Here is a 57,091-nt window from a genome sequence, read left to right on the forward strand (position 1 = left end):
GCTGGTGAAGAATCTTCATACCTTCGCGCGCGAAATTCGCCTCACCGAGGCCGAATGGATGAAGGGTGTCGAATTTCTGACGAAAACAGGTCAAATCAGCGACGAGGTCCGGCAAGAAATGATCTTGCTCTCGGACACGTTGGGCCTTTCCCAGCTAGTCGTCGCACAGAATCACAGCCGGCCTCAGGGCGCGACTGAACAAACGGTGTTCGGTCCATTTCACGTCGAGGGCGCTCGCACTCTGCCGGCGCACGGCGCCGATATCGGCGGTGAAGCCGTTGGGGATCCGCTTTGGGTGACGGCACGGATCTCCGATCTGGATGGCCGTGCTGTTTCAGACACTTTGGTTGACGTTTGGCAGGCCGACAGCGCAGGATTCTACGATGTTCAGGATACGGACTGGAACCTGGACGATGCGGAATTGCGCGCGGTGGTGAAGACCGACGCGGAAGGCCGCTTTAGCTTCCGCTCGGTCATGCCGAGCAGCTACCCGATTCCAATGGACGGTCCTGTTGGCCAGATGATGAGGGCGACAAATCGGCATCCGATGCGTCCCGCTCACATTCACTTCATGGTCCGGAAAGCGGGATTTGATACGCTCGTTACGCACGTTTTCGCCGAAGGGGATGCATATCTCGACTCCGATGCAGTCTTCGGAGTGCGGAGTTCCTGTATTGGGAATTACATTCGGCACGAACCTGGTGTCACTCCGGATGGAACCAACAGCGAAAACCCGTTCTACACGTTGGACTATGTATTCAAGTTGGTCCGATCGGAGAAATGACGCACTCGGGCGCCTGTGGTGATGCATTGGTGTCTCGACGGAGGCATTGATAGCCTAACCTCGGAAGCGGGCGATGAGCGATTGACCGCGTGGCCGCGTCGGGTTAGCTCGGTAGGAGACGTCGCTTTGTCAAAGCGACGTTTTTTTGCTGAGGCCTTGCCTGGCACTACGTGGTAGCCGGATGAAATGTGTATGACCCTCGCACGGTGCTTTGACCGTCACCCTAATGCGCAAGCGCGCACCGCTTGGTCATTATCTTCAGCAACGCCTGAATGAAGCCTGGCTCTGCCGCCGCTCGGGAACGGCCCTTAAGGTTGATTCGATAGAAATCCAGAGGCATGACGGGATCTTCGATCAGCGCTACATCAACATTCATCCCTCGAATAGCCGCGATCACAAATGACGGCAGGATCGCGCTTCCAAAACCCGCTTCGGCCATCGCCAGCACTGTCGGAATGTTGTTGAAAGTAAGGCGTTGCTCGCTGGCGCGCGAAATCGCCCCCAATTGAATGTCGACCAGTTGCTGCACGGGGTTGTCGGGGCGGAGCGCAATTAACGTCCGGTTGGCTAGCGCCGACCATCGCAGCCGCTGCATTGGCCTTGTCTGCCAGCTCGGAGACGTACTTCCCGCCGCCGAAATGCACACCAGGTCGCACTGGAAAATCTTCTGGCGCTCAAGTGCGGCTGCCGGGTTCAGGAACATACCGAACCCGACGTCCACCTCACCTGCTTCGACAAGCGGTTGAATCTGATTGCGCTCGACGTCGATGACCTTGACCGTCACGTTGGGATCCTGCTCTCGAAACAATGAACATGCCTCAGGCAGCAAGGTTGCCGCCACGAGCGGCGAGGTGGCAATCGACAGCGTCTGCCGGGCGTGCGTGGACAACCGTCCAATGCAGGAAGCAGCGGCATCGAGCGATGAAATCGTCTGATGTGCCGCAGCAACAAGCTGCTCGCCCGCCAAAGTCAGCGAGACCGTTCGGGTTGTCCGGTCGAATAGACGGCATCCAAACTGTCTTTCCAGATCTTGAATCATCAAGCTGAGTCCCTGCTGCGTAATGTGCAGGTTTTCAGCTGCCCTGGTGAAGCTCTTCAGCCGAGCCACTTCCGAAAACGCCTTCAACTGCCGCAGCGAAATATTCATCAGCTCCTCATGTCAATCCATTTGATAAGCACGTTTTACATGAACGATAGCAGAGTGTCTAATCTTTGAGATGAAACTGCGGAGACAAAGGAACAGTATGAAAGATTCTGGACGTATTGAGCGAGTCGTCATCGTCGGGGGTGGCGTGGGCGGGCTGACTGCCGCGTTGGCTTTGATAGGCCAAGGCTTCCAGGTGACCGTGCTGGAGCGGGCACCCGCCCTTGAAGACGTGGGGGCAGGCATACAGCTAAGTGCGAACGCCACGCGCGTGCTCAGCCTCTTGGGGTTCGACGAGACGATCGCAGCTTCAGGCGCGGAGGCGTCCGGAGTCACGGTCCGTCATTGGAACAGTGACCGGACGTGGGATATCGCCGAGATGGCCCGAGGCTCTCGCGAGAAGTACGGCCATCCTCATTGCATGTTTCATCGCGCGGACCTTCACAACATGCTTGCGCGAGCGGTTCTGAGCCACGGCGCGCAGATTATCCGGCTGGATAGTCGGTGCGAGTCGCTGGATACGTCCGGATCGAGGCCTTCAGTTATCCTACCTAACGGGGAAAGGGTCGAAGGCGACATCGTGGTTGGAGCAGACGGTGTGCACTCCCGTGTTCGCGCGGAGATCGTGGGTCCCGATAAGCCCCGGTTCTCGGGTTGCTATGCCTGGCGAGGCGTGATTCCGACCAACCGGTTGCCCGACCACCTGCGTACTTCTGTGAGCACCCACTGGTTCGGACCCGGACGGCACGTCGTGCATTATCCGCTTCGCGGCGGTGAGCTTACCAATTTCGTAGGCGTCGTCGAGGGACTCGGCTGGGAGGTTGAATCCTGGACGCAGAAAGGCTCTATGGCTGACTGCTTAACCGATTTCGAAGGCTGGCATGACGACATTCAAACCATGGTTCGCGCCATCGACACCCATTTCAAGTGGGCTCTGATGGTACGTGATCCGATTCTTCGCTGGTCGTTCGGGCGAGTGACGCTGCTTGGAGATGCGGCGCACCCGACGCTGCCTTTCCTTGGGCAAGGCGCGGCTATGGCGATAGAGGATGGCTATGTGCTAGCACGCGCACTGGCGACTCATCGTGATGATGCGGAACGTGCACTTGAGGCCTACGACGCAGCGCGTGTGGATCGTACAGCTCGCATGGTGCGCGGCGCCAATGAAAACGCGGCACGTTTCCACAATCCAAGACTGGCCGATCCGGCTACTGCGGCGCAGTACATCGATGCAGAGTGGTCGCCGGATAAAGTTCGGCAACGCTACGAGTGGCTGTACGAATATAAGGCGGATGAAGTGCCCGTTTGAGTGGATGGGCGGAAAATCGCCCGGTTTTAAATAGCCGTATGGAGGCACAACGGGATCGGCAGCCACGCAGGCGGGCAACGCCTGCGGTGAAAAAGTGTCATGCAGGTGCGATCTGCCTCAAAGCGCCTCAAAGCATCACCCCCATAAGGAAACGCAGGACGCCCCGCTCGCGCTGATCTTCACGGGCGCCAACAGCAACGACATCGCTCAACTTTTACCGCTCGTCGATACCATCCCGTCCATCCGGGGCAAGCGTGGACGGCCGCTGTCAAGGCTCGTCGGTTTGCAGACCGACCGAGGCTACGACCACGACAAATATCGCAGGCCACTGCACGTTGCGAGCCGCACGGCAGTGGCTTAGGCGAGACCCATCGGGGTCGTCGAGCGCACCTTCGCATGGCGGCACAGCTTCAGGCGATTGCGCATCCGGTTCGAGCGTCTCGCCGCCATACACGAGACGATTATAGAAATTGCGGCCCGCATCATCTGCACCATCCGGCACTCCAGGCTCAACGTCGTCCGGCCCCAGGCCGTTCGGGAAGGGCCGAAATGGCGCGCTGCGCCAGCTGGATCAGTCTGTCGAAAAGCTGACATCACGGGCGCCGAGGGTGCCGCAACGCGGTGTGCTTCACGTGGTTTGAGGATCAATCCCGTACTAGTTCTTAAAACCAGGCATTGCGCCATAAAAAAGTGGAGATACGATCGTCATGAAATTGAAATGGAGCGCGGCGTTGCTCGTCGCGGCGACTGGGTGCACGTACGCCCAAAGCAGTGTCACGTTATATGGAATCGTCGATACAGGGGTGTCCTACTACAACAACGCAACAAGCAGCGGTGGATCGATGGTTGGGATGCCTTTTCTGACCGGTGAATTACCCTCACGCTGGGGCTTAAAGGGCGTCGAGGACCTTGGCGCGGGCTACAAGACTTTCTTTGTGCTGGAAAGCGGATTTCAACCGGGCACCGGTTTACTCAATTACGGCGGGCGCATCTTCGGCCGTCAGGCGAACGTGGGCGTAAACAGTGACTACGGCTCGCTCACGCTCGGACGCCAGATGAACATGACGATGTACGCGTTGTCGAACGCTGATGTAATCGGCCCTTCGATTCATTCGATGGCCGACTTCGACTCGTATCTGCCGAACGCACGCAGTGACAATGCGGTCGGCTATCTCGGCACATTCCGCGGTATCACAGTTGGTGGAACATACAGCTTTGGCCGTGACGCAGCGGGTCCGGCGGGTCCGCAGGCGACCAACTGTGGAGGACAGGTGCCGGGCAATTTCGTTGCGTGCCGCCAATACACCGCGCTCCTCGCGTATGACTCGGCGAGCTTCGGCGTGGCGGCGTCCTATGACGTGATGCGCGGCGGTACCGGCGCGTCGGCACCGCTCAACAACAGCGCGGATACCGACACGCACAACATCGTCGACGGCTATGTGATCCTCGGCCCGACCAAGATCGGTGCCGGCTGGATCAGAAACAACGTGGCTTCCGCAACTCATTTGCAGTCCGATATTCTCTTCGCGGGGGCTACGTACTACGCCACCCCATCGTTTTTCTTTGACGCACAGGGCGTGCGTTACCTGCAACGCGGGACGGCGGGGAAAAATGCCTCGAACTCGACATTGGTGGTCGGGCGCATGAATTACCTGCTATCGAAGCGCACCACGGTGTACACGTCGGTCGGGTACATGCTCAACAGCGCGCTGGCTGCCAACCCGGTTGCAGCTGGCGGCACTGTCGGAGCTGGTATGGATCAGCTTGGTGTCATGGTTGGTCTCCAGCAAAAGTTTTGATCTAGCGTAACGGTGCGGGAGGGGGCCATCTGGGCTGGGCCACCGTGATACTGTTCTTGGGACGGTGCTCACCCGGCTTCCCGCACTGATCTATTTGCACCACACATCGGTCCTTCACGCATGTGGCAACGCCGTGCCTGCGCCGAATGGACGCTGATTACCGGTTAGATCGCGTATCGAGGCACCTGGGCGGTTGCAAAGGCGAAGCGGAACACAGAGCTTAACGAACGGGAGTATCAGGTCGAGCCGCAGGTTCAGCGATCGCGGCATTGATCATCGCTTTCGCCTGCAATGCCTCCAGTATCACAGTTTTCATGGCGGGCCTCGTGGCGACACTTGCCATTTCGATTGCGCCGAGTCTTCGTATCGACCCGGAGACCTACGCGATTGGGTACGCCTTTGCAGTCCTCGCTGGTGCTGCCGTGGCAGTCACCATAGGCTTTCTGACCGTTCCTGCCCAAACATCCGCGCGGCGTCACCGCATGCTGGTGCGTGCGACGGAGACGACTGGGGCGGCCATGCAGTCGATCAGGAGTGATTCTCCCCTCGGTTGTGCAAAGGCGGCTGCTACAGGCGTTCCGTGAACAACAGAACACCACGATCCTCACAGCCAATAATTCGACGCGGTCATTCCGGACTGCTTCCGAGGCCTTGGGCGCACTCAATCTTCTGACCCTGGCGCTGGCTATGGGAGTGGCGAAGAGGTCAGCACCGGTTGATGCCACCCTGCGCCTGCTTTCAGGCGTTTTGCGTCGGGGGGCAAGAGAGTCCGTCGACCTGCATACCCCACACGCGAAGGATGCTGTGCTTGACGTCGCAGACCAACTGCTGCGGACCGAGTTCAGTCGCCTTCATGGGGTAATCGTCCTTTTCGTGCAATTTCTGGCGGTTAGTGTCTAAAACGCCTATTTATCAGAGGCTTGGTGAATGCGTGTTTCGAGGAAATGTTGCAGCACAGGAGATCCTTGCTGGACGGGGCTCTGCGGGCGATGACCGCCAGAAATTGCACGAAAAGGACGATTACCCCAACGTGTGACGGTCGGAGTTTTCATCGTCCAACCGGGACTTTCGAAGACGGAACGGTTATATCCGCTCCGTCGAACCAACGTCCGTTAAGCCGACAAGGTGACCTTCATCCCCGCGATTTCAATGACTGCTTCCAGGGCGCAACCGACGCCTGAAAGTCCAAACTCCGTTGCCAACGAAGATCGCTTCCTGACTAACTGGCGTCCTTGCAATGAACTACTCAACGCCCTGCCGATGCGGCCAAGTTCAACCAAGCACCACATAGTCAACCGGCTTCTGATGGTTTCCTCTCGCTGCGGACTACACAAAAATGCTCGTGCCAACGGATCAGCGCGCGGGCACTGAAACGTGGAGCCGTCTAGTCGGCGCTTCTTCAACCCGGAAGGTAGTGAAAGGAAGCTGTGACTAACAACCGACACTTAATGCCGAACTGCCCCGACACTTATTCCAGAGTGAATTACGGCTGATGTGGATAAGTCACCCGGCGACGCATGCAAATGCCACGGTACTGCGGAGTTCCGCGCGTAGACCCGCCGGACTCACGCTCATGGGTACCGCTTGGCCACTGAGCAACGCGCCCCGGACGTGCCGGATCGTCGCGTCAAGCCAAATATATGAGAACAGCTGAGGGAAGAATTAGCGGGGAGGTGCTAGCTGCTGGCGCGCGAGCCTGAAACAGATCCCGTGCCCGAGAGAAGGATTGGCCTGCTTGATCTCGCCGGCGCGGATCTGAACCTGGCGCTCGAACTCGGCCGCAATGCTGACGTCCACGCCGCCGGATGCCGACACCGCCGGGCCTGCGCGGTTCACACCGTTTGTCATCGCGTCGAGCCAGAGCTGGCCACGTGCGCATTCGCGCGTGTTGCGCCAGCGCTGTTTGGCGTCTGCGGTCGCACGCAGTTGATGGCGCAGCGAGGCCTTGCTGCGTTCGTGCCGCAGCCATTTCGCCAGACCGAACGCGCCGAAGAGCGCAGCCGGCATATATCGGATGGCTGCGAGGCCCCTGAAGTTGCCGTCCTCCGCGCGTTCGCAGCGCCGTCGCACCGAGGTCAGGCCCGCCGCCTGCAGGTCACGCATCGCGCGCTCTGCACGGCGCACGTCAAGCCCAGCCTGCCCGGCGAGAAACGGCAGTGTCAGGTTCTGCATCCCACTGCCCGTCGACGGGATGCCCACGCGCATGGTCAACAGATCCAGGTATTTGAGGCTCGCGCGCAACAGTTGCACGCACGCTACGCTGCGTTCGGTACGCTGCTGGCGCGTCGACCCGTTTGCACGATTCAGGCTCGGCAGCCATTCATCGGGTGCGTCGAGGTAGCGTCCGAGGCGGTGCATGAGTTCGGTGAGCACGCGCGGGAGTCCACCCACCCCTGTTCTGGGCGGCTCCGGCAACCCCGACGGGAGTGCCGCGACGCGACGTGCGTACCACTGGCTGGGCATGCCGGAGTAGGTGCTGGGTTAACGGAGCACCGGGGAAACCGCGAGGCGAAACGTACTTCGCTTGCATCGCCCTGTCTGACGGGGCGTTACAGGCATTGCGAATGCGACGGGTACGGGCCATCCGGCCCGGTTGGCTTGTCGTCGATTCATGTACCCACTCCTTTCTTTAAGGTCGAGCGCCTACCGATGACGCTTGACACGGAGTGAAGGATTGCTAGAATCGAAACGGATTCGTTGATTTCGATGTCTCTAGCACTTCTCTCTGTGCTGGCTGTCATCAAGAACTACCCTCGCTGCCAGGCGGGGGGTTTTCTTTTGTAGGTTCGGCTTTGTCGTGCGCTACGTAGTCCTGCTGAACAGAGAGTAAAGATTTCCACTCGACGCGGCTGACGTTCCTTTGAAGCAATAACAGCGAGCCGGGCCAGTCAACCTTGCCTCACCGTGCAGACTTCTCGCCCGCTGACGATGCGGCCGCATCTGCCACAGCTGCATTAACTTCATCCAACGTATAGACGGCACGCGTCGATGGTCTCGCAGCAGGGGCCAACGTTGGCGCTGGCAGCTCAGGCATCTCCTCACCAGCACGCCAGATCCAAGACGGCATGTCGCTTTCCTCGATCAGACCTGACAGCGCGTCCTCGTCTTCCTGTTCAATACCGGGCGGCTGCACGTACAGGGCAACGGGCTTCGGCAACACGTCGGCCAGCACCACGCACGCGAGCGGTTTGTTCTCAGCCAGGTTGTATCGCAGCCCCTTTACGAAGCGGCGTTTGTGCGCCGTGAGCGCATCGAGCATCAGTTTGTCGTACGCGTGCTCGAACGGAATCCAGTTAGCTGACACGACCATGACAGCCAGCGTCTCGATCGACGCGATGCCGGTAGACATGAGGCCGAAGGTTGCGATGAACACCAGGTGCGAATCTTCAATGCTGTCCCACAGCGCCAGTTCGTTCACAAAACGCTTCTGGAGCCGCCGATGCAGATCGTCGCTCAGCATGAACGGAAAGTCCGGAAGGTGTTTCGCGACGATCTTGAAGCCGTAACGCGACTCGGCGATCTCCTTCGCTTCGCCGATCGCGATCATCAGCTTGCGTGTCTTCTTGCTGGCTGCTAGCTCGGCCATGTGCGCGATGCGGCGCTGCGTGATACCCGCTGCGTGTTCAGCGGAAAACGACTCCGGCACGTACAGCCAACGGCCAAGTGGTTCGCCCCTGGATACCTTGCCGGCCGCCGCCTGTAGTACGTATTTCCGCACGATGTACCAGCTGCGTTTGCCCGTCATCGCCGGATACCAACGATTCAGGCCCGCCTCTTCCCAGAGATAGTGCAATGTGCCACGCAGCGTCAGCTTCGCGCCGTCCGTTCGCACCGCGTCCGCCGCTTCACCCGAGGGCGCTGGCGCTGCTCTTGTACCTGCCTTCGACAGGCTGAAATCGAGCTTAAGCGTGGTGATACCGTCTTCAATGTTCTCCCGAATAGCCTCACCTTTCACCTCACCCAGACCGGAGAGCTCTGCCGGCGGCTCGTACGACGCACAGTCCGGCGCATGTATGCCGCCCGTGTTTGGCATACGCTTGATCACATAGTGTCCCCCGACTTTCGCGACATACATCGAGACGCCAACCGGCGTACACATGCACAGCGGTCGAGATTTCTCGCCGTGCGCATCGGCAAGATACGCCTGCAGATCAGCGGCATTTGCCGCAACAATCACGTCATCGAATCGAAACTCGCTCATAGCGTTACCTCCACCGATGTAGCTACGGCTGCGTTTAAGGAAGGACCGTGCCGGTGATAATTGCGGCTGCCCCAGGTTCGCCCTGCGGAGCAGGCGCTCGATTAACAGGTGCAGGCACAGCGATTGACGGAAACACCTCACAAGGCGCTGCCTCGATGTAGGCAGGCACGCGGACCGGATAGTCACGCGCGCCGAATCTGATCTTCGCGAGCGGCCAGTCCTTGCCGTATTTCAGATAACCGTTCAGGTCGGGCAGGTTCGAGAGTTGCGACGACGTGACGACCAGCTCCGGATCGCGCTTGCGCTCGCGTGTGTTGATACGCCACCGGCCCTGCACGCCGATCGGGTGGCGCTCTACTTCGTGCCAGCCGATCATCTCCGCAACGCTTTTGGTTGTCAGTGCGTTGGCCCCTCCCAACGCAAGCAGACTGCGAAAACACGAAAGCGTCGCTTTCGCCGGTAGATCTCCCAGTTGCTGATGCAACTGAACCAGATCCTGCAGGTCCCCCACCACACACAGGCCATGCTTGCGGCCCTTCGATACTGCAGCCTCGAAACTGTAGAGGCGGCCAAGGGATGCCAGTTCGTTCTTGAATACCCACAGCCGCCGGTTGAACGTCGGCGCCTCACTCAGAATCATCGCGTAGATCAGGTCGAGCCAGACGGGGATCGTCGGGCCCAGAGCCGTACGCTGATCTTCGCGCCACGTAATCCAGATGTTCCCTCCGTTCTCGTCGCCCATCCAGCGCCGGATCGAGAAATCGCCATCAGGAATGCGACGCAGCGGCCGGATGTACTTGTTCAGCGTAAAGATGATGCTGGCCGTCGCTCTATCCGCATCCTTCGCGAAGAAGCCCACCGAATCCGTATCTTCAAGGTACTTTTGCAACACTGGGCGCTGTTCGCGCACCAGCAAATCAGTGAGCGTCACCATGTCACGCATGTCGTCGCCGGCGAGCTTGTTCATCGTGTCCGCGAGTAGCGCGCGTGCATAGCCCGCCCACTCTTCGGCCTGATCGCCGTTCTGCGGTGGAATCGCCGAATGTGCGAGCCGTTCGAAGTCGAAACCGTGATCGACCTCGTTGAACAGCGACCAGCCGACGCACCGGGCGTCGTACGGGTTGATCACGATGTCGCCGGGCAAATAGAAGCGCGACATGAGCGAGCCGTTCGGATCAACCACCACCATGCGATCATCGCGGCGCAGTGCTGATGCGATCAATCCATTAATCGCCTGACTCTTGCCGGAGCCTGGCGCACCCACGACGATCAGGTTCTGCGTTTCGAGATCCGTCGGCATCTCGACACCGCAAACGGCAACTGGCACGCGCGGCGCATCGCCGTGTTTCACGGCCTGTTTGCGGTACTGATTGTTATGTCGCGCGATGCGGCTGCTCAGCTGGTGCCGGTTTTCCATCTTCGTGCCACGGATAAACCTGGCATACCGGTAGCCTTCGAAGCCATTGAACAGGTATTCGTGGCATGCCCATGCGGCACCCGCTGCAAGCGCCGCACCCGGCACCGCGCCCCAGAAAAGCAGGGGATCATGCACGGCGGCCGTGAAGCCGTGAATGATCCCAGCAGGAAACGGCAGCGGCGGATAGCCTGCCAAAGTGAAGGACACGCAAAGGCCAAGAACGAGCGCGAGCACCGCTCCCGTCCACTGCATCATCACGATTTCGTGCTTTTGCATGATCAGCCGATCCCGTGCCCTTCACGTTGCTTTCCCGGCCTGACGGCCTCCTTGGCCCGCTCCGAGACTGCCTGCTTGCCATCGCGCGTAAAGCCGGCCGACTCGCGCAGGTTCCCGAAGAACTCGGCGCGACGCTCAAGCTTTTCATGTGCATTCAGCTCCGCAAATTTCCTGCGTGGTCCCGCCTCTGCGCGCACGACGGTGGCACCTTCCAACTGCTGTGTCTTGCCCGCATCAGCCGACTTGCCGGCATCTGGAGCGCCCCGGTCGGCGGCATCCTTCGTTTTGTTCCGGCCAAGTTTCTTGAAACCTGCAACCCCGTCGACGGACTTCTTTGCCTCCGGCGTCTGGCCGCTGTTCTCAACTGGCGCAGTTGACGGCGTTCGCTTGCCGGTTCCCATGTCGATAACATTGGACTTTTGCGCCGCCGGCTTCTCCGCGGCCTTCTCTGCTACCTTCTCGACCGGCGCCGTGCTCTTCCCACTGCCGCGCGAGAAGAACGCATTGCGCGCAGCTTCGATCGCGGCCTTGTCGGCTGTCCCCGCTGCAGGCGCCCTGCCCGCATTGGCCTCTTTCGTTTCACGCAGCATTTCGAGCGTGGCTTTGGCCTGTTCAGCACTAACCCCCGTCGTCTTCGCGACCGTATCGACCGTCGCCGCAAATTTGGCCGGATCTTTCAGGGTCTCTAGCGACGTATCAATACTGACGTTCTCTTTCGCACCCGCTGCCGCCTCCTTACCCACCGCCACATCAACTGTGCGGTCTGCGACCTTCTGCGCGGCCGGCTCTGCGACGGGCTGCGCCGCGGTCTTCTCCGGCCCCTCGATTGCGCGACGCACCTGCGCCCGTAATGCCTGCTCCTGCGCATCGAGCTTGATCTCGGCAAGCTCCAGCTCACGATTGCGGGCTTCCAGCGATTTCGCCCAGCCATCAAGCGTCTTGGGGTAGGTGTGCGTGGCGCCCTTGTCGTCGACGCGCGCCTGCGCTTTCGCGAACATGTCGGCAACTTCCTGCCGGCTCCACTCACGCTGCACATTCAGATCCTTGTTCGCGTGCAGGATCTCGGCAGTCCTCTTCGCATCGATCAACGCCAGCTTGTTCAGACCCGACAGGAGCGACGCACGATCGGTAATCTGCTCGGCCCGCTGTTCCTGCTCGACTTCTTTTTCGGCTAACGCCTGCTCGAGCGCGCCTCGCATCGCGGCCGTGTCGATCAGCTCACCGTCTTTCAGGCCGAAGCGCGTCTTCAGCGCCTTGGCATCGGTCGCGAGCTGCCTGTCTTCGCGGCGCTGCTGGTCGTCCCGCTCGACTGCCTGCGCGACTGCGTGCGGCTCCTTTTTAAGCCAATCCTGCCGGTACGCGAGATTCTTCTGGCGGGCCTCGAGACTCGCGCGACGCTGCGCGAGAGCCTGTTCCTGCTCCGCAAGCTGTTGTTGACGCTCCTTGTCGCTAAACCGCAATACGGTGTCTTCAAACATAAAAACCTCCGTCAGTTCGACGCCTACCCGGACCAGGGGCGCCCTTGGTTAAATCGGCTTTGCCAGTGCTGTTGATACGCCTGTGCGACCACCGGCACATGCCACATCACGACAGCGTTTTCGCTGTTGTACCTGGCCGCCGACGTCGTGTAGTTGAAGCTGCCGGTCTCGACCGATTCATCGTCGATCACCATGAATTTGTCGTGATGGATCGGATACACGTCGATCGTCCGGACACTGACGCCCGCACCCGACAGCAGATCGAGTGCGATGCGGCCTTTGCCGCTGCGATCCTCAACCAGATTGCTCTTCCGATCGGCAACGACCGCTACGTCAACGCCGCGCCGATGCGCGTCGATCAGCGCCTGCACGATCGCCGGCGAAGTGAAGCTGTACGCCGACAGGTGGACAGAGTGCCGGGCCGTGCAAATGGCTTTAAGTACGAGACGTTCGGCAGGACCTTCCGGCGAAAAACCCGTGTCAATCGCGGGACCGTCAGGGGCTACGCATGCGGCCTGGGCACCGCTCGAGTACGTCAGAAGGGGAAAGCCAACGACCGTCAGCGCCGCCGTGACGACCGCAGACATGAGAGGACGATGGAGTTTGATCATCCTTGCCCTCACCGGCCCTGACCCAATAACTCAACGTGCTTCGCGACGGCAACGTCAACACTGGGAAAATTGCCCTGCGTCTCGCCACCGTGCCAGAGAATGTGTCTAGGCTTACCCTGAATAATGCAGCTGGCAATTCGCCATCCAGTCGGATGAACCAGTTCATACGGACCAACCCGTGTCCAGCCATGCGCTGCCGCGTAAGTCATCCCCGCCACCCTGTTAGTAATGAATTCGTGTCTGGAACTGGCCGGCCTCGTACACGTCGACCGCATTCGACGATTGCGGCTGTTGCCAGACGATGTGGTCATACACCGTGACGGTGACTGGATCGCCGTCGTAGCCACCACCGTCACGCCCATTTCGCCAACTCACCGCTGACGCATCGACCGAGGGATCGCCATACACCTGATACGCACCGACCTGGCTGCCCACACAGGCCTGCGGCCCGTAATACGCGTAACCGCTATTGAGATCCGCCACGGAAGGCTTCGGCGTTCCGACAAGTGCGAAACCACCCATGCCGCTGTACGGACGAGCTCCGACCTTGCGTTGCCCTTCCGCCACCCAGGTGCCGGCCGCCGCGGCCGTCGTGCCAGCAGGGCACGGATCGTAAGGCGTGTTGTTCTGGCGGACGGTCATGTCCGAGTCTTTACACTGCGGCCAGCCACGCCCGTGGCGGAGATCGTCCATCAGATGATCCATTGCCGGCCCGCAGGTAGACGGCGCCCACGGTCCACCATTCGATGAGGGGTTGCCCAGACAGATCACAATGCGGCATCCGTAGTCGTCATCGGCACGGGCCTTGCCGGCGTGACCGCCAGCAGCGAGCACCGACATGACCAGCATCAGCCTGACTCCGTTTCTCATCGTCATACCCCACCCCCTTTCCAAGTAAGCGCGCTGCGCCCGCCCTTCATGTATCGCCAGGCACTCCACGTATTGCGCACGGCCAGACCCAACAGACAGAACGGCGACGCAGCCACCGCACCCAACCACATCAAGGTAAGCACGGGCGGCAGCAGGACCCAGCCACCGCTCTCCCGCACCAGCCGGGCTACCAGATAAAAAGACATAGGCACCATGAGCGACGCGAATTGCACTCCGGCCCCAGGCTGGTGATGCCACCATTGCGATGCCGCCGCGCCCGCCGTGACGGCATAGACGTCCAGCACCAGAGCCGCAGCAAGCATGCGAAATTGGTCACTGGTCATCGACGGCTCCCGACGCCTTTACTGCCTTGCGCGAATCGCTGCTCTGCCCATTGACCTGACCGTCTTCGTCGTCGTCCCCATAGGTCGTGAACCAGTCGTCTTTGGTCGCAGACTTTGCAGCGCGCTCCGGCCGTGCCGCCGCGCGTCGTGCGGGTCCACCTGCAGGGCGAACGTCCGGAACAACCTCGATCGGCTGCGCCCCCTGCACACCGGACGCCGGGACGGCAGCCGCCACCTTTTGTGCATAGGCGGCGCCCCGCGTCAGATCGCCGCTGTAATAACAGGAGAGCGCCGCACGTACCGCGTCATCAGCCTGCGCAAATTGCGGCTTCGCACGGGCGTAGCACGCTTTAAGAATCGCAGCACCGGTCCTGAGGTTCGTGCAAGGCTCCAAAATGCTCTCTACGGTCTGTCCGTAGCGCGCGAGATTGTGTACGTTGACCTGCACCAAACCCATGCTGTAATTCCAGCCGCCGGCGTGGAGCGCCTTGACGGTGGCCAGCGCTTCCGGAAGGTTCTTTGGCTGTCGCGCAAGATGGCCGCCGACGACGCCGATCGCGAACGGATTTCCGCTGCTCTCGACTGTCGCCACGCGCCCCAACAGCGCGTGATGAACATCAGGGGCGCACTCCTGAGCCAGCGAGACAAAGGTGGATGCAACCGGTGGGGGCGCGACCTGCATATCCGCTTGTGACGCTTGAGCGGAAAGCAGCATCAGACTCAGCACCAGAGGCGCGAAGGGCAATTTAATGCGGGACATAGAGCACCTTGCTGATTCCCCGCACCCCATCGTCATAACGATGCATCTGCACCACGACGTCGATGAGACTGCGGGCATAGTCGATAATCTCGGCACGCTGCAAGGTCGAACCGAAGCGCATGACCATCTGCGCGAGCCGTTCGAACATGTGCTCGGGGCTAGTCGCGTGCAGCGTCGTCATCCACCCACCGTGTCCGGAATTGAGCATTTCGAGCGCGACGTATGCTTCAGCACCGCGCAGTTCGCCCGGAATCACACGATCAGGCGACAGCCGCAATGACGTTTCCATCAGTTCAACCGGCGTTACCTGTGCCGTGCCCTGATTGCCACGCGAATACACCAGGTGCACAACGTTTTGTTGCGGCGGCCGTAGCTCGAGCGCATCCTGAATGGTGACGATCCGTTCGTGCGGCGAGATCTCCTTGAGGAGCATGTTGATGAGCTCCGTCTTGCCTGCGAAAGTCGGAGCACTCACCACAATGTTCTTTTTGGTCTGGACCGCAAGCCGCAGGAAGGCCGGCCAGTCCCCGTCGCGGTACAGCATTGCCAGCTTCCTCGCCGTGTCCTCCGCTTCGGGCAACGGTTCATTGACCCGATCAAAGGCCCCCGTGTCGATGTAGTGCTGCATCGTCAGGTCGAGCGTCGACGGTTTGCGGATCGCGATCGCGATCGTGTCGGGCGGCACTGCGGGCGGCTGGACCACCTGAATCCGGAAGTCGCGATTGCCTGCTCCCGTCAGTTCCGACGGGATCGAGGCCGCAAGCAGCGGGCGCTTAGCATCAGTTTCCTGATCAGAGTGATGCGCCACCAGTTCAGCAAAGTCCCGCAACGTACTTCCAGAAAGTGCGGGCGTGTCCACGCGCTCCATGAAGCGCTTACCTCGCCTGGACACCCAGACGATGCCTGGACCATTCACCGCGATCTCCGAAACGTCGGCGTCATCGAAAAGCGGCCTGATGGACTCGGTGCGGTTGAAGAATGCAGGCACGATCGACATGTCAGCGCCCCCGGATGCGTTCGGCGCGAGCCACCGCGCCGGCCTGCTGCACGGACGGACGATCGAGGCACACCTGCGCATCGAAACACTGGCGGGCAACGGCCTTAAGCTTTGCCTGCGCGAGCATCAGATACCGTCCGTCATCCCGGGCGAAATCCCTGAATATCTGTGCCTGCAGCGCGTCGGCAACCGCGTCGTCCAGCTGGCGGCGTAGTTCGCCTGCGGCGACTTCGCATTGAACGTGCGAGTTATCCGTTGTCATCATTCCTCCCCGTCGCCTGATTTGCAGTAGTCGGAGAAGTCCAGCTCGTGTTCGACCTGAACGCGCACGCGCGTGCCCTGGTCGTTTTTGAGTGTCGGCGGGATGTTGACGTAGCCGCCCAGCAGCTGCTGCGAAGACTGCGCCATCGACTGCTGCACGCCCGCGCGGTACATCGCCATCGAGTTGTTCTGGTCTGACGACGACACGCCGTAGGTCGATGAACCCGCGCCGAGCAGCGACAGCGCCGCGCTCATGCCGAGGATCTGGCCAACGTGGTTATCAACTTCGGCGTCGATGCCCGCCGATCCGAGCTGATCGGCAACCGGTGAGTCGACATGGATCTTGACGCCATCCGGACGCAAGGCGACGGCGCTTGCAATGAAGGTTCGTTCCTGCCCCTTGCGCACAGACGAATTCGGTTTGCCTGTAATACGCGTGCCCCACGGCAGCAGCGGAATCCGGCCCTGCTCCCCATAAGCGTCCCGATCCAGCATGATCGTGATGGAACCAGGCAGGTCCGAGATAATGCGCGGCACCAGGTGGCCCTCGAGGATTGCCCCCGGCTCCATCTTGCATTGCAGGTTGTCGATCTTTTGCGCCTTGGATGTGGAGTCGTCGGCGCTCGCAACGCTACGCGCAAAGGCCGAATTCGGATCATTCGGACCGTCGCCGCCAGAACGGCGGCCCAAGCCTGCCTCACCCTGCTGCGCATCAGCGGAAGCGGCACCTGCATCGTCTGGGCCATCCCCTCCCGTGTCAGAACCAAAGATGCCTGATTTCATCCGCGCCTCGTGCATTGCCTCGGCTTTTCTGCGTGCCTGCTCAGCTTCTGCGGCCGCCTGACGTTGACGCTCAGCAGCCCGTCGCGCTTCGTCCGGATCGACGCCCGAGCTTGCAGCTGGTGCCGACGCAGCTGCCGCCATCGACGCCGGAAGTTTCTGCCGGCCAGCATCCAGCGGCGCCGCCTTCGCCGTGTCTTCGTCGATCTTCGGCTTGTCGGAACTGCCCGATGGCGCCGGCGCATCATGCTTCATCGCGTAGAATCCACCGGCACACAGCAGGAACAGAATCGCGCCGGCGACCGTAAAAAAGGTCTGACGCCGGCCGCGCCCCGGATCGGCTGCGAGCGACGTCTGCCGCAGCGCATCAGCCGCGCGCCGACGCTCGTTCAGGCTGTCGCCTACGTTGCCCGGCTCGCCCCCTGGCTGCCCGCCGTCATGAGGCAGATCATTCGGGTTATCAGGCGTATTCAATTTCCGCCTCCCCAGGGTGAGCGCTGCGCCTGTGTCGCCGTACCCTGTTGCGACCGGCTCACACACAAGGTGCGATCGCCATCGCGCAGCGTAAAGCGGTCAGCCATCTGTTCGATCACCAGGTATGGCCCTTCCCTGCGCATGGGCGCAAGCGCCTCGGTGCCGTCCCGGTCAACGACGTAAATGCTCGGCTTGGGCTTGCCGATCGTGGTCAGAAAGTAAGTGAACTGCCCGTCGTCAAAAACGCGCTGCAGACCGAACGAATTTTCGTCACCCGACACCTGATAATTCTTGTTGACCATGCGCGGCTGCGAATAGGATGCGTCGGAGATACCGCCCGAATCGTCGCTCCATCCATCGTTTCCATCTGCCGGATAGATAAAGCGCACCGCATAGGTCGCTCGTTCCGGATTCTTCGAACTGGATAGCCGGAAGTAATAGACGTGATTGCTGGTCGTGACAGTCAGATTGGTTCTTGCATCCGGCTCGACCGGCTTAAGCACGAGATGATTGCGAAACTTCAGGACCTGCCAGCCGATTGAATCGCCGATCGCCTTGTTGAGGATCTTTTCCCCTGGCGCGAATTCGATCGTTGTCGCGTAACCATAGACGCCCGTGATTTCGTAGACCTGATTCGGATCGAACTGAAGCTGGCATACCCGGTTGTCCGTAATCACGCAGCGCGGATTCTTGGCCGCTTGCGCATTCACACCCACAAAGGCGCACGCGATACCAATTAACCATGCCAGCATGCCGTGGCGAATTGTTTTCATGTCGTTCCCTCTCCTGGTTAGTACGCCGAGGGCGTCACGAAATGCACGATATGCGCGGCCTGCAATGCATCGTCAATCGACGCTATCTGCAGGTGGTAGGTGCCGCGCGTCGTCGTGACATTCAGCCCCATCTTCTCGCCCGGCCTGTCGGCCGTCACCTGCAGCGTATCGCCCGTTTGCTGAACATGAAAGACCGGCGCCGTGCTCTGCGCGATGGCCTTGATATGTTCGTCGCGCGGAAAGTCAATCGCCAGCAAGGTCCTGTCAGCAACTGTCAGGTCGTAGATCTGGTCCGGCATGTACGGCAGGCGCTGCACATTGCCTTCCGTTCCCCGCAGGACCGGATCAGCAGCCGTTACTGCGTGAGCCACGGCCGACAACGCCACTGCTATCGCTACTGCCGTCAAGGCACTCCTGACTGTTCGCATCTCAACCTCCAGATGGGGCCGGCGCACCCGGCTCTGTGTTTGGCTCGAAGCCGGTCACCATGAAACCCGTACCGTTGATGTAGCGGTTCTGCGGCGTTAGCGCCTGCTTCACGAAGTCGTAGCGGAACAGCACATGCCAGTACACCGTCTTGTTGTCGCCGTTGCCGTCGTTGTAGGTCGTGAAGGTTGCTTCGGCCTTGTGGTCGTCACGGTCGAGAATGCGGATGCGCTGATCCTTCACGCGACGAACCGTCGTCTCTGCGATCGCGTAGTACGGGTTGTCCTTGTTCTTCGCGTCCATCTCGTGATTGAAGCGGTCTGCCACGTCCGATGCTGAATGCAGCCTGACGTAATCAATATGGTCCTGGCGAAACGCGCGATCCAGCGTGTAGCGTTCAGTCACGTAACGGGCAAGTTCGCTCTCGATCACGGCATCCTTCGAGCTGAGCACCGCAGGTGTGCCGATCTCGCTTTTTGCGACGTGGTTGTTTCTGTCAAGAGTCAGCACCACAGGTGGCACATACTCCTGATTGGCCTTGTCGTAGGCCATTGAAGCCAGTGCGAGGCCCGCGATCGGCCACGCTACCAACGCGAGCAGATATGCGCGATTCCGGGATAAGCGAATCGCCTCATAGGATTCGGCTGGCGGTGCGTCAGGCGCTGCCGCCTGACGAACCTTGGAAGATTTCTGGAAAATCGCGCTCACCATTGACCTCCATCAGATGTGCCGCTCGACGGCGCTGTGCCGCCAGGGCCGCCCGGTTGACCGGCACCCGATGGGCTCGACATGCTTGAAGGGCTCGTAGCGCCGCCCGAGGAAAGCGCCCGCTCGATCCGGGCAAGCTGATTACCGTGAGCAGTTTGGGTGTTGCTGATACTGTTCAGCGCAGTCGCCGCGCCCGGATTTGCGCCGGCGCCGCCTCGCCCACCGCCGGAAAACTTCGACATGATCTGGGACATCATGAAGCCGCCGATCATGTCCGCCATGCCGCTGCCGGCGGCACCACTCGATGTCAGCGCGGACGCCAGCGGGCGAATGGTAAAGGCCATGAAAAGTGTGATGGCGCCTGCAAGGATGATTGCAGAAAAGGCATCGTTCGCCGTCATTGCGTTGGGGTCCATCTTCGATACAAACTGGTCAGTGATATCGAAGCTGAATTTCACAATGACGCCCAGCAGGATGCCGACCAGTGCAAACTTCGCCATCGCCGCAAACCAGCTCATGCCGAATCCACGCGTGCTGTTCCACATCAACGTCGGCACGAACAGCGGAAAGAGCAGCATCGTGACTGCAAAGCCCATGTCAGAACCGACCTTCAGAACAAGCGCGACCAGGACCATCGCTGTATTGACCATCTGCAACACGAGCCCAAGAAGCACGATGCCGATCTTGAGCATCGACTGCTTCATCATCTGGCCAGATGCATCGGAAAACTTGTTGTAGGCGTTCTCCAGGTATTGCGTCATGGACTGCCCGCCCATCAACGCATTTACGGTGTCGTCGCGCAGTTCCTGGAATGAATGAAAAATCTGTCCGGCAAGCCCGCCCCAGTTCAATGCCGCGAACACGAACATGATCGTCAAAAGCATTCTCACGAGAGGCCACACGTCCGCAGGATCTCGCCCGGAATGAACCCGGATTACCTTCACTGCCACCCAGATCATCGCGAGGTAGAGCACCGGTTGCGTGACTGCGTGCCCCAGCACCGGGTAATTGGTCGACAGAAACGCTTCCGTTCGCGACGGGATGCTGTCGAACAATGTCTGGATGAATTGATCTACCGGATCAGCCATGTCACTTCCCCGGGCCAAAAAATATCTGCTTGGAGGCCTCCGCGGCGGCGTTGCAGTCGCGTGCTTCCGGGGTGTCAGCAAAGGGGCTAATGCCGCGGTTTGTGCAATCGTCTTCGCGCGCTTTCATCTCCGCGCGATGCGCAAGGTAATACGCTTTCGTCTTCGGCTCGAACGTCGGCACAGTCTGCGCAGGGGGTTCGACAGTGTCGCCTCCCGTGCTGCTCGTATGCACGACGTAAACGATCAATCCGCCGCTTCCAACAACCGCGACTGCGAGAAGGAACCAACTGAGTTTGCCTGTCCACGTCATATGCCTTGCTCCAGTTTCTTCATCCGTGAGCCAGCAGGCCCACGGCGCGCTGTCAGGCCTGCTGCCCGATAGGATGAAAATCGCACGCGCACGGCGATTTCGATATCGCGCCGGAATGTGCACAGCCAGCCAGACACGTAGCGCCGGCGAGCAGGAGATAAAAAACGATGCTTCGCATGTCGATCCTCACTTCGATACGTTGCTGAAAAACTTCTCACGCTCTGCGGTGGCCTGGTTACTCTCGTTGAGCTGGTTCGCCGTCAGATTCGCGTTGATGGCCTGCAATTTCGTTTGCGCGGACTGGGCCATCCCCAGCTCGGCCGACATGCGGTTCTGCAGATCCGCGGCGTCCTTTACGTTCTGGGTCGTGTCGACCTGCTGCGAAAGGCTTTGGAAGTTCTGCAGGTGGGTTTGGGCCTCGTCGTACAGCGACTCTCCGCCGGCCAGTGCCGAGCGAACCGAGTCGGTACTCATCTTGTAGTTCGCGCCCGCGCCCTTGTCCGCGAAGTCATCGGGTGACATCGTGTTCATCACCTTTTCGTACGTCGCCTGTCGGCTGCCGTAGATACCGCTCTTCTGCTGCGATACAACGTCCTGCCAGCTGCCCGGCACAATGGACGACGCGTCAATTGCATCGGTCAGCCCCTGCCCACCCCGCCCGTACGACCCGGTTACCGCGCCGTATTGCTGCTTGAGCGTGTCGTATTCCTGCTTGAGCTGAGCGAGTTGCGCGGCCAGCGCTGTCCAGGTCCCGGCATCGCCAACCGGAACGCCCGTTGCGAACGCTGACGTCGATATGGCCATCACTGCGATGGCCGCTACGAATGGTCCTTTCATTTCTGCACCTCCACTTCCGGTTGTAAGGTCGATTCCGCCAATCGCCCTGCGCTCCCTGGCTTGCCCATCCAGTACAGCCTGATGCCTCGCGACCACGACCACGCATACACAAAACAAAGCGCGAGCACGCCGTACTGCTGCGATTCCCACGCCATCCAGAACCAGAAAGGTTGCCCTGCAAGCCCACAGATACAGGCCCACTTACGCCAGTGTTCGCGTCGGTCCTGCGACAGGAAAATGCTCGCCGCACCGAGTACACCGATTGCAATCTGTCCGATCACAGGTTCACCTCACCACTCAACTCAAAGGTTGTGCGTCCGTTCAGATAGCGCACGATTCATGAACACTGGAACCCATCGACTCGGGTCCGTTGTGCCCAACTCGGCGCGGACACGGTTCATCAGTTCAACCGACTTGTCATTCGACGACAGGACGGCCACGAGCTCAGGCATGTCCGACATATCAAACGAGGCGCGCACACTGACTCCGCTGCCCTTCTTGATAAGTACCTTGTAGTCAGTAGGCGCAGCGCGCTCGATGAATTCGAACTCGCTCTGCGAAAAGTCCAGGTTATCGACGTAGTCCCGTCGATCGGCCTTGTCATTCGCGAAATAGAAGCTCGTCACCGCCTGATTCTTGACGGCCGCCACCGGCCGATAGAGAGCGCTCGGCTCGGGCGTAATAAAGAGCGTTACGCAGTTGCGCCGGCGGAATGTCTCGCGATACAACTCGACTTTCTGTTGCCAGAACGGATTGCGAATGTATGTCTGGGCCTCGTCCCACACGATGATCGCGGGCGAGCCATCAAGCGATTGCTCGATGCGGTGCGTCAGGTAGTTGAGCAGGATGGGAAGCTCTGGCCTTCCCTCCTTGTCTTTCATCAGTTCCCGCATCTCATAGCGGTAGTGACGGTGCGTTGTTACATCGAGCGTGTCGTGTTCGTTGTCGAAAACCGCGGCATTCGCGCCATCGCCGTGCCACACGGCAATCGCCCGATACAGGTCCGAATTCTTCGCGCCGAAGCGCCAGGCCAGATTCCGCAGGCGCCGGTCCCCGAACTTCGTCTTGCTGCCATCGAAGTTGTCATTAACCGCCGTGGCAATGCGTTCGATATCGTCGACCGTGAGCCTGTAGCCGTAGCACGTCGCCATCATCTGCAGCAGCTCGCGCAGCATCGCGCGGTTCTGTTCCGTGTCGGGCATCTTGCAGGGATTGCCAAGCGAGCGTGACAGGCTGAGTACGATATCGGCGCCGTTCATTGCCTGTATGAACACGGTCGCGCCGTTCTCACGGTCAAACCAGTGCACCCGGGGCTCCACCTTATCGGCCTGACTGGTGACCAACGCGACAAACAACGTCTTGCCCACGCCCGTTTTCGCCGCGAAATTGCCATGCCCAGGCACCATCCCGGCGCGTTCCTCATGAAAGTTCAGGTAGTAGCCGGTCTGACCTTCAGTTGGCAGAACCATGAGGCATTCACCCCACTGGTTTCCGTCAAAACGCCCTTGCGGAAAGCTATGCAGCGATGCAAAGGCGGCAAACTGAAGCGTCTCGACCTTGCCGACCCGACCGTTGTGCCGCTTTCTGGCACCAGGTATCTGCGACCATACGGCACGCTCCATGCCGGTCGTCTCGACAACCGGTTTCACGCCCCAGCTCTTGAAACACTCGCCCGTTTTACCCACGGCATCATCCAGCGCTTCAAGCGCCTTCAGTGCCGCCTCCTGCGAGCGCCCTTCTACCGGCACATGAACGAGGACGCTCATGTGGTGGGTGCCGAGAACTGCCTTGTTGGCCGCCTGCCGCATGCGCAGAGCGGTGATTTCCGCTGACATACCGGCAGTCGTCCGGTCATGCGATAGCCGGGCCTCACTGGTCGACGTCGCCATGCTCGCGTCAAGCTTGTCGATCGGGAAAAACTTCTGCGTGACGATCAGTTCGGCGGGCAGCCGCTGGAACCGGTCGGCCATCCCGGCGACAGCGCCATCGGGCCAGCGTGACATGGCCAACACCTGCCCGATGCGCCGGTGGTTGAGCCCGTTGACCTCAAAAACATCTTTCCCAAGGATCGGATTGCGGCCGAAATGCAGATACGAACTCGCGATCACCTGGGCCAGGTTGTATGAATCGGCCAGCACGGGCCCGTCTTCCTGCGTGAGCAGATAACGCAGGAACCGCGCCATCTCACAACAGGGTCCGATTTCCGTTTCGACGCGGCCCAGACGGCGAGGCGCGTAGTGCGCCAGCGATTTCATCAGCGAGTTGACCTTCTCTTCAAGGTCTCGCGCCTGCCGCGACTCGGTTTCAAGCTTGTCGTTTGTGCCGGAGGGATTGAACGCATTGAATACGCGATCGAGCCGCCCCACTACGCCGCTGTAGTGCCGGTAGCGCACGATGGCAATATAGATTTCGTGCTGATACAACGACCGCGTCTGAAATCGCGCTTTCAGCTTTTCATTGAGGAAATCCGGAAACCAGTTCGAATACTTCCCGGCGGGCCACCGGTTGGCCCTGCGCCGGATCTCGTACACGTAGATGCCCACATTGCTGTCAGCGATGGACTCCAGCGCGGTGTTCCGCTGATGCTTGTACGCATCGACACCGGTGTCATCGAGCATTTCCGCGTAGAGACCCTGCAGACGCACAATCTGCACCAGTCCGCTGTCAAGCGTGCGCAACGTATGGCCGTTGTAGTACGCATTCAGGCCAAACGGAAGTTCGCGCGAGGCGTGCAGATCAGCCGCATCATCCTTGTCTGACTCGCTCCGCTGAACGAATGGCGACGCGCCGAAATGACGGTCGAGAAAGGTGGAGAAAGACATAGTGACGTGCTCCTCCTATCGCTTCGGGCCGTGAGGGCCGGCCGCCCGCATGAGCAGTTCCGGCACAGAGAGCGTCTTGCCAGTGCCGTCCTCTGCCCAAAGGTTCGTGTGTCCCACACGGCGCGACGGCATCGACAGGGCCGGAAAATAATCCGTCGACTGCGACACAGGCGACACACGCCGGCGAGAGCGCGAAGATTTATCGTGGCGCATAGGTCTTGGCTCCGTCCCAGTATTTGAGGCTACGTGGCTTCGCCGTCGCGCCAAAGCTCTGATACGCGACCGAGAACGCGAACATGTCTTTCGCGGTAATCAGATAGGAGCCGATGACCAGAAAGGGCACGGCGAGCATCACCGGCCACCATTTGAGGAACATGAAAACAACCGCGGGCAATACGAACGAGCCGAGGAACAGCTCAGCCAGGCAGCCCCATATCATCCAGGGTTGCACCATGCCTTTCGGGATTTCGTGAACTTCACGCATGGCCTCACCTCAGATCTGCGAGGAAGCGACCGACGCCGCATAGCGGACAATGGAAGGGACCGCGAAGAATACAAATGAGCAGATAACTGCGATCACGGCACCCTTCATCGGAATCCAACCCTTCGGCACCCCGAGCACACAGATGCCGAGAATCGCCATGAAGACATAGGGACCCGCGTCGACGAACAACCAGCTAACGAAATCGCGAACCAGGCCCGTACCAGTGCTGTAGTCCATCGCATAAGCGAATTCAGGGAAAACAGCTACGCACAGCAAAGCAACCAACAATGACATGCGCCGCGATGTGCTCGCTTCGACACTGCAGAAAACCGCCCGCGCGTCGCGAGTCTTCGCGCAAATGAAGGACAACAGCCGCTTCGCAACACTCTTACCCACAACGGCGTCTGCCATATCAAACCTCTTCAGTGATTCGTGGTTAGGCGGTGCCGCGCCGTCAACTCCTACCCTCGCGCGTCATCCAATGGAATGAAGATTACCCACCGCGTCACTTTACTATCCGTAACGAGCGTGTCAAGTCATGTTTTGCAAAATATTTCCCAAACCTTGCGTGTCAGGTCAGTTATGGATAAAGTCGGCAACCAAAGGAGGGGTATCTAGATATGCCTGATAACGACATTCAGACCGACTCAACGGCCATCGCCAGCCGCGTTCGCAATTTGATGGAGCGGCACGGCGTTACCAAACGCGCTCAGGCGAGCGAGCTAAGCCGGATACTTAATCTCAGCTTCTCGGCTGCAAGCCGCAAGATGAAAGGCCAATTGCCATGGGATCTGAAGCAACTCGGGGCAGTTGCTACGCACTTCGGCGAAACTCCGAGTGTTCTGGTGGAAAACAACGAAGATTTTGAAGACTCGATCACGGGTGAGGGGATGCTGATGGTGAGCCCGCGCCCGCTGCCCTGCTCCGTGCTAATTGGCGACGAGCTGAGTCGCGACCGATCAGCTGACCTGGTAGCGATCCAGTCGGGCGACACATGGAACGTATATCCAGCCGAAATTGCTCCGGCCGGACGAATATTCAATGTGCTGTCGGTCGAAATACGCCCCGACCTGCCGCACCTCGAGAAGCCGGCTATCGCGGTTCTCGACGACGATACCGATACGCAGGCGGCAGACAGCGTCTGCGACTATCTTAACGACCACGGTCTGAACGCCACACCGTTCTATGATCTGGCCAGCTTTCGCGAAAGCCTGAAGAGCAACGCGTTCGACGCTTTCATAATCGACTGGCTCATCAACGATGACACCGCCGAGGCCGCGATTGTCGATATCCGGAAGGCCGAGAATCCATCGACACCGATTTACCTGCTGACCGGGCAGTTGCAAAGTGGTAAGGCCCGTGTTGACGACATTGCCCGGGTGGTTAAGCAGTTTGGTTGCAAGTGGATCGAGAAACCGGTTCACATGCCCATATTGTTTTCGCAAATCTCTAACGAACTGAGCCGCTCATCGAGCTAATCGCAAAGGTGCAGCGCCCAGTTGCTCGCAGTCAACTTCTGATACGCGCGGTCGACTATCTCCAGATCGCCCGCTCGCCCACTTGCCTGGATTCCCTGAATTTCCGGAAGAGGAAGGTTTATAGCTTTGCACGACGGGTAGTCGCGCACGCGCAGCTCAGACGAGATCGTAGTGAAAAATGCCACTGTAGGCACGTCAAACCCAGCTGCGATGTGAACGGCGGCCGTGTCAGACGTCACAACAAAGCGGGCATTTTTCACCCATGCAATAAAGGCGGCCGTGTCCGTCGATAGGCTCTTGATGTCTGTGTAGTGCTGGTGGTCGACCTTGCCGAAGCCAAGTACGGGAACGTGAAACCTTTCCCAAAGACTATTTACAGCCTCGACTCGAAACGAATGCGGAATGCTACGCACAGGCGTGCTGGCTGTCGGACAGAGCAACGTATATTCCTTCGATGACCATTCCGCGCTCAACGCCGGCACAGCTACGCGCTGAAGCCAGTCATTCGACTTGTGGTCCCGGCCAACGTCAGCCGGTGCGATCCCGAGCGCCCACAGGAAAAAATCTATCATGGGCATCGTCGAGAAGTTCGGCCAGAACAGATGGTTACCCAGATCGATCCGGAGTTCATCGTCGGGCAGAGAATCGACATCGACGGGAAGATCCACAACACTCCCAAAGATCGGCGCCGCCAGTTCGTATAGCTGCCTGACGTACGCAGGGGCGCAACTCGGACGATAGATAACAAAGGAAATTTCCGGGTGCCGCCTCTTGATCGACGCCAGCGCCGTGAGTCCAATAATCGAGTCCCCCAGCGTGACGCCCATTCCGTTGATGACATGAACGCGCGTTAGACGCGAGTAGTCGACTTCAAACGGAGCCACATTCGCATTCTTGATTGCCTGCACAGCAGAAAGCGCGCTATAACCTTCTGCCGACACATCGGATACCTCAAGGTCATAGGAGGCAACAATCTCACGATCGCGCGAAAGCAGTGAACCTGCATTCGTAAGCGCCGATACCTCATCAAGGATAGTCATTGATCAATCACGTTCGGTTGAATTCAGTGCCGCTTGTTAGCTGCAAGCGCATCCAGTAGCGCCTGCTTTAATACCGAGTTTCGCACAGGCTTGTGCAGGTGTTGTGTGAAGAGTTCAGCCCCACTGTCTTTCAGCAGCTCGCTGGAAAACGCACTGATGCCGATGATAGGAACATCCCTATTCGGTCCCGGCGTCGCCCGTACCTTTCGAGCGACGGCGATCCCGTCTTCCCCTGGCATCTGCACATCCAGCAATACTGCGTCATACGTAGCCTCACTCAATGCAGCCAAAGCCTCGCCCGCGTCGGCAGCAACGTCCACATACGCGCCAAACGATGACAGCACATCCGCAAATGACTCCCTTGCAGATTCCTGGTCATCTACGATAAGTACCCTCTTCCGTTCGATGATCGCCGTAACTTGCATCTCTGTTCCATCGGCCTCTGTAGCAGCTGCGGCTGCTTTGACGGGCATCGACACTGTGACTTTCGTTCCCCGCCCCGGCTCAGTCTCGATGTTGATCGATCCGCCGAGCAGATCGACCAGCCCTTTGACGATCGCGAGGCCAATGCCTGCACCGTCGTGCTTCCTCGTATTGGATTGGTCTAGTTGCGTGAATGGCTGAAAGAGCTGACTAACAGATGCCGCAGGTATGCCGGGTCCGGTGTCTTCAATAGTGATGTCAAGGACGGCCCCACCCCTGGACGGCGTTACATCGAGACGCACAAGAATTCGACCGGCATCCGTATACCGGACCGCATTAGACAGCAGGTTTCCAACTATCTGCCTGATGCGATCGGGGTCCGACAGATACCAACCATCGCCGTTATTGACCAGCGCGACGACCTCCAACCCCTTGCTCCTGGCAGACGCCGTCACGTCGTCAATCATCGAGCCAATAACGTCGGCGGGTTGAAATTCCCGCTCCCTCAACGTGAGGCGTCCGGCGTCCAGTCGCGCGAAGTCGGTAAGATCTTTCATCTGTGTTTCTAGCCTACTTGCGGCCACCGCCAGCCTCTTGATCAACGTCGCGTCTCGTTCGGCAAATCGCCGATCCAGAAGCGTATCGGCCACACTAACGATACTTTGCAGGGGCGTCCGTAGTTCGTGCCCGATCATCCCGAGGAATGCATTTTTGGCGCGTACCGCGTCCTGCTCTGCCTTGATCGCCGCGCTCTGCTGACGCGTTAGCCGCTTACGATCGACGCCAAGCATCAGGGCAAGCACAGCCGTTCCCGCCAGGAGTATCAACAACAGCAGGCTGCTCAGGAAAAAAAGATGCCGTTTCCCGATCAAGTCTTCGTAGACTGTGTCGCGCCGGTCTATCTCGGCCTCGCTCACGTGATCTGTGATGACTGCCAGAGGCTCATCTATCTGCCCTAGGCGAAGCGACAGGTCCACGGCCCTGCGTGGATCTTGCGGCAGCTGTTCGACCGCAGGCTTCACCCTCTCGATCACGGCACCTATTTGCGCGATCGCATCTCGAAAGGAAGCATTGCCGTTAAAGATCTGGGTGGCATCGGACGGTGTGGCCAACACGGCGTATTTCGATTGCAATACCTCAAAGCGCAACTGCACCGACCGAAAATCCGATCTGCCAGCGCCGTAGAGGAGAAAGGCGTTCTTGGCCTTGTTTGCTGCGATTTCCAGTTGCGCAACTGGCCAGTAGTAATTCTCTTGAGGACCAGCCAGCGCCTTGAGACTCGCGGGTGACAGGAGCAGCGAATACGCGAAGTAAACCCATACCCCGGATACGCAAAGGAGGAGAGCAATCGCGACGCCCAGGACCCGTTTGACGCCAATAGCGCGAAGGAAGGTCATTCAACAACGATCTTATAAATTTGCCACACAAATCGAGCTTCGATCGACGCGCGGTTCAGTTCGTCCGGTTGCTCATCACGGGGATAAATTAGCATTAGTGGCCCGAAGCCCTTCGGCTCCAGTGGTTTGCCATCACGCTCGTAGGCCACAATCGCCCCGTACTGTTTCGCGTCAGAGATGGGAACATCGTGCTTGTAATCATCAAGCGCATAGATGTGTAGGACCTTACCTCGTGCGCCGACTTTCTCCAGAATGCTTTCCAGAGTTGGCCCGCGCCACACGCTCACGGGTGTCCAATTCGTGGAGGTCTTGATGCTCTTCGCACCGAGCGAGAGCAGGTCAGCGCGCGTAAAATGATATGTGTGTGTACCTGCTTCAGTTACATGCGTGATATTGCCCGTCACGTCAAGCGCCAACTGTGCGGTCTGTGCTTGTGCCTGACCGAGACAAGCAAGAACTAACAAGACCAACCCGATATGTCTCAAGATAGACTCCATGTATGTGCTGACCGTCAGAACGCGGGTATGTGCCGAGGCCTTCAATAGCAGCCAACCGCAACGCTTTCAACTTGGAGAAACCTAAGTAAAGCGGATCGACAACGTAGACTGCCTTGTGCGATCACCTTGCCGGCGCGCACCGACGCCAACACTTGCGGCGCACGCCCTCGCAAAGTCGCGCTAAGATCGGGCATACACTGCCCTGTCCCACGATCACAGCCACGATTAATTCGCTCGAACCCCAAAACATGACAAACGACAGCTCACCGATCCGTCAACGCCTAAACCGCCTCCACCAAGACCTCCTTGCATGCCAGGAAGCGATCAATTTAGCCCGTGCGAGCGGTACCACCGTTGAGACGGCTCAGTTTCTGCCCGAGGTTAACAGTCTTGCCAACCAAGCACATGCTTTGTGGCCGGAAGGCGAGGAACATCGCAGCCCCGACTTTGAGGATATTCTGCACATCAAGGCGGAAATCCACAATCTCGCAGCCGAATGTCGGCGTGTCCTATCCTCATAATGCTCGGCAGCATTCAGGGCGAGTCAGACCTGACTACTTCGCCCATCGTTCATCACATCCATCACACGGTAATGCACACTTGGTCATCCTTGAGCGAAATCTGGCCGAGCGTCGGATCACTGGTATGGACAGCGATGATGTTTGGTCCGGCCGGGAAAGTGCGATAGCCAAGCTCCGTGACGAAAGCCTCGATCGCAGCGCCGTCAGACTTGATGATTTCAATGATCATGACTGGATGATGGCTCGCGAGAACGGTCCGGCTGCCGCGCAATACATCCAGTTCCATTCCCTCGACGTCCAATTTCACCAGGTCCAGACGTCCAAGTCCTAGAGAGTCCAGGCTGACCATCGGAACCGTGGTGCCAGCAACGCTATCATAGGAGATCTGTTGCCCGATAAATTCATTGTCAGTCCGCCGGCGCAATTCCAGACTGCCAAAGCTGGCGGGCCTGAAATAGTCCGGCTGCGGCACAACCAGTTCACCACACTGCTCCCCAAGGGCGGCAAGCCTTACTCGCGCGTTCAGGCAGTTATTCAATGCGATATTTCCGGCTAGCGCGTAGTAGACGATTTCCTGTGCCTCGAACGCGAGGATGCGGCCCCAACCGTACATGTGCCGTGCCCACTCAATCGAATGCACACCAATGTTTGCACCGCCGTCAATCGCGACAACGCCGTCACCAAAATGCTTCCTGCGACAATCAAGTAGTGCTAACGCGAGGCGCACTTCAGGCTCATCAAAACTTGATCTGTTTAGTAGTTGATGCCCAACGCCATAGGCTCCATATGCGTCGTTGGTGTGATAGTCGTTGCGATTGACAATCATGCTTCCGTGGTTGGAAGATGCCAGAACAAAAGCGATGGGGCGTATCGGAAAAGACACCGTTTAAAGTCCTCAAAATAATTCCACGTCTGCGCGGCGCGGTGTAAACGGCCAGCATGCACGCATGGTACGAACCCATGAACCCGCAGGCAGCTTCAAGAGTCGTCGGTGTCATCCTGCAGGACCCTCTTGTAGTCCTGTCCGCCGTAGAAAATGCCAATCACCGAGACCTGCTCCGCGTCGACGTCGAAGGCTATCACTACCCTCTTGCGGTAATTCGTAACGCGCAGACCCTGGCGAATGTCATCCCGGCGATTGCCTCGATGCGGAAACGATCGCAACTCTTCGCAGTACGTAATTATTGCGCTGGTATAGCGTTCCGCGATCACCGGCGAGGCCGCAGCTGCAATGTAACGATAGAGCTCGAGCAGTTGCTCCTGCGCTTCCGGTGTAAAGGCGACGGTATAGGACATTAGGCTTTTTCGATGGCCTTGCGGTGTTCAGCGGCAAGCGACGCGCGCAGCTGGTCGACGCCGATGGCGCGGGACGGGTCAGCCTTTAGCGCATCATAGGCGGGCGCGACCTGCTCGCGCAGCCAGCTTTCCACTGCACGGTCACGCGCAAGCAGTGCCCGGAGTCCATCGCGGATCACTTCGCTCTCCGTCGCGTATTCTCCAGCCGCCACCTTGGACCTGACTGCCTCGGCCATTTCGTTGGGCAGCGTGATGCTGAATTGTTGGGTTGAGCGCACGGGAAGTCTCCCTTCTGAGTGTAGGATTTAATCCTACACTTTGCCTCCTACGCCTGCAAGGCGTCCGCATGCCGACAGGCACCTTCGCACCTTCACGGCGTCAGTGCGCACGAACACCGGCAACGGTTGCACGCAGCATGTTCTTCATCTGGGCAAGCCGTTCGCCTGCCGCCTCGGTGAGGATCCGCGGCATCGCGTGCGTGGGCTGAAGACGCGGTGCCGCCTGCTGGTCTTCTCTGCCCCGCTGCCGCTTGCTTTCGAATGCCGCCTCCCGCTCTGTCGTGGCCGGAACGAGGTGTCCGCTTTCGATCGCGGCAACGAAATTGACCTGCCAGTTTCCGGCGCTAACGCGTGGTGCGGCCTCCCCGCATTCGTGGACGGTGACCATGCTGGCGTCGCTGGCGACGCTGATCCGTCGCGAGGAATTACAGTCGAAGAATATCCCGCCGGCATTCTGCTGGACCACAGTGGCGACCCGGAGCGCTTCCTGGTCGACCTCGTGGCGTTGAGCCGTTGCCTGCCGTTTGTTGCGAGCCTGCCAAGCGAAATCGGCGGTCGAGCGCAGCAGCGCGCGCAGGTAGTTGATGGGGCGCTCGGCTTTGCGGAGGTGTTCCCAGGCGACGTCAACCACATCGGAAAGCAGCTTCTGGTGCTCGCGGGCTTCGCGCATGAGTTTGAAGATCAGGAATTCATGAAATCCCAGGCGGCGAAGGCGCTCGAGGTCGCTGGGGAGCTGGCCCGGTTGTCTCTTTTGAGAAGAAGCAGGGTAAAGATCTTTATATATAGCACCGTCTGCCACGCTGGCAGACGGCTGCTGCAAGGAAAGGACCTCGGGGGCGACTGCCTCATGGTGATCAGGTTCGGGGGCGCTGGCGATGGCCGGCGCGTCGACGAGACCGAGCAGCTGGGCAGTCTGTTCAGTGAGGTGGAGGTAGGCACGACCAAACAGGCCTGCCTCGCCATAGCGCCTCTGTGGAGGGCGGACGATCAGGCCGGCCTCTTCGAGATCATCGAGGCTACGATAGAACGTGCGCATGGATTGCATGGCGCGGCCAGTAAGCAGTTCGCGGCGCGCGTAAATTGCCGCGTAAGGGCGATGGGCGTCGACGGTGCGGGCGAGGGCCGAGAGCAGGGCGCGGGCACGGGCGGGGACGCCGTGCAGATGTGCGGCGCGATGCGCGGCGCGAAAGACGATCCACGGGAGATTGGTGGTGTCGCAGGTGAATTCGGCGAGGGCATCGGCATCAATTTTGATATCTGCCGGATTAGCCGGGTGAGGGCGAATGTCCCCCTCGCCGGCAACGAAGTGTTGCGCGATAGGCATGTCTACACGTCCATTTCGAAAAAATGGATGACACATGCTTGACTGCCAATCACGTTCCGCTACACTTCGAGGTGTTTGGTCCCTTGCCCGATTCCAGTCGGGGAAGTGCAGCAGATGGGTGCGCGACAGCAAGCCCAATATTCAAAAGCCTTCGGTTCCAGCCGAAGGCTTTTGTTTTTACTACGGTCAGAAGCTAAGCATTTCGGCTCCGGTTCTTCATTGGCACTTCATAAGTGCTTGTTTTTTCGATGGTTCCCAGAGGGAACCGGCTTTAATGCATCTCGCGACCGGCAGATCGCTAAATCCAAGCCATTGAATCAAAAGAAGTTCCCAATGGGAATGCACTCTACTCACGCTGCTTCAACTTCGACTCGATAAACGCCTGAATCTCCTTGGCCCACTGCCCGGCCTGATCAGCCTCATCGGTTAATTTCACACCAATCACGCCATTGCGAGCGGTGATCTCGCAAAAGCGCTTTTTCCCAACTTTCACTACCAGGGTCTCACGGGCGTTTGTGTCGGGAGCCTTCGGCCTTGCTGTGGCGAGCTTGACGGCATTCTCCTGAGTAAATGCCTCGTCCTCGACCAAACGCCGGATTGCTTGCGTGACTTCGGCTGCCTTGCCGGCGCTGGTCGCGGTTGCAAGCTTCGCCGCCGCATGGCTGCCAAGCCGCTCAGGTCGCTGCGCGAGAATTTCTTTGGCCTCGTCAGGCAGACCCTCGAAGGCAAAGATGCGGCTAACGTGCGATTTGGCGAGCCCTGCGGCTTCGGCTAAGTCCTGACGCGTCAACTCAGTGCCTTCCTGCAGCCGTTTGAAGTTCCAATACTTTTCGAAGTCCGAAAGCGACGGCGACAGCAGGTTGGAAAAGAATGCGACTCTCTCAACCAGCGATTGGTCGATATTAAGGATGTTCGCCTCAATTTCCTCTCGCCCAAGCTCTCGATAAATGGCGACTCTATTGTTGCCGGCGACAATGTCCCAGTCTCCGTCCGACCGCTCTTCGACACTGACTGGCGTTGAAAGTGGGTACTTTTCGAGATTCGCCTTTAGTTCGCTGTATTGCTCTGCAGTCAGCTTTCTGCGCCGCCCGGAGACCTCATGTAGGCGAGCTACAGGTAGTTTGGCCTTCGCCGCCCCCTGAAGCGCGGTCTTGAGGCGCTCGATTTCTTCTCGTTGTGCGGCAGCTGTTGCCTGCAAGTGCATCAGCTGCCCCGGGGCTGTCCTGGGGGCGCCGGGCTTTGTCGCGGTGGCGCGTGCCTGGTCAGCTTCCGTTAGCTGAATGTTCGCGGCTTTGGCTGCTTGATCCTTGATCCAAGACATTTCTAGGCTCCTCGTGTCCACATCGAGCTGACCTTGTCGTCTACACGATCAACCAGTTGGTCGACCGGCGAGCGAATGCGCCGAAGCGTCTCCGCGCCACCCTCGTAGCTCGCAAGATCATAGATCGTGGAAAAGCGCATGTTCGTGTTGCGTGCAAGATCGGTCTCGGGGATTTCAACAGGGATCACTCGGGAGCCATATATCTGCGAAATCCAGGCCTGCAAAACTTGCGCAGCCGCCTTTGGCGTGGAACGCGTGACGAGGACATCGACAAAATCGAACTCCTTAGTCCGCTCGTCGCCAAAAGCCTTCATCCCGTTAATTAGGTCGGCAAACAGGTGCCAGAACTGCACCATCGAGGCAAAGGAGAGCATGTCGGGCACGACAGGGACGATGACGCCGTCTGCGGCAAAGATCGCATTGATTGTCAGATAGCTAAGCGTCGGCGCGGTATCGATGATGATGTAGTCGTACTTGTCCTTCAGGCTTTCGAGGCCATCGTGAAGAACCTGTTCGAATCGCACCCCATGCTCGGTCGCAGACGCTCGGGCCGGGAGCATGAACTCAGCATTGAACAGCTCCGTGGACGACGGGATTAAATCAAGGTTTGGCCAATAGGTGGGAGTGGGGAGCGCCCGCATATCGAATGGCTGATCGCTAAGATAGGCCTCGACCAACGGCATGATTGTCTGGGAAGAATCAACCTCTGCATGGGGGTTGATGCCGTACAGTGTTGTTGCGCTTCCTTGAGGATCAAGGTCGATATGGAGCACGCGGCGCCCCCGCCGCATCGACAAACCCTGCGCAAGCAATGTCGAGGTCGTAGTTTTGGTGACGCCACCCTTGAAGTTGGCGACGGCCAGCACCTTGGCCGGGCCTTGACGCGGTGCAGGCTTGAGTTCAGCCTTGATCCATTCGATCGTCTCGGCGACGGAGAAAGAGCGCGGAGCGCCCGGTCGGGTCTGTCGTCCTTCTGGTAGTTCACCCTTTTTCAAAACGTAGGCCATTCGCTGCTTGTCGATCCCGCACATCTCCTGGACGCGTGCCGATGTAATGAGCGGCGCCTCCTTTCGGGGAAAGGGCTCAAGCATCTCGTCCCGGATCTTTTGAAGCATCACGTCCGACAGCTGCGCAAGGCGCATGAGGTCGTCCGCGGTGGTTTTCCCGGGGTGAGCGAGGGTTATGTCCATTTACGTTCCTACCGTTCACGATGATTGGACCGATTCGGCAAGACTGGACCGCCACGGTCGAATTGACACGGAGATTAGCCGTCGTAAACGGTAAACGCAAGTTAACTTTTTTGGGGATGTACCGTCTCAGAACCGCCTGGGCAGGCGGTTTCGCGCAAAAACCTAATAATCTGCGTGAAGTGAGGCAGGGTAGTTGACGGAATGAGACCGCCGCCGCGCTACGTCTCGATCCTGTTGGCGGGGTCGGCTTCCACCCTTTTTCGCGTACTTTTCCGCGTGCAAGAACGTCCCCGTACCAACAGATAGGCCGGGCGCGGGTGGTAGCTAGCGCGCCTCAGCGATTCGTCGTCGCCCCGGCGGTTGACCATCCGGGCATGGCGCGCCCCACGGGGCGTTGCCTGAGATGTGCACTGCGGCCGTCCCCTGCAGCCGATGTGCCGCGGGGAGGGCAGGGCGAGGGGCCGGATAACGGGAGCCGCAGCATGGCGTTACCAGCGGTGCGTTGTGACGCGGCGGCCGCCCGGTGCCGCTGGAACACCCGTTTGCACTGTCCGGGCCGGTTGCGGGACGATCGACCTCGAAAAAGGAGCCGTCTCCCGTCGGAGATCTTCCCGCAACGGCTGGCCGCCGGCACATCTCCGACCGGTGGCATTGCGTCACTGTCAGGCGCCGTTCACGGCATCCTTGAACGCCTTGCCTGCCGTGAATTTGACCGTCTTCGCGGCCGGGATTTGGATCTCCGCACCGGTTGCCGGATTGCGCCCGACCCGTGCGGCGCGCGCCCCCGTCGAAAACGAGCCGAATCCGATCAGCTGTACCGTTTTGCCCTTCGTCAGTTCGCCCGTGATCGCCGCGATCACCGCGTCGATCGTCTCGCCCGTGGCGACCTTGCTGTCGCCGGTCTTCGTGGCAACCGCATCCACCAGATCCTGCTTGTTCATTGCCGCTTCCTCGTTGTGGTTGTGATGTCGCCACCCTACCTGATCGGTGCGCCTTCGCGCAATCAGCGCCGGGCGAGCACGTCTCGCAGCAACAGGCACCTCGGATGGGTCACCTCTGCCCGGCGCGCAGTGTCTGATGAAGTCACACGTGGCTCGCCGGCCCCTGAAAAGATAGGGGGGACATCATCTCAATGCCGCTAACTCCTGTTAGCGGCATGGCGTTTAATGGGTAAAATAACGGGAAAGCGGCTTTCAGGGCGTTGTGATAAGGGTTTACCCTAGTTTTTTGCCGCGTGCGGGGATGCCGCGCGCCTGGAGGACAGCATGAATGACAGGATCGGGGCGCTCGCGGCCCAGCACCGGCGCATCGAGGCCAAAAAGGTCGCGCTGATCAAGCGAGCTCGCGCACTCGACGCTGAACTGAACAGGGCATTCGGCGGGGCCGATATCGCCGGTGTCAGTTCCAACGTCACACTGGAACAGATCGGCTACGACGAACACGCCTACGGATATCTCTGCTATCGGGATGGGGAACTGACCGTCGGCTACCGCACAACCGATGATGACCTGGCCGACGGGCATCATGGTGTGCCCGATGAGCAGCGATCGTATTCGGTGAGGCAACTGGCAAATTGCTCGCCGGAATGGCTGGAACGCCTGCTGGATGAAGCGCCGCTCGAGTCGTTGCTCGGCAATATCGCCGCCAGGCTGTGCGAACGCGAGGGACGACTCGATGGCTCGCTGTCGGCCTTGCAGACGATCCTGGCTGCCGAATCGGCGAAGCTCGACGGTCAGATGGTCGATCGCCTGGACAAGACAGGCGACGACACGTTGCAACGGCTTTTCGACGAAGCGGTCGACGTGGCCCATCTGGACACCGCCGACGGCCTGACCCGCAGCAGCCGCTTCCTCGAGGCAGTCTGCGCGACCATCCTGCGCGAGCGCGGACTTCCACTGCCGGATAACCAGTCGCTGGGTCCTCTCGTCAACGCCTGTATCGACGGCCTGGAACTGTCGGCGGAGAAGAAGGCACTGGACGACGTCAGGCAATTTATCGGAGGCGTGAAGTCGCTCTGTAACGGCGTCGGCTCCTTGCGGACCCACTTCGGTACGGCGCACGGCGCGTCGAGCCACCTGCCACCGCTCGATGCGTCCTGGGCGATGCTTGCGAAGAACGCGGCAGCGGCCGTCGCGATCTTCTTGCTCAGCCGGCACCGGGACGGCACCGATGCGACGCCTAGAGACGCGACTGTCGAGGACACGCCATGAAGAGCGGCTGGTTTGCGCCGCTCGCCGGCGACGAGGACGCCGCGGACCATGGGCGTCTGCGCGCGCTCACCGGTTCGTCGTTCGCGCCGGCCAGCACGGAGGCGCAGTCATGACGACAGCGCTCGCGAAAAGTATTGCGGTTGTGCTCGCGTTCGGAGGCCTCACTTCCGGACTTCTGGCGGCCTGGCTCTGGGAGAAATCGACGCGAGTACCGGTCGATCCGCTGGACGGCGATCCGACCGCGGTCGTGCCGGAGCTCGAGCAGCAGGCGTGGTGGGCCGCCCAGTTCCGCGCCAACCAGCAAATCGGCCGCCTGAACGTCCTTGCCGCGCGGTGGACCGCCGCAGCGGTCGTGCTCGGCACCTTATCGTCAATCGTGGGAGTGCTGTAGCGCCATGTCGAACCAGCCTCAGCAACTCACCCTGCCGCCGCCGCGCACCTATTCGCGCACCGAATTCGCGGCGTTGCGCGCGCGCGTGCAGGGCGTGCCCATCAGGAAAATCGCGCAACTGTATTTCGACAGCGACACCACCCCGTATCCCGACGAACCCGAGCAGCTCGAGCGGTTCCTGCGCACGATGCGCGACGATCTCGTGCAGTTGGCCATCCTCCACGGCTCGCCCGTGCTGGCCGACTACCTGCGCGCCTCGATCGCGAAGCACGGCAGTGCGCGGCTTGCGAGTGCCTCGCTGCAGATGGTCGAGCAGGCGTCGAGGCTCGCCGTCGCCGAGCCGCTGGCCGGTCACGCCGTCGGCCTGTGGTTCCGGCCGCCGATCGCGCGGCACCTGGCAGGCGAGGGCATCCACACGCTTGCCGAGCTGGTCGCTGTTGCGAACCGCCGCGGCGGCAGCTGGTGGCGTTCGGTGCCGCGCATCGGGCCCGGCCGTGCGCGGGTGATCGTCGCGTGGCTCCGGCGGCACGTCGATTCGATCGGCGTGACGGTTGCGGCCGACGTCGATGCCTCGGAGCCGCTCGTTGCACCGGGCAACACCGCGGTGATCGGACCGGCCAGCGGGCAGCTCGCGCCGCTCGAGCGCATGGCATTGCCACACGCGCTGTCCGGCGAGCGCGGCACCAACCGTGCGCCTGTCTTCCCGTACGTCCGGGCCCGCCACGACCTCGACGCGGTGCGGGCCTACCTGGCCGGCTACGCCGGACAGACGGCCACCCAGCGCGCGTATGTACGCGAGCTCGAGCGGCTGGTGCTGTGGGCAACAATGCAGCGCGGCGCGGCGCTGTCGTCATTGACGGTCGAAGACTGCGAGGCCTACAAGGCCTTTCTGACCGCGCCGGCGGCCGCCTTTACCGGTCCGCCGGTGTCGCGCACATCGGGCCGGTGGCGTCCGTTCGCGCCGGGCGGCCTGTCGGCGGAGAGTCAGCGGTACGCGGTACGCGCGATCCGGGCCGCGTTCGACTGGCTGGTCGACGTGCGCTATCTGGCCGGCAATCCGTGGCGGGCCGTGAAGGACCCGAGGACCGTCCGGCGCGCGCAGAAAATGAAGATCGATCGCGCCCTGCCGATCGACCTGTGGACGCGCGTGCGCGTGTTTCTGGCCGGGTGCAGCGACAGCCCTGGACCACAAGCGCAGCGTTGGCGCGCGGTACGCGCGCTCCTGCTGCTCATGGGCGATTCGGGCCTGCGTATCGCCGAGGCTGCGGCGACCCGGCGCCCGGAACTGGAGTGGTTGCCTGCCGACGGCGACGTGCCCCCGACGTGGTTGCTGCAGGTGATCGGCAAGGGCGACAGGGAGCGTTTCGTCCCAGTGAGCGATGAATGTATCGCCGCGCTGCATGCGCACTGGCGTGATCGCGGACTCGACTTCGCTGCGCCGGACGCGTGCGCACCGCTCGTCGCACCGCTCGTCATCCCGGCGACGAAGAAGGCCCGCAGGAAGTTCGGTCTGGATGCGGGCAAAGAGGATGTAACCGGAGTGCCGCTGCAGGAAGGCTATTCAGTGCGCGGCGCACGAGGACTCACCAGCTGGGCGATCCGCCAGATGCTCGAGCACCTGACGGATCTCAACGAGTCCGAGCGCCGGCAGCTCGCCCGCACGTCTCCGCATGCGCTGCGGCATACGTTCGGCACGCAGTCGGTGGCCGCCGACGTCCCGCTCGACGTCGTGCAGCGGATCCTGGGGCACGCGTCACTGCAGACGACCACGACCTACGTGACAGCCGAACGGCGCCGGATGCGCGCCGAGGTCGCGAAGTATCACGCGCGCCTGACCGGGTTGGGGCGTCAATAATCCGCAAGGCGGCGTTTCAATGGGTGACAGATTCAATGCGGTTTACGTTTTCGCGAGTCCGAAAGGTGAGGGACCATCAGCTCCCGGGCATGGCGGGTACCGGCCACTTATCAGGCCGATTGCGGCAGCTTCGAGTCGCCCGCGCTGCATTTTGACCTTCGGCCGCGCAAGCTCTTGACCCGTCGCCGACCCCGCACGATACAATCACACGCGGCGCGGGGCGGCCTGCGCCGACTGGCGAGACCTATGGACAGTTTGACCCCGCGCGAGCGTAGCGAGCGGATGGCACGCGTCAAGGCAAAGAACACCAAGCCGGAACTTGCGGTCAGAAGCCTCGTTCATCGCATGGGGTTCCGATACCGGCTGCACGGCAAGGGCTTGCCCGGGCGACCCGATCTGGTGTTTGCACGAAGGCGCAAAGCGATCTTCGTTCACGGATGCTTCTGGCATCGGCACCAGGGTTGCCGTCTTGCGCGTCTGCCGAAGACACGGCTGGACTTCTGGCTGCCGAAACTCGATGCGAACGCGGCGCGGGATCGGAAAGTCGAGCGGCAACTTGCCGAGCTCGGTTGGAAAATAATGGTCATCTGGGAATGTGAAGTGAAGGACCAGGCAGCGTTGATGTCGCGCATCAGGGCTTTCCTGGACGACACGGAGAACAACAATGAAAGCTGTTGAGCTTTACGCGGGTGCCGGCGGGCTCGCGATGGGAGTGAGCCTGGCGGGGTTCACGCCGCTGGCCGTTGTCGAATGGGACCGGTGGGCCTGCGACACGATTCGCGAGAATCAGCGGCGCGGTTTTCCGCTTGTCGCGGACTGGCCTCTGCATGAGGGCGATGTTCGTCATTTCGACTGGTCGGGTATCGAGGACGATATCGACCTCCTGGCGGGTGGGCCACCCTGCCAGCCGTTCTCGATGGGCGGCAAGCATCAGGCGCACGACGACACGCGCGACATGTTCCCGGCCACCGTCGACATCGTCCGCCGGTTGCGGCCGAAAGCATTCATCGTCGAAAACGTGAAGGGGCTGACCCGCTCCACGTTCGCGAACTACTACCAATACATCCTCCTGCAACTGGAGTTTCCGGAAGTACCCCGGCGACGCAACGAAGAGTGGTTTGATCACCTGCTTCGCCTGCAAGTCGAGCGAACGAGCGGCCGGCAAAAGGGAAGGAAGTTGACCTACAACGTGGTGCCCACGCTCGTGAACGCGGCGGACTACGGCGTGCCGCAGAAACGCGAGCGCGTTTTCATCGTGGGCTTTCGCTCCGACCTCGGCATCGACTGGAGCTTCCCCCGTCCAACGCACAGCTACGACCGGTTGCTTCGCGACCAGTGGGTCACCGGCGAGTATTGGGAGCGGCATGGCGTCCCGCGCCGCGGCCGCCCGACGATGCCGGCAACCTTGGAGTCGCGCGTGCGGCGCATCGCGGCCTCGCCGCTGTCCGCCGATCTGCCGTGGCGAACCGTGCGGGATGCCATCGCCGGGTTGCCGAGCCCGTTGTCGCGCACGGCGAGCCATTACTCGGATCACCGCTTCCAACCTGGCGCGCGGGTGTATCCCGGCCATACGGGCAGTCCGCTCGATCTGCCGGCCAAGACCTTGAAGGCGGGCGACCACGGGGTACCGGGCGGGGAAAACATGCTGGTCAACACGGACGGTTCGGTGAGGTATTTCTCGATCCGGGAGTCGGCGCGCGTGCAGACGTTCCCGGACGGATTCGTTTTTCATGGGTCCTGGACCGAGACCATGCGGCAGCTCGGAAACGCCGTGCCGGTCGCACTGGGGCACATGGTGGCGCGCAGTGTCGCGGAGCGTCTGGCGATAGTGCAGCTGGAACGGCTGGCGCGCGGACGGGAAAACGCGCGAGGAGCCGCATGACGGGATCGAACGGAAACATCATTCCCTTCAACCCGCTCGACAAGAAGAATCTTGGCGCGAGCGTCGCGGAGGCGATGCTCGAGCAAAAGCCGCAGCCACTGGGCGGGTTGAAGCAGTTTTTCGGCGTTGGCATCTACGCCATCTACTACACGGGTGATTTCGCGCCTTATGCGCCGCTGGCCGTGCGCAACCGCGACGGGCTGTTTCAGGCGCCGATTTATGTCGGCAAGGCCGTTCCGAAGGGGGCGCGCAAGGGGGGCGGGGTGGGGGAGGTGCGCAGTCGCGCTCTCTACGACCGGTTGCGCGAGCACGCCGAAAGTGTCGAACTGGCGTCCAACCTGGACATCAACGACTTTTATTGCCGCTTCCTGGTGGTGGACGATATCTGGATTCCACTGGGTGAGTCGTTGTTGATCGCGAAATTCGCCCCGCTGTGGAACGCGTCAATCGACGGATTTGGCAACCATGACCCGGGCAGTGGCAGATACAACGGGCTGCGCCCCCGCTGGGACGTTTTGCACCCGGGCCGCGCCTGGGCGGAAAAATGCAGGGCGCGGGAAGAAACGCAGGACCATATCATTCGCGACGTACACAATTACTTTTCGACGATCGCTTTTCCTGCGTCGCACCACGTACTGGGTCCGGACCAGCAACCGTAACCCGGTCGGGCCGCCTGATGGCGATTGTCGACGACGCCGGCGCATGCGCGCTGGCGTATCTGAGTTTCAAGGCGGACGGATTCCGCTCAATGGGCACGGCAAAGTCGGCCGCACCGGATTTTGCCCGATGTGAACTCGCGCGCATGAGCGCGATGATCGCGGACTTGGTGAGCCACAGGAAGATTGTCGGTGTGTGACGGCGACAGCGAAAAACGATACTCCAAGAATACGAAATCTGTGGCGACGATCTCTTCACGTTCAGGACCGTTGAGTATTACGCCTTTCCGAACCCCGGCCCCGGCGAATGTGACTGGAAGCTAGAATTGACGTGGATCATCAAAAAGTCGATGCTCAAACGGTCGCGTGACGGCAATGGCAGGTTACAGGTCGAGCAGCAGACGCAGACCGTCTCCCGAGGTAACGCCGATACGGCGTCCGATGCACAACGGGGTATAACCAAGAGGTGTCGCCAAAGATGACTCGCTCTTTCGGGCTGGTTGACTACAAGGTTCAAGAAGCAGAGTACTTCCTTCTGGAACTGAGGCGCGTTGGCAAACGCGCCGATTTTAGCGCAGTTCAATTCTGTACCTCTGCCTTCGTATCTGTCGCACGCAGCGTGACCTTCGCGATGCAGTCATCACTAAAAGGTCATCCTGAATTTGAGGCATGGTATACACCACGGCAGGAGAAACTGCGCAACGATCCACGTAGACCGTATTAAAAGTGTCGCCGGCTTGCGGCGAGTGGCGATCGGTTGAGGTCCGCGTCGGGCCGACTTCGGCCGATGCTGTTGAAAAAGTCGGCGACGGTCTACATCGCGAGGTTTTCATGGGTCGCTTTACCCTTAACCGCGGCCCGCGGACGGCTTGTAGGCTGAACTGATAGGTCAATTTCGTGGCCGGTGGTGGGCCGACCAACTGCCGCGACTTTTTCAACAGCATCGATACGCGTTCGGTCATTGACCGCTACGGTGCCGCTGCACTCCGTGTCTTGGCGAACGGTAGATCAAACAGAAAGCGAAAGTCGTCGCGCCGCAATCGGGGGCGGGTCTCTGCTGTCGGCACTAAGGAATGTGTCAAAATCCGACTAAAAATAGCCGCGAGCGCCAATCATGCCGGAAATGCACCTTTTCATCGACACCAACGCATATTTGCAGTTCTATCGCCACACAAAAGATGACGCCGAGGTCCTAAACACCCTAAGCGAACACGTCGAGCGCGGTGGCATCGTCGTGCATTTGCCCATGCACGTTTTGGACGAATGCAATCGTAATCGAGAGCGAGAGCTACATAACTCGACCGATGCATTCAGGAAAGCCCCTCTTCCGGGAGCTTATCCGAGGCATATGCATGGGTTAGCGTTGGCAGCTGAATACGACGAAGCTTTGGAACGGCTCTCCCAAGTTCGAAATCGCTTGGCGGCGGAAGCGACCATCAAATCGCGTACGTTTGAGCTTGTCGTTGACCAGCGGCTAGGCAAGCTCACCGAGATAGCGTCGAAATATCCGGACGATGATGACGTGTTCGAGCGCGCTATCCGAAGAGCGCAGAAGGGAAATCCGCCAGGAAAGAAAGAAAGCATCGGCGATCAATACAATTGGGAAATGCTGCTGAAGAAGGTCCCGGACGTGGACCTATATGTGGTATCGAAGGATGGTGACTACGCGTCGCCCCTCGGGGGCACCGACGCAAACGGCGCGATCTATCCAAACGTGTTTTTAAGTAACGAATGGAAGACGGCTCGAAATGGCAAAAACCTATACCTTTTTTCGAGCATTAAGGACGTTCTAAAGCACTTCGAGAAGACATTCGCAAACGAGGCACTTCCCCGTGTCGAAGCTGTCGAGAGCCAGTTGCAGCCGGCACAACCAGTAATTGCAGAGGCGCCACAAGCACAACCCGTAGCAGCAGAACCCGTGCGTGTACGACGCACTCACGAGGGCGCTGAGATTCACGACGCAGAGACAATTTCAGCAATCGACAACGCGGTCGACGCGCTGGTGAATAGCTCGAGCTTTTACGAAACGCATCAAGCTATCGGCGCGCTTGGCACCATGCTTCATCTGCTAGGAATAGAGGACGCCGAGAAACTGGTCAACGCGGCAATCGATAACAATCAGATCGGCTGGATCGTTAGCGACCCCGATGTGCGCGATTTCTACCAAAATCTCGTCAACATCTTCTTGTTGGAATTAGACGGCGGCCTGCTCGATGCGCTCTTGGAAAAGATGGGTTTGCTCGATGAGTCAGGTCCTGACACAGACGAAGAACCGCTTCGGTAGCTCGCGCGCCCGACAGGTTGTCGCATCGGTTGATGGGAATGCGACTCTCTTGAATTGACCTGCGATCACTTATATTGAATTGGCGCCAGCGAAAAGTCGCAGGTGCTGTTCTTAGCCAAGGGATCGCGGAGGGCTTCAATCTGACGGCGCATCCGAGTGATCAGGCGGCTACGGCCTCCATTCGACGTTCATGATGGCCATGAACAAACCCGTCGATCGTATTAATTCCATCGACCGCACTTCGGCCCGTTGCGGATGGTCGCGGAGAGAGGACGGAGGTCGATTAGCGCTGCGGCTTGGACAATGCAATCCCGGTCGAATAAATATTCAAAACGCATCATGTGCGATCGACTACTTCGTGTGAACAAGGCACTCCAACACCTTGATGGATTCGTTCCGGTTGATGGTGTAATCTTGGCCGACCGCATAAAAACTCGGTGCAAAAATGGCTGCTCACGATCCCCTGCGGTTTACTACCGGCCTGGGCGCAAAGCTGGCGACACGTTCTCGCCACGTATGCACATTTTTCGGTGCAGGCACTTCAAAGGCTTGTGGTTTGCCCGATATCGCTCAACTGCAGGAGAGAGTGCTCGCACGCCTTGACGCTGGCCAGCGTACATCGCTAGCCCGTCAGCTTGAAGGTCGAAATCTGGAGCAGGGCTTGAGTCGTCTTCGACGTATAGCAGCACTGCTTGTCGAGAATCAGATACTCGACGGCCTAACTGCGCAGGCCGCAGTGGACCTGGATCAAGCCATCTGTCGAGCCGTCATCGCCGAGGTCGACATTCGCGCTGCGGACTTCTCACCGAGTCGGCATTTCGCAGCGTGGCTTGCGCGTACAAATTATCATGCCCCCGTCGAAGTGTTCACGGTCAACTATGACCTCCTGTTCGAAACATCGCTAGAGGAAATGCGAGTCCCGTATTTTGACGGATTTATTGGGAACTTGCGTGCTCGCTTTCAGACCGAGCTCGTTGAGGCGCGACCGGGAGCCGACAGCGACGGTGTCCCAGCGTTTTTTGCCCGCCTGTGGAAGTTGCATGGATCCGTCAATTGGGCATGGGAAAGCTCCAACCAGGTCGTTCGCATAGGACAGCCTGTCAGTGAGGGGATGGCTGCAGCAATCTATCCATCCGATACAAAATATGAGGAATCCAGGCGAGTTCCCTTTCTAGTGCTTCAAGACCGTATGCGCCGGGCGTTGCATCAACCAGAAACCCTAGTGATCGTGGCTGGATATTCGTTTGGTGATGCTCACCTCAACGAACTTCTTTTCGACGCAGCCATGCGACGCGAACGCACAGAAATCGTCGTTTTTTGCTATTCAACCATACCCGACATACTCGCTGAGCGAGCGCTTCTCACGCCGAATATCCAGGTTCTAGGTGACCGGGAAGCCATCATTGGCGGAGTAAGAGCCGATTGGGTGCCGCCTGAAGATGAGGTTGCCGGCATATTTGAGGGTGGTCGTTTTTTGCTCGGCGACTTCCAGAAGCTCGCCGAATACCTCGCGAAGAGTACAACTCGGGAGTCCGATAACGGTTTGCGACTGCGACAATTGTTGGGAGCTGTGGTGGACAATCGTGACGTCGAAGCTGGAGACTGAGCATGCCAGAGCAAGACCCGACATGTATTGGCAAGGTCCGCCAGGTCCTCGGCGCGACTGTCACCGTTGCCTTGAATTCTGACCTTGCCGGAGTGGCGCCGATCTATAGAGGTCAGTTGCAACCTATCGGGCAAATCGGATCACTGGTGAGAATTCCTCAAGGTCTTATCGACCTTGTTGCTACCGTGACGCTTGTCGGCATAGCGGAACTTGCTGGGAGTATCGTACCTTCTGACGCAATTCAGCGTGACGAACGCTGGCTGCAAGTTCAGTTGCTCGGCGAGATCGACCGAGCAGCCGGTCGCTTTCAGCGAGGCGTTGGTGCATTTCCTGGACTCGATGATCCGGTCCATTTCGCTACTCCCGAAGAGCTAGCTGCCATCTTTCCTCACGCGGACGAGCAACATTTGCGGTTGGGGCGTCTAGCAGCGGCGGAAGACGTACCTGTTTGCCTAAACGCATCGAAGCTGGTCGTTCGACATGCGGCGGTGGTCGGCTCAACGGGATCGGGAAAGACGAGCGTCGTGGCGTCTTTATTGCAAAGCTTCGTACGTGGTGGCTGGAACGCAGCCAACATTGTCGTCGTGGACCCGCATGGCGAGTATGCTCGCGCCCTCGCTGACAGTGCGGCAGTTCGCAGTGTGCTAGCAGACGATGTGAACCGACTCCGCGTGCCCTACTGGGCACTGCCTGCGAGCGACATTGTGCGAATTTTTGCAGGGGCTCCAGGCGGCGCAACGTTCACCAATCGGTTTAACGATCTGGTTGCGCAAGCTCGCCGGGAATTCGTCGAAGCAGCAAACTGGCTGACTCTTGATCCTAGTGCCGTTACTGCCGATACGCCAGTCCCGTTCGATATCCGTCCAATCTGGCACAAACTGGACTCCGAGAATCGCGAGACTCGAAGAACCAAGGCCGATCCTGCATCGGCCTGCGAGATTGATTCGGGGGATGCGACTACGTTGCGACCGGCCCGATTTGAGGCGTATGGGCCTGGTGGTCAACCACCTCACCAAGCACCGACCTACGGGGTGTATGGGGCGACGCCAGAATTGCTCCGCCTGGGATTACTCGATCCACGCCTTCGTTTTTTTCAAGAACCGATGGGTAATCCTGCTGGCCCGGATCCACTCGTGGAGGTGATGCAGGATTGGTTGGGTGGAGATCGCCCGATTTCGGTATTGGATTTTAGCGGGGTCCCTGCTATGGCGGCTGATCTTGCTATCGGAGTCGTTCTCAACATGCTGTTTGAGGTCGCACTGCGAAGTGAGCCTGATGGTCCCGGCATTGGGCGCCCAAGTCCCGTTCTAGTTGTGCTTGAAGAGGCTCATCGATATCTGGGAGCGTCGGCAAATTCGGTTACTCGCGACTCAGCCAACCGTATCGCCCGTGAGGGACGCAAATACGGGGTTGGCCTGCTATTGGTGACGCAACGCCCGACTGAGCTTCCCGAAACCGCGCTAGCGCAGTGCGGGACGTTAATCGCCCTTCGCCTTACGAACGCAGGTGACCAGGGTGCCATTCGCGCTGCGTTACCCGACACTGTAGCGGGCCTGGCCGCAGTGTTACCTTCGTTGCGCACGGGTGAGGCCATAGTCAGCGGGGAGGCACTTGTGCTGCCCGTTCGTGCGATGCTAGATAAGCCGAATCCGATGCCGCTTGCGGAGGATCCGTCGCTTGATGCCTGGCGTCAAGCCCCGCATCTGCCGAACATCAGTGAACCACTAGCCGCGTGGCGCGGCACTTATGAGGCTGAAAATGACTGACTGGATCCCTGTTTACGGTTCGACTCGAATAGTGGCGGAGAAATACGACCCTGAAACAGAAACAATCTATGTGAGGTTTCCAGAGGGTGTCGAATGGTGGTATTCAGCGTGCCCTCCGCACGTATGGGAAGCGTTCACCGCGCCGGGGCAGTCGAGAGGTCAATATATCCATCGAGTACTCGACTACAAACCGAATGGCAGATATGCGGGTTAATGGCTTGGTGCCAGATTGCCAACACACCCCATGCAATTAGCTTGAGGCAATTGCCGCTCCGCTTCGAATACTTCGTGAAGAGGAGCCCTTGCGAGCTGGGCGTCATACAGCGCCAGGGGTGTGGTCTCTACGCCTTGGCGTCTTCACCTGTCGTAGCATCGGCCGCGAAAAACCCGTCTGGCACCTTTGGCAAAGCGCGAAGATCGGACGCCTTAAACTGCAACTCCTTGGGTATCATTTCTTTAACATTCGGTCGACGTCGAAAGCCGGTAAAAAGCGAATAGTCCAAGATGAATGCCTCGAACCGTTCCCCGGCTTTGCGCGGCGTGATCGACTGATGTATCAAATGCACCATGCGCAGGTCACTGAGTACCTGAACGATAAGTCGCTCTTGCGAATCGTCGCTGCGAACAAGAAACGCATTGATCTTGTTGTCGTCTAGACAAAGATTCTCTAGTCTTGACAACATAAGCCGCAGCGTCCCGGCTTCGTTGCGCGCGTCCCTTTGCAAGTCGTCCATCTTTTGCTGCCCAAATTCGCCGATCGCCACATTAACATCCGATAGAGTAACCGTCGCATGGCGATTGCGGTTCGCGTGCTCCAACGAACGCCCAAACATTTGAAGAAAGTCGCGTGGCACACCAGCGTTAGCCCATGCCAATCGTCGAAATGCGGCGTCCGGTATCACCGAATTGCCGAGGTTATAGCCAACGGCCTTCAGGAATCCTTCGAGGATCGCACGCAGGTGTGCCTCTGCGGCCTCAGGATTTTCCAGCGTCAGATCCAACGACACGTATTGTGCGTCGCCAGGAACTTGCAGCCCCTTCCTTGTGCTTGGGGAATAGACGTTCAACAGTGAACTCAGGCCAGCAACCTTTAACCATCCATTCGCGCCCTTCAGCGCCGCGTTCAGCGTGTGGAGCAGGACAGGCTGGCATTCATGTTCGACTAGGTGGAAATCGTCAAGAAAAAGAAAGGCGTTACTTTTCACCGTTTTCGTCAGTTGCGCAAGCGCGCGCTTAATGGCAACCGGCGCACGATCTAACGATGTTGCCCCCGAAGCAATATCGGCCGCAATCGACATCAGCGGCTGAGCGTCGACTGCCGCGTGTGCTCGGAACCCGACCTCTTGCGCTGCGGACGCCAGCGAAGTGCACATGTCGTAAAGCACCTCGCGGATTAAGTCATCGCCCGTTAACGTCGAGTAGGTCTGCATGTCGAGAACGGAAACGATAGATAGTGTCTCAGACAGAAGCTCTGTAGCTCTTCTGATCAACGTCGACTTGCCTACGCCACGTCGGCCCCGGACGATGTGGGACGCGGGTTGGGCCAATTGGTGATCTTCCCGCCTTTGAAAGGGTACGTATGGGACGGAGTATCCGCCGATGGATGTACCCTGTGATACCTCTCGCGTGGAACGCGTTAGCAAAGTCAGTAATGCACTGGCTTCAATGGATGCCGGAAAGCTTTTCGCCTTTGTAGGGGCGAGCGCTATTGCTCCTTTAAAGGGATTGTTATCGGACAGGCGTTTTTGGCTTTCGTAGAGCGCATAGCTGTATAACGGCGCTTCACGTCCTACGGCGAACTTCAGAAACTCGCGGTTCCCCACCAATATCCGGCTGTTCGGGACGCCGGTAACCCCGATTTCTCGCTCAAATGCGGCGATTGCCTCCTCGGCGCTTCGATCGTCGTTTATTTCAGTGGTCATAATGTCATACCGCATTTGGCGTTCAGATAATTTCGTGCTGCTTGAATAAATGCTTCAGCTTCCGTTACCGCCTCATCGGGTTTCAGGGTATGTTCCGACGCCGTGGTGTCCCAATTGTCATAATCCGCCCGTAACCTGTGCTCGTACAGCTTGCTTACTCGACTCGCCCACGCTCCGACATCGGGGAAATCACCCGGCAGATCAGATGACGCCTTGCTATGGTCGTCGCCCTTGAGGCTCACGAAGCCCTGAACCATGTATCGGACGCCCTTTGAAGCATTGTAAGCAGCGTAATAGGCCCGCGAAAAGCAAGCCCTATGGCATCCGGCTGCGAGAATCTTCTTGGCCTCAACCAAGTGCTCTTCACCGAGGCGAAACCAGGCGGTGCAGACGTGCTGAGCGTAGCTTGCGAGGTCAGGAGTCGGCCAACCGAGCATTGTTAGCTTCCGCGCGAGTTCCAAGTGGTTGGCGGAGAGCTTCAAAAATTCCAGCTCGTGAACCGGCAGCGTCTTTTTCACCATGTTTCTCAATACCGGCCGTTTTTGTGGTCGGCAGATTGTACATCGGCACTGAGAGGAGCCCGCTGTTAGCGGCGGTGTAAAAGCGCCATAAGATGGCGGCGCAAAGTTGAGTAGGAGCGTCAACAACAGGGGCGGTTATGGGCGGCTGTTGTTGGGTGATGGCCATCAGAATGGATCGTCGATGTCGCGAGGGTGAGGATTGTCGGGAGGCGCGCGCTGTTCGTGCAGGAGGTCATTGAGCGGAATCTGAGAGGTCGAATTTTTCGTTTGTGGTGTTAGGCGACGCTCCATGACTTTTTCAACAGTAGCGGCCGCACGGAGCCTTTCGTTAGTGGGCGACGGTCCGACCTGCTTATGTGCACCGAGGCTCTGCCCGATGTCGTCTACGACTCGCGCTGCTCAAGCCGCCATTCGATGTTCGTAGTACGGCCTATGGCGGTCGTCCAGAATCGCGTACTGTGCCGCGAGATTGCGTGGATCGGGATTGAGCCACGCGTCGATATGCTCCGGTTTGATGGGAATGATGCAGCGATCGTGGCCGGCGGCGGCAACTTCAGGGGGCGGCTCATCGGTGATCGCAGCAAAGGAGAGCAGATCAGGCTCGCCAGGGCTTTGCCAGTGCGACCACAGGCAGGCGACGAGCATGTCCTGAGCGGGCTGCGGCTTGAACTCCAGGACCACGTTTTCCTCCAGTTCGCCTTCAGCGAGCTCGCGCCCTTCGAGGCGATGCCGTTTCACGTTTTCATAGAAGGCATTCGCGACGATAAGACCGTGCGAATACCCAAAAAGTCCCTTCCAGAAGCCTTCGAGGTTGTCAAACCTGGCGTTGTAAGTCCCGGGATATTTGTTGTCGTAGAACGCAGGCTTGCCAGCCGGGCGACAGTGATATCGCATCGGCTTGATGACGCGCTTGCCGTCTTCCATGACCATCACCGGAGCATAGTTACCGGGGAAAATTCGCGAATCGCGGTCTTTCGGCTCGGTGCGCCGGAGATCGTCAAGCCCGCGCAGCGTCGACTCGATCTTGCTGGTTGCGATCCGTTTGCTTTCGGTGGCCGCCTTCGTCGTCTTGCCCTGAAGGGTGCGTTCCGCGTCGGCGAGTCGCGCGCGCTGTTTGAACAATTCCTGCTCGAGCCTGGTCGCCTGCTCGCCGTTGAACCGGTCGATCGCTTCCTTGATCCGCCGTTCCTCGTCGGTCTGGGGAACCGAGAACGCGGCGTCCATTGCCTTCGGAATCCTGACATTGCTGCCCTCGGCGCGCTCCCAGTACAGCTGCGCGAACTCCCGGATGCTCATGTGCGCGCCAAACATCCTGACGTACTTGCGGTAGTCCGCCTGGATCTGGGCTGAATAGCACATGGTTGCTCTCCCTGAAGAAAGGTGCGTGAATATGGTACGCCGGTTCCTAATGGAAGTTTCGCGTCGACGTGACGAGCGTGCCGAGCAGGTGTGACATGTCTACCAGCCGCTGTGCAACCAGGTGTCGTACCGCACCCTGGCATTGCCACGTGCCATAGACGGCGAGCAGTGACGCCCCCAGCGCTTCCTGCCGCTGTTTTTCAAGCAGACCCGGCCACACGATCACGTTCACGTTACCGGTCTCGTCCTCGAGCGTCACGAACATCACACCCTTGGCCGTGCCCGGACGCTGACGCACGGTGACGAGCCCGCAGCCACGGGCGAGTCGCCCATCGCGATAGGTGCGCAGCGTCGAAGCGGGCATCAGCCTCTTCGCGAGTAGTTGTGGCCTGAGCAGCTCAAGTGGGTGTCGGCCAAGCGTCAGGCCCACTGAGCGGTAGTCAGCAACGATGTCGTTGGCCTCGGTTGGCGCACCGAGCGACGGTGTCTCGTCCTGAACAGCTGCTGTCGCGAGCATGTCCTTGTCTGGAACCGCTGCGACGGATTGCCAGAGCGCTTCACGGCGGTTACCGGCAAGGGAGGCGAGCGCATTGGCATCGGCCAGCACATGAAGATCCTTGCGATCCAGTTGCGCGCGGCGGGCAAGGTCGTTGACGCTTTCGAATGACCGAACCGCGCGCGCGTTCTCGATGCGTTCCGCAGCGCCGTCTTTCATGCCTCGCAGTAGCGACATACCGAGCCGGACGGCTGGTCTTCCGGCGCCTGGCAGACTTACCAGTGCCGAGTCCCAGCTACTGATTGTCACGTCAACGGGCAGAACCTTGACACCGTGGCGTTGTGCGTCCTGCACGAGCTGCGACGGCGAGTAGAAACCCATCGGCTGTGAATTCAGCATGGCCGCCAGAAATGCCTCCGGCTCGTGGCATTTCAACCAGCTGCTTGCGTACACAAGCAACGCAAAACTGGCCGCGTGACTTTCCGGGAAGCCGTATTCACCAAAGCCCTTGATCTGTTCGAAGATGGATTCGGCGAAGGCGAGGGTATAGCCGCGCTCCTGCATGCCATGAACGATCCGGTCGTAATATTTTTCCAGTCCGCCTTTACGTTTCCAGGCGGCCATCGCGCGACGCAGCTGGTCGGCTTCGCCGGCGGTAAAGCCGGCCGCCAGAATCGCGACCTGCATGACCTGCTCCTGAAAGATCGGCACGCCGAGGGTTCGTCCAAGCGCGGTTTTCAGCGCGTCGCTCGGATAGGAGACCGGCTCGAATCCCTGGCGCCGCTGCAGGTAGGGATGCACAGCGCCGCCCTGAATCGGACCTGGGCGCACGATCGCCACCTCGATCACGAGGTCGTAGAACGTCCGGGGCTGCATCCGCGGCAGCATGCTCATCTGGGCCCGCGATTCGATCTGGAACACCCCGACCGTGTCTGCCGCCGAAATCATCTCGTAGGTCTGCGGGTCCTCCGCAGGGATGTCCTGCATTTCGAAACGCTCGCCGCGCTGCTCCGACACAATATCAAGCGCGCGCCGGATGGCCGAGAGCATGCCGAGTGCCAGGACGTCGATTTTCAGCAGGCCGAGCGCTTCAAGATCGTCCTTGTCCCACTCGATGACGGACCTGTCCTCCATTGCGGCATTCTCGACAGGCACGAGACGCGTCAGCTTGCCGCGACTGATGACAAAGCCACCGGAGTGCTGGGAGAGGTGCCGCGGGAAGCCAAGCAATTGCGATGCGAGCTTCGCCCACGCCTGAATAAGCGGCTTCTCCGGGTCAAGGCCCGATTCCCTGAATCGCGCAAGCAGATCCTGACTCGTATCAAACCAGTGATGCGACTTTGCAACGACGTCAACGATCTGGGGATCAACGCCAAGCGCCTTCCCGGTTTCGCGCAGCGCACCGCGCGGTCGATATGTTGAGACCGCCGCCGCGATTGCTGCGCGGTCGCGGCCGTATTTGCGATAGATGTACTGGATGACTTCTTCGCGGCGCTGATGTTCAAAGTCGACATCGATATCCGGCGGCTCGCCACGCTCCTTCGAGATGAAGCGCTCAAAAAGCATGTTGCCGCGAGCCGGGTCCACCTCGGTTACGCCGAGGCAATAGCAGACGGCAGAGTTAGCCGCGGAGCCCCGGCCCTGGCAGAGGATGTGCTGGCTACGTGCAAAACGCACGATGTCGTACACCGTCAGAAAGTACGGTTCGTATTGCAGGTCCGCTATCAGCTCAAGCTCATGTTCAATCTGTTCCTGCACTTTGTGCGGAATACCCGACGGGAAGCGTCGTTGTGCGCCAATGTACGTTTCCTGCCGTAGATAGGCGGCAGGTGTGAAGCCGGTTGGAACGAGTTCGTCCGGATACTCGTAACGCAGTTCATCCAGCGAGAAAGTGCAGCGGCTTGCAATATCAACGGTTGCGGCAAGTGCGTCGTCGGGGTACAGGTTAGCGAGCCGCAGTCTGGAACGCAGGTGCTGCTCGGCATTCTGTGTCAGGTCATAGCCGCACTCATGCACTGGCCTGCGAACGCGGATCGCGGTCATGGTGTCCTGCAGCGGCTTTCGCGAGCGCACATGCATGACGACGTTGCCGAGCGCGACAACCGGGACGTCCTGATTCCGCGCGACAAACTCAACCGAACCCCGATGGATGTCATCCATCGCACGCTGGTGCAGCACAAGTCCCACCCAGGCGCGGCCCGTGAACGTGTCATCGAGCCATTCGACCTGTGCCGTCAGCACGTCTTCCTTCGCCGGAAAATCCGGTACGAGAATGGCCAGGCAGTCGGGCAGGCCGCGCAGGTGCCGGTTCTCCCTGTCGGGCCGCGACAGGTCCTGCGGCGTCAGGCGGTACTCACCCTTCGGAGCGCGCGTACGGGCCAGCGTAATCAGCTCGGACAGGTTGCCGTATCCCTCGCGGTTTCTGGCGAGGAGAATCAGCCCGAACGCGGGTGATCCGTCAGCGTTCACCAGACGGAAGTAGGACCCCACGATAAACGGCAGCTTTGCCTGCTTCGCTGCAACGTGTGCGCGCACGACGCCAGCCAGCGAGCACTCGTCGGTGACGGCCAGCGCTGAATAGCCCAGTTGCTCCGCGCGCTCAGCCAGTTCTTCCGCATGGGAGGCGCCGTGCAGAAAAGTGAAGTTGGAAAAGCAGAACAGCTCGGCATAAGCCGGCAGGGTGGAAAAGGTGGCGTCCATGGCGTGTCATCCGAACAGGCCATGCAGGAACCACCGCTGGTCTTCTTCCGCGTCGCGACTGCTGACGCGCTCGCGGTATATCCAGAAGCAGCTCTGGTCTTCGCCCTGGGCGACGAAGTAGTCGCGCGTCACCAGTTCGCCATCAAACCACCCGGCCTCAATGCGCTCGCCCGGAGACACCATACGCAGTGGCGAGCCGTAAAACGGCCGGTGTTTGCGCATGAGCAGCCGCACCGGCTTTGCCAGAAGCCATGTGGGTCGTGGAAGTCCTTCAGGCAGCACTGTGCTTTTCGACGCACTTGCGACAGGCACCCATCGATTGGCAACCTCAGGTCGGTAATCCGCGGTTGGCGCAGGCCGGAGTACGTTTTCTTCGCCGAGTCGAGCAACCAGCAATTCGACAAGACGGGTGTGGTCCTCGGCTGTGCCGCCGGGTTCCGGAAATAGCGTGTCCGATGCCGGCACTGCAGGTTGCACGCTGGACGCATCGAGCCGTAACGCAATGACCGGTGCAGTCAGCTCGATCCGTCCAAGGCGCTCCCTGATGAGCCGAACGAGATGTTCCTCTCGCCACGTTGGCTCGCCGAGCGCAATCTCGATCGCGGTCGGCTCAATTGCCTGCCGTCCGCGCTCGTGCTCCAGCAGGAGGGTCGCGCCTGTGAGGGCCAGCTGTTTTGCGCACAGCCAGCCACATAGCTGGACGACGAGACGATGCGCGCCAAAGAGCGCTGCTGCCGCATGCTCGATGCGGTCGGGCATTTCAATGCGGGCGGAGAACGTCGGGGGCAGTTCCAGCCAGTCAAAAAGTTCAGGTGCCGTGCCAAAGGCGCGGTCTAGCGAATCAAGGAGGTGTTCGCCGCAACGGCGCTGCAGACCAGCACGCGGCAACCGTCGTACATCGGCGATCGTTTCGCAGCCCAGTCCCGCGAACCAGTCAGCGAACGGTCGGACTTCCGGCACCGACAGCAATGGCAATGCGGATAGTTGCCGCTCAAGCGATTCCATCTTGAGTACACGCCGGTTCCGGTGTTTCGCGAGCAACCATGCACCTTGACCTGTGGGCGCGGCACTTATTCGCGCGGTCAGTCCAATTGCGTCGAGTATCGCTTTCACCTGGCGGCACACCGCAAGCAGACCGCCGAACAGACGCAGGCTCGCACCGATGTCGACGACCACGACGGCCTCGTCGAGCATGGCGACATCTGGCGAGAATCTCATGAGCGCGATCGCCACTTCCCGCTGCGCTCCATATTCACGGCCCGGCTCGCGTTCGTACATCTCCACTTCCGGCGCGAGCGTCAGCACACCGCCGCGTTTCATTCCAACCCGCACGCCTGCTGACCTGGCAACCCCGTCTGCGATGAGCACCTTGCCGCTGTCCAGGACCACGCAGCCGTGCACAGGTTCAGGCAGCCACCGAGGCCGGAAGACCTCGAGCTGCAACCGGGGCAAGTGGACGGCGAGAAATACGCGCATGGTGCGAAAACAGAACAGGGGTTGGTTGAAGTGGGATGGACAGAGGGTCTGCGCGTGCTGGACCTCGTCGCTTCGCAATATCGACGGTCAGGCCGTCGCGTTCTGGCCGGAGCGCCAGTCGTAAAACGGCAGGGGACGCATCCTGCGCCGCCGCCAGTGGACGGACCATGAAAAAAAGCGTCTCCGAAGACTGCGCGGCCAGATGCAGCCGCCGCAGCGAAGACGTCTGCACGTACTGCGTCCAGAACA

General features: G+C 59.7%; 54 protein-coding genes and 1 pseudogene (2 of these 55 running past the window's edge). 19 read left to right on the top strand and 36 right to left on the bottom strand.

Annotation, left to right across the window (positions count from 1 at the left end; all coding sequences use genetic code 11):
- On the top strand, window positions 1–784 hold the 3' portion of the coding sequence (locus HF916_RS49255) for an intradiol ring-cleavage dioxygenase (RefSeq protein ID WP_168795932.1). Its footprint begins 92 nt before the window's first position; 784 of the gene's 876 nt are visible here — the last part of the coding sequence; its start codon lies beyond the left edge, outside the window; it ends in the stop codon at window positions 782–784.
- A gap of 223 nt (window positions 785–1,007) precedes the next feature.
- Here the strand turns inward: HF916_RS49255 and HF916_RS49260 are convergent, their stop codons facing one another.
- Entirely contained in the window at window positions 1,008–1,931 is a 924-nt protein-coding gene (locus HF916_RS49260) for a LysR family transcriptional regulator (protein WP_168795933.1), read from the bottom strand.
- 97 nt (window positions 1,932–2,028) lie between these two features.
- On the opposite strand from HF916_RS49260, the gene HF916_RS49265 reads away from it, so the two are divergent.
- From HF916_RS49265 to HF916_RS50040, 4 genes and pseudogenes are all read left to right on the top strand, one after another.
- Complete coding sequence (locus tag HF916_RS49265) at window positions 2,029–3,237, top strand: FAD-dependent monooxygenase (RefSeq protein WP_168795934.1); 1,209 nt, start codon at window positions 2,029–2,031, stop codon at window positions 3,235–3,237.
- A gap of 109 nt (window positions 3,238–3,346) precedes the next feature.
- Window positions 3,347–3,727: pseudogene (locus HF916_RS51340) on the top strand (IS5/IS1182 family transposase); the annotation flags it as partial.
- A 217-nt stretch (window positions 3,728–3,944) separates the two neighbouring features.
- Window positions 3,945–5,036, top strand: coding sequence for a porin (locus tag HF916_RS49270; protein ID WP_168795935.1), 1,092 nt, complete (start codon window positions 3,945–3,947; stop codon window positions 5,034–5,036).
- 269 nt (window positions 5,037–5,305) lie between these two features.
- Entirely contained in the window at window positions 5,306–5,620 is a 315-nt protein-coding gene (locus HF916_RS50040; protein ID WP_206002078.1) for a hypothetical protein, read from the top strand.
- A 1,078-nt stretch (window positions 5,621–6,698) separates the two neighbouring features.
- Here HF916_RS50040 and HF916_RS49275 read toward each other — a convergent pair.
- From HF916_RS49275 to virB11, 9 genes are all read right to left on the bottom strand, one after another.
- Window positions 6,699–7,409 (bottom strand): hypothetical protein, encoded by a 711-nt coding sequence (locus HF916_RS49275; protein WP_240975891.1) that lies wholly within the window; start codon window positions 7,407–7,409, stop codon window positions 6,699–6,701.
- Between the two features lie 526 nt (window positions 7,410–7,935).
- Window positions 7,936–9,378, bottom strand: a complete 1,443-nt coding sequence (locus HF916_RS49280) for a DUF1173 domain-containing protein (protein ID WP_240975892.1) — start codon at window positions 9,376–9,378, stop codon at window positions 7,936–7,938.
- Window positions 9,272–10,930 carry a type IV secretion system DNA-binding domain-containing protein gene (locus HF916_RS49285; RefSeq protein ID WP_168795936.1) on the bottom strand — a complete coding sequence of 553 codons (1,659 nt, stop codon included), beginning with the start codon at window positions 10,928–10,930 and terminating at the stop codon, window positions 9,272–9,274. The genes HF916_RS49280 and HF916_RS49285 overlap by 107 nt, the downstream gene beginning before the upstream one ends.
- A 2-nt stretch (window positions 10,931–10,932) precedes the next feature.
- Window positions 10,933–12,408 carry a hypothetical protein gene (locus tag HF916_RS49290; protein WP_168795937.1) on the bottom strand — a complete coding sequence of 492 codons (1,476 nt, stop codon included), beginning with the start codon at window positions 12,406–12,408 and terminating at the stop codon, window positions 10,933–10,935.
- Window positions 12,409–12,431: 23 nt separating this feature from the next.
- Window positions 12,432–13,019 (bottom strand): phospholipase D family protein, encoded by a 588-nt coding sequence (locus HF916_RS49295; RefSeq protein WP_168795938.1) that lies wholly within the window; start codon window positions 13,017–13,019, stop codon window positions 12,432–12,434.
- A 222-nt stretch (window positions 13,020–13,241) separates the two neighbouring features.
- A complete protein-coding gene (locus tag HF916_RS49300) occupies window positions 13,242–13,895 on the bottom strand; it encodes a hypothetical protein (RefSeq protein WP_168795939.1) in 654 nt (217 codons plus the stop codon).
- Complete coding sequence (locus HF916_RS49305) at window positions 13,892–14,233, bottom strand: hypothetical protein (RefSeq protein WP_168795940.1); 342 nt, start codon at window positions 14,231–14,233, stop codon at window positions 13,892–13,894. Before HF916_RS49305 ends, HF916_RS49300 begins: the two co-directional genes overlap by 4 nt.
- A complete protein-coding gene (locus tag HF916_RS49310) occupies window positions 14,223–14,993 on the bottom strand; it encodes a lytic transglycosylase domain-containing protein (RefSeq protein ID WP_168795941.1) in 771 nt (256 codons plus the stop codon). The genes HF916_RS49305 and HF916_RS49310 overlap by 11 nt, the downstream gene beginning before the upstream one ends.
- Window positions 14,980–15,990, bottom strand: a complete 1,011-nt coding sequence (gene virB11, locus HF916_RS49315; RefSeq protein WP_168795942.1) for a P-type DNA transfer ATPase VirB11 — start codon at window positions 15,988–15,990, stop codon at window positions 14,980–14,982. The genes HF916_RS49310 and virB11 overlap by 14 nt, the downstream gene beginning before the upstream one ends.
- On the opposite strand from virB11, the gene HF916_RS49320 reads away from it, so the two are divergent.
- Window positions 15,989–16,204: a hypothetical protein gene (locus HF916_RS49320; protein WP_168795943.1), complete on the top strand. Its 216-nt coding sequence runs from the start codon at window positions 15,989–15,991 to the stop codon at window positions 16,202–16,204. The two genes, virB11 and HF916_RS49320, sit on opposite strands and share 2 nt — an antisense overlap.
- Window positions 16,205–16,251: 47 nt before the next feature.
- Here HF916_RS49320 and HF916_RS49325 read toward each other — a convergent pair whose 3' ends face one another.
- The 10 genes from HF916_RS49325 to HF916_RS49370 form a co-directional block, all read right to left on the bottom strand.
- Window positions 16,252–17,571 carry a TrbI/VirB10 family protein gene (locus HF916_RS49325; protein WP_168795944.1) on the bottom strand — a complete coding sequence of 440 codons (1,320 nt, stop codon included), beginning with the start codon at window positions 17,569–17,571 and terminating at the stop codon, window positions 16,252–16,254.
- The gene (locus tag HF916_RS49330; protein WP_168795945.1) at window positions 17,502–18,278 is read right to left on the bottom strand and encodes a TrbG/VirB9 family P-type conjugative transfer protein; all 777 of its coding nucleotides are present in this window, start codon (window positions 18,276–18,278) and stop codon (window positions 17,502–17,504) included. The genes HF916_RS49325 and HF916_RS49330 overlap by 70 nt, the downstream gene beginning before the upstream one ends.
- Window positions 18,279–18,295: 17 nt before the next feature.
- Window positions 18,296–18,706: a TrbG/VirB9 family P-type conjugative transfer protein gene (locus HF916_RS49335; protein WP_168795946.1), complete on the bottom strand. Its 411-nt coding sequence runs from the start codon at window positions 18,704–18,706 to the stop codon at window positions 18,296–18,298.
- Between the two features lies 1 nt (window position 18,707).
- On the bottom strand, window positions 18,708–19,415 hold the full coding sequence (locus tag HF916_RS49340; protein ID WP_091810190.1) for a type IV secretion system protein: 708 nt from the start codon (window positions 19,413–19,415) through the stop codon (window positions 18,708–18,710).
- The gene (locus HF916_RS49345; protein WP_168795947.1) at window positions 19,409–20,500 is read right to left on the bottom strand and encodes a type IV secretion system protein; all 1,092 of its coding nucleotides are present in this window, start codon (window positions 20,498–20,500) and stop codon (window positions 19,409–19,411) included. Before HF916_RS49345 ends, HF916_RS49340 begins: the two co-directional genes overlap by 7 nt.
- A gap of 496 nt (window positions 20,501–20,996) precedes the next feature.
- Window positions 20,997–21,647, bottom strand: a complete 651-nt coding sequence (locus HF916_RS49350) for a type IV secretion system protein (RefSeq protein ID WP_168795948.1) — start codon at window positions 21,645–21,647, stop codon at window positions 20,997–20,999.
- A complete protein-coding gene (locus tag HF916_RS49355; RefSeq protein WP_168795949.1) occupies window positions 21,644–21,928 on the bottom strand; it encodes a hypothetical protein in 285 nt (94 codons plus the stop codon). Before HF916_RS49355 ends, HF916_RS49350 begins: the two co-directional genes overlap by 4 nt.
- Before the next feature lie 21 nt (window positions 21,929–21,949).
- Entirely contained in the window at window positions 21,950–24,265 is a 2,316-nt protein-coding gene (locus HF916_RS49360; protein WP_240975893.1) for a hypothetical protein, read from the bottom strand.
- A gap of 403 nt (window positions 24,266–24,668) precedes the next feature.
- Window positions 24,669–24,953: a VirB3 family type IV secretion system protein gene (locus HF916_RS49365; RefSeq protein WP_168795951.1), complete on the bottom strand. Its 285-nt coding sequence runs from the start codon at window positions 24,951–24,953 to the stop codon at window positions 24,669–24,671.
- Window positions 24,954–24,962: 9 nt separating this feature from the next.
- Window positions 24,963–25,247: a mating pair formation protein gene (locus HF916_RS49370; RefSeq protein WP_206002079.1), complete on the bottom strand. Its 285-nt coding sequence runs from the start codon at window positions 25,245–25,247 to the stop codon at window positions 24,963–24,965.
- Window positions 25,248–25,573: 326 nt separating this feature from the next.
- Here HF916_RS49370 and HF916_RS49375 point away from each other — a divergent pair, with 326 nt between their 5' ends.
- Entirely contained in the window at window positions 25,574–26,431 is an 858-nt protein-coding gene (locus HF916_RS49375) for a helix-turn-helix domain-containing protein (protein ID WP_168795952.1), read from the top strand.
- Here the strand turns inward: HF916_RS49375 and HF916_RS49380 are convergent.
- Genes HF916_RS49380 through HF916_RS49390 form a run of 3 tightly spaced genes read right to left on the bottom strand, consistent with a single transcriptional unit; the run spans window position 26,428 to window position 29,776 of the window.
- Entirely contained in the window at window positions 26,428–27,471 is a 1,044-nt protein-coding gene (locus HF916_RS49380) for a glycosyltransferase family 9 protein (protein WP_168795953.1), read from the bottom strand. The two genes, HF916_RS49375 and HF916_RS49380, sit on opposite strands and share 4 nt — an antisense overlap.
- A gap of 23 nt (window positions 27,472–27,494) precedes the next feature.
- Window positions 27,495–29,291, bottom strand: coding sequence for an ATP-binding response regulator (locus tag HF916_RS49385; RefSeq protein ID WP_168795954.1), 1,797 nt, complete (start codon window positions 29,289–29,291; stop codon window positions 27,495–27,497).
- Window positions 29,288–29,776 carry a molybdopterin-dependent oxidoreductase gene (locus HF916_RS49390; protein WP_240975894.1) on the bottom strand — a complete coding sequence of 163 codons (489 nt, stop codon included), beginning with the start codon at window positions 29,774–29,776 and terminating at the stop codon, window positions 29,288–29,290. The genes HF916_RS49385 and HF916_RS49390 overlap by 4 nt, the downstream gene beginning before the upstream one ends.
- 260 nt (window positions 29,777–30,036) lie before the next feature.
- On the opposite strand from HF916_RS49390, the gene HF916_RS49395 reads away from it, so the two are divergent.
- Complete coding sequence (locus HF916_RS49395) at window positions 30,037–30,309, top strand: hypothetical protein (RefSeq protein ID WP_168795956.1); 273 nt, start codon at window positions 30,037–30,039, stop codon at window positions 30,307–30,309.
- 61 nt (window positions 30,310–30,370) lie between these two features.
- On the opposite strand, the gene HF916_RS49400 is transcribed toward HF916_RS49395, so the two are convergent.
- From HF916_RS49400 to HF916_RS49430, 7 genes are all read right to left on the bottom strand, one after another.
- The gene (locus tag HF916_RS49400) at window positions 30,371–31,192 is read right to left on the bottom strand and encodes an FkbM family methyltransferase (RefSeq protein ID WP_168795957.1); all 822 of its coding nucleotides are present in this window, start codon (window positions 31,190–31,192) and stop codon (window positions 30,371–30,373) included.
- 95 nt (window positions 31,193–31,287) lie between these two features.
- Window positions 31,288–31,605 (bottom strand): type II toxin-antitoxin system RelE/ParE family toxin, encoded by a 318-nt coding sequence (locus tag HF916_RS49405; RefSeq protein ID WP_168795958.1) that lies wholly within the window; start codon window positions 31,603–31,605, stop codon window positions 31,288–31,290.
- Complete coding sequence (locus tag HF916_RS49410; protein WP_007182877.1) at window positions 31,605–31,883, bottom strand: ribbon-helix-helix domain-containing protein; 279 nt, start codon at window positions 31,881–31,883, stop codon at window positions 31,605–31,607. Before HF916_RS49410 ends, HF916_RS49405 begins: the two co-directional genes overlap by 1 nt.
- Window positions 31,884–31,983: 100 nt before the next feature.
- Entirely contained in the window at window positions 31,984–33,207 is a 1,224-nt protein-coding gene (locus HF916_RS49415) for a Replication protein O (protein WP_168795959.1), read from the bottom strand.
- 346 nt (window positions 33,208–33,553) lie between these two features.
- A complete protein-coding gene (locus tag HF916_RS49420; RefSeq protein WP_168795960.1) occupies window positions 33,554–34,528 on the bottom strand; it encodes a ParB/RepB/Spo0J family partition protein in 975 nt (324 codons plus the stop codon).
- Between the two features lie 2 nt (window positions 34,529–34,530).
- Window positions 34,531–35,718, bottom strand: a complete 1,188-nt coding sequence (locus HF916_RS49425) for a ParA family protein (protein WP_168795961.1) — start codon at window positions 35,716–35,718, stop codon at window positions 34,531–34,533.
- A gap of 662 nt (window positions 35,719–36,380) precedes the next feature.
- A complete protein-coding gene (locus tag HF916_RS49430) occupies window positions 36,381–36,758 on the bottom strand; it encodes an HU family DNA-binding protein (protein WP_346777750.1) in 378 nt (125 codons plus the stop codon).
- 225 nt (window positions 36,759–36,983) lie between these two features.
- Between HF916_RS49430 and HF916_RS49435 the strand changes: the two genes are divergently transcribed.
- The 11 genes from HF916_RS49435 to HF916_RS49485 all read left to right on the top strand — a co-directional run bounded on the left by HF916_RS49435 (window position 36,984) and on the right by HF916_RS49485 (window position 48,582).
- Window positions 36,984–37,928: an abortive infection family protein gene (locus HF916_RS49435; RefSeq protein ID WP_168795963.1), complete on the top strand. Its 945-nt coding sequence runs from the start codon at window positions 36,984–36,986 to the stop codon at window positions 37,926–37,928.
- A 109-nt stretch (window positions 37,929–38,037) separates the two neighbouring features.
- Window positions 38,038–38,319 carry a hypothetical protein gene (locus HF916_RS49440; protein WP_168795964.1) on the top strand — a complete coding sequence of 94 codons (282 nt, stop codon included), beginning with the start codon at window positions 38,038–38,040 and terminating at the stop codon, window positions 38,317–38,319.
- Window positions 38,320–38,323: 4 nt separating this feature from the next.
- Window positions 38,324–40,174 (top strand): site-specific integrase, encoded by a 1,851-nt coding sequence (locus HF916_RS49445; protein ID WP_168795965.1) that lies wholly within the window; start codon window positions 38,324–38,326, stop codon window positions 40,172–40,174.
- Between the two features lie 246 nt (window positions 40,175–40,420).
- Window positions 40,421–40,852 (top strand): very short patch repair endonuclease, encoded by a 432-nt coding sequence (locus tag HF916_RS49450; RefSeq protein ID WP_168795966.1) that lies wholly within the window; start codon window positions 40,421–40,423, stop codon window positions 40,850–40,852.
- Window positions 40,839–42,056, top strand: a complete 1,218-nt coding sequence (locus HF916_RS49455; RefSeq protein ID WP_168795967.1) for a DNA cytosine methyltransferase — start codon at window positions 40,839–40,841, stop codon at window positions 42,054–42,056. Before HF916_RS49450 ends, HF916_RS49455 begins: the two co-directional genes overlap by 14 nt.
- Window positions 42,053–42,715 (top strand): Eco29kI family restriction endonuclease, encoded by a 663-nt coding sequence (locus tag HF916_RS49460; protein WP_168795968.1) that lies wholly within the window; start codon window positions 42,053–42,055, stop codon window positions 42,713–42,715. Before HF916_RS49455 ends, HF916_RS49460 begins: the two co-directional genes overlap by 4 nt.
- 17 nt (window positions 42,716–42,732) lie before the next feature.
- The gene (locus HF916_RS49465; protein WP_168795969.1) at window positions 42,733–42,912 is read left to right on the top strand and encodes a hypothetical protein; all 180 of its coding nucleotides are present in this window, start codon (window positions 42,733–42,735) and stop codon (window positions 42,910–42,912) included.
- A 914-nt stretch (window positions 42,913–43,826) separates the two neighbouring features.
- Window positions 43,827–44,996 (top strand): PIN domain-containing protein, encoded by a 1,170-nt coding sequence (locus tag HF916_RS49470; protein ID WP_168795970.1) that lies wholly within the window; start codon window positions 43,827–43,829, stop codon window positions 44,994–44,996.
- Between the two features lie 445 nt (window positions 44,997–45,441).
- A complete protein-coding gene (locus HF916_RS49475; RefSeq protein WP_168795971.1) occupies window positions 45,442–46,602 on the top strand; it encodes an SIR2 family protein in 1,161 nt (386 codons plus the stop codon).
- A 2-nt stretch (window positions 46,603–46,604) separates the two neighbouring features.
- Window positions 46,605–48,368 (top strand): ATP-binding protein, encoded by a 1,764-nt coding sequence (locus HF916_RS49480; RefSeq protein WP_240975895.1) that lies wholly within the window; start codon window positions 46,605–46,607, stop codon window positions 48,366–48,368.
- A complete protein-coding gene (locus HF916_RS49485; protein ID WP_168795972.1) occupies window positions 48,361–48,582 on the top strand; it encodes a KTSC domain-containing protein in 222 nt (73 codons plus the stop codon). Before HF916_RS49480 ends, HF916_RS49485 begins: the two co-directional genes overlap by 8 nt.
- Window positions 48,583–48,709: 127 nt before the next feature.
- Here HF916_RS49485 and HF916_RS49490 read toward each other — a convergent pair whose 3' ends face one another.
- The 6 genes from HF916_RS49490 to imuA form a co-directional block, all read right to left on the bottom strand.
- Window positions 48,710–50,305 carry an ATP-binding protein gene (locus HF916_RS49490; RefSeq protein ID WP_168795973.1) on the bottom strand — a complete coding sequence of 532 codons (1,596 nt, stop codon included), beginning with the start codon at window positions 50,303–50,305 and terminating at the stop codon, window positions 48,710–48,712.
- The gene (locus HF916_RS49495) at window positions 50,287–50,808 is read right to left on the bottom strand and encodes a HEPN domain-containing protein (RefSeq protein ID WP_168795974.1); all 522 of its coding nucleotides are present in this window, start codon (window positions 50,806–50,808) and stop codon (window positions 50,287–50,289) included. Before HF916_RS49495 ends, HF916_RS49490 begins: the two co-directional genes overlap by 19 nt.
- 402 nt (window positions 50,809–51,210) lie before the next feature.
- Entirely contained in the window at window positions 51,211–52,170 is a 960-nt protein-coding gene (locus tag HF916_RS49500; protein WP_168795975.1) for an SOS response-associated peptidase family protein, read from the bottom strand.
- 46 nt (window positions 52,171–52,216) lie between these two features.
- Window positions 52,217–55,366 (bottom strand): error-prone DNA polymerase, encoded by a 3,150-nt coding sequence (locus HF916_RS49505; protein WP_168795976.1) that lies wholly within the window; start codon window positions 55,364–55,366, stop codon window positions 52,217–52,219.
- Window positions 55,367–55,372: 6 nt separating this feature from the next.
- Window positions 55,373–56,842 carry a Y-family DNA polymerase gene (locus HF916_RS49510; RefSeq protein ID WP_206002080.1) on the bottom strand — a complete coding sequence of 490 codons (1,470 nt, stop codon included), beginning with the start codon at window positions 56,840–56,842 and terminating at the stop codon, window positions 55,373–55,375.
- Window positions 56,772–57,091, bottom strand: the end of a protein-coding gene (gene imuA, locus HF916_RS49515) for a translesion DNA synthesis-associated protein ImuA (protein ID WP_168795978.1). The gene runs 388 nt beyond the window's last position; only the last 320 of its 708 coding nucleotides appear in the window; its start codon lies off the right edge, out of view; its stop codon occupies window positions 56,772–56,774. Before imuA ends, HF916_RS49510 begins: the two co-directional genes overlap by 71 nt.

Source organism: Paraburkholderia aromaticivorans (assembly GCF_012689525.1).
Lineage (GTDB): Bacteria > Pseudomonadota > Gammaproteobacteria > Burkholderiales > Burkholderiaceae > Paraburkholderia > Paraburkholderia aromaticivorans_A.

What these genes read in the sequence shown, in the direction of transcription:
- HF916_RS49260 (WP_168795933.1), bottom strand. Translation starts at nt 1,931, where the DNA reads ATGAATATTTCGCTGCGGCAGTTGAAGGCGTTTTCGGAAGTGGCTCGG.
- HF916_RS49265 (WP_168795934.1), top strand. Translation starts at nt 2,029, where the DNA reads ATGAAAGATTCTGGACGTATTGAGCGAGTCGTCATCGTCGGGGGTGGC.
- HF916_RS49270 (WP_168795935.1), top strand. Translation starts at nt 3,945, where the DNA reads ATGAAATTGAAATGGAGCGCGGCGTTGCTCGTCGCGGCGACTGGGTGC.
- HF916_RS49285 (WP_168795936.1), bottom strand. Translation starts at nt 10,930, where the DNA reads ATGCAAAAGCACGAAATCGTGATGATGCAGTGGACGGGAGCGGTGCTC.
- HF916_RS49290 (WP_168795937.1), bottom strand. Translation starts at nt 12,408, where the DNA reads ATGTTTGAAGACACCGTATTGCGGTTTAGCGACAAGGAGCGTCAACAA.
- HF916_RS49295 (WP_168795938.1), bottom strand. Translation starts at nt 13,019, where the DNA reads ATGATCAAACTCCATCGTCCTCTCATGTCTGCGGTCGTCACGGCGGCG.
- HF916_RS49300 (WP_168795939.1), bottom strand. Translation starts at nt 13,895, where the DNA reads ATGACGATGAGAAACGGAGTCAGGCTGATGCTGGTCATGTCGGTGCTC.
- HF916_RS49305 (WP_168795940.1), bottom strand. Translation starts at nt 14,233, where the DNA reads ATGACCAGTGACCAATTTCGCATGCTTGCTGCGGCTCTGGTGCTGGAC.
- HF916_RS49310 (WP_168795941.1), bottom strand. Translation starts at nt 14,993, where the DNA reads ATGTCCCGCATTAAATTGCCCTTCGCGCCTCTGGTGCTGAGTCTGATG.
- HF916_RS49320 (WP_168795943.1), top strand. Translation starts at nt 15,989, where the DNA reads ATGTCAGCGCCCCCGGATGCGTTCGGCGCGAGCCACCGCGCCGGCCTG.
- virB11 (WP_168795942.1), bottom strand. Translation starts at nt 15,990, where the DNA reads ATGTCGATCGTGCCTGCATTCTTCAACCGCACCGAGTCCATCAGGCCG.
- HF916_RS49330 (WP_168795945.1), bottom strand. Translation starts at nt 18,278, where the DNA reads ATGAAAACAATTCGCCACGGCATGCTGGCATGGTTAATTGGTATCGCG.
- HF916_RS49335 (WP_168795946.1), bottom strand. Translation starts at nt 18,706, where the DNA reads ATGCGAACAGTCAGGAGTGCCTTGACGGCAGTAGCGATAGCAGTGGCG.
- HF916_RS49340 (WP_091810190.1), bottom strand. Translation starts at nt 19,415, where the DNA reads ATGGTGAGCGCGATTTTCCAGAAATCTTCCAAGGTTCGTCAGGCGGCA.
- HF916_RS49345 (WP_168795947.1), bottom strand. Translation starts at nt 20,500, where the DNA reads ATGGCTGATCCGGTAGATCAATTCATCCAGACATTGTTCGACAGCATC.
- HF916_RS49350 (WP_168795948.1), bottom strand. Translation starts at nt 21,647, where the DNA reads ATGAAAGGACCATTCGTAGCGGCCATCGCAGTGATGGCCATATCGACG.
- HF916_RS49360 (WP_240975893.1), bottom strand. Translation starts at nt 24,265, where the DNA reads ATGCTCGATGACACCGGTGTCGATGCGTACAAGCATCAGCGGAACACC.
- HF916_RS49365 (WP_168795951.1), bottom strand. Translation starts at nt 24,953, where the DNA reads ATGCGTGAAGTTCACGAAATCCCGAAAGGCATGGTGCAACCCTGGATG.
- HF916_RS49370 (WP_206002079.1), bottom strand. Translation starts at nt 25,247, where the DNA reads ATGTCATTGTTGGTTGCTTTGCTGTGCGTAGCTGTTTTCCCTGAATTC.
- HF916_RS49375 (WP_168795952.1), top strand. Translation starts at nt 25,574, where the DNA reads ATGCCTGATAACGACATTCAGACCGACTCAACGGCCATCGCCAGCCGC.
- HF916_RS49380 (WP_168795953.1), bottom strand. Translation starts at nt 27,471, where the DNA reads ATGACTATCCTTGATGAGGTATCGGCGCTTACGAATGCAGGTTCACTG.
- HF916_RS49385 (WP_168795954.1), bottom strand. Translation starts at nt 29,291, where the DNA reads ATGACCTTCCTTCGCGCTATTGGCGTCAAACGGGTCCTGGGCGTCGCG.
- HF916_RS49395 (WP_168795956.1), top strand. Translation starts at nt 30,037, where the DNA reads ATGACAAACGACAGCTCACCGATCCGTCAACGCCTAAACCGCCTCCAC.
- HF916_RS49405 (WP_168795958.1), bottom strand. Translation starts at nt 31,605, where the DNA reads ATGTCCTATACCGTCGCCTTTACACCGGAAGCGCAGGAGCAACTGCTC.
- HF916_RS49415 (WP_168795959.1), bottom strand. Translation starts at nt 33,207, where the DNA reads ATGCCTATCGCGCAACACTTCGTTGCCGGCGAGGGGGACATTCGCCCT.
- HF916_RS49420 (WP_168795960.1), bottom strand. Translation starts at nt 34,528, where the DNA reads ATGTCTTGGATCAAGGATCAAGCAGCCAAAGCCGCGAACATTCAGCTA.
- HF916_RS49425 (WP_168795961.1), bottom strand. Translation starts at nt 35,718, where the DNA reads ATGGACATAACCCTCGCTCACCCCGGGAAAACCACCGCGGACGACCTC.
- HF916_RS49435 (WP_168795963.1), top strand. Translation starts at nt 36,984, where the DNA reads ATGAATGACAGGATCGGGGCGCTCGCGGCCCAGCACCGGCGCATCGAG.
- HF916_RS49440 (WP_168795964.1), top strand. Translation starts at nt 38,038, where the DNA reads ATGACGACAGCGCTCGCGAAAAGTATTGCGGTTGTGCTCGCGTTCGGA.
- HF916_RS49445 (WP_168795965.1), top strand. Translation starts at nt 38,324, where the DNA reads ATGTCGAACCAGCCTCAGCAACTCACCCTGCCGCCGCCGCGCACCTAT.
- HF916_RS49450 (WP_168795966.1), top strand. Translation starts at nt 40,421, where the DNA reads ATGGACAGTTTGACCCCGCGCGAGCGTAGCGAGCGGATGGCACGCGTC.
- HF916_RS49455 (WP_168795967.1), top strand. Translation starts at nt 40,839, where the DNA reads ATGAAAGCTGTTGAGCTTTACGCGGGTGCCGGCGGGCTCGCGATGGGA.
- HF916_RS49460 (WP_168795968.1), top strand. Translation starts at nt 42,053, where the DNA reads ATGACGGGATCGAACGGAAACATCATTCCCTTCAACCCGCTCGACAAG.
- HF916_RS49465 (WP_168795969.1), top strand. Translation starts at nt 42,733, where the DNA reads ATGGCGATTGTCGACGACGCCGGCGCATGCGCGCTGGCGTATCTGAGT.
- HF916_RS49470 (WP_168795970.1), top strand. Translation starts at nt 43,827, where the DNA reads ATGCCGGAAATGCACCTTTTCATCGACACCAACGCATATTTGCAGTTC.
- HF916_RS49475 (WP_168795971.1), top strand. Translation starts at nt 45,442, where the DNA reads ATGGCTGCTCACGATCCCCTGCGGTTTACTACCGGCCTGGGCGCAAAG.
- HF916_RS49480 (WP_240975895.1), top strand. Translation starts at nt 46,605, where the DNA reads ATGCCAGAGCAAGACCCGACATGTATTGGCAAGGTCCGCCAGGTCCTC.
- HF916_RS49485 (WP_168795972.1), top strand. Translation starts at nt 48,361, where the DNA reads ATGACTGACTGGATCCCTGTTTACGGTTCGACTCGAATAGTGGCGGAG.
- HF916_RS49490 (WP_168795973.1), bottom strand. Translation starts at nt 50,305, where the DNA reads ATGCGGTATGACATTATGACCACTGAAATAAACGACGATCGAAGCGCC.
- HF916_RS49500 (WP_168795975.1), bottom strand. Translation starts at nt 52,170, where the DNA reads ATGTGCTATTCAGCCCAGATCCAGGCGGACTACCGCAAGTACGTCAGG.
- HF916_RS49505 (WP_168795976.1), bottom strand. Translation starts at nt 55,366, where the DNA reads ATGGACGCCACCTTTTCCACCCTGCCGGCTTATGCCGAGCTGTTCTGC.
- HF916_RS49510 (WP_206002080.1), bottom strand. Translation starts at nt 56,842, where the DNA reads ATGCGCGTATTTCTCGCCGTCCACTTGCCCCGGTTGCAGCTCGAGGTC.